At 72.4% G+C, this 56,967-nt stretch carries 52 protein-coding genes (2 of these 52 running past the window's edge); 37 read left to right on the top strand and 15 right to left on the bottom strand.

Going from position 1 to position 56,967, the window contains the following annotated elements:
• The 4 genes from ACZ6KO_RS30690 to ACZ6KO_RS30675 form a co-directional block, all read right to left on the bottom strand.
• Positions 1-295: the 5' portion of an SRPBCC family protein gene (locus ACZ6KO_RS30690; protein WP_469307251.1), read on the bottom strand. It extends 182 nt beyond the left edge of the window; the window shows 295 of its 477 coding nt (coding positions 1-295); the start codon lies at positions 293-295; its stop codon lies off the left edge, out of view.
• Between the two features lie 80 nt (positions 296-375).
• Entirely contained in the window at positions 376-1,911 is a 1,536-nt protein-coding gene (locus ACZ6KO_RS30685) for an FAD-binding protein (RefSeq protein ID WP_469307250.1), read from the bottom strand.
• A gap of 25 nt (positions 1,912-1,936) precedes the next feature.
• Positions 1,937-3,502: a flavin-containing monooxygenase gene (locus ACZ6KO_RS30680; protein ID WP_469307249.1), complete on the bottom strand. Its 1,566-nt coding sequence runs from the start codon at positions 3,500-3,502 to the stop codon at positions 1,937-1,939.
• 10 nt (positions 3,503-3,512) lie between these two features.
• Entirely contained in the window at positions 3,513-4,412 is a 900-nt protein-coding gene (locus tag ACZ6KO_RS30675) for a class I SAM-dependent methyltransferase (RefSeq protein WP_401456004.1), read from the bottom strand.
• Between the two features lie 235 nt (positions 4,413-4,647).
• Here ACZ6KO_RS30675 and ACZ6KO_RS30670 point away from each other — a divergent pair, with 235 nt between their 5' ends.
• The 3 genes from ACZ6KO_RS30670 to ACZ6KO_RS30660 are packed head-to-tail and all read left to right on the top strand — an operon-like array spanning position 4,648 to position 6,649.
• Positions 4,648-4,902: a hypothetical protein gene (locus tag ACZ6KO_RS30670; RefSeq protein ID WP_219665194.1), complete on the top strand. Its 255-nt coding sequence runs from the start codon at positions 4,648-4,650 to the stop codon at positions 4,900-4,902.
• An 11-nt stretch (positions 4,903-4,913) separates the two neighbouring features.
• Entirely contained in the window at positions 4,914-5,900 is a 987-nt protein-coding gene (locus ACZ6KO_RS30665; protein WP_401456002.1) for a 3-oxoacyl-ACP synthase III family protein, read from the top strand.
• Positions 5,897-6,649, top strand: coding sequence for an SDR family NAD(P)-dependent oxidoreductase (locus tag ACZ6KO_RS30660; RefSeq protein WP_469307248.1), 753 nt, complete (start codon positions 5,897-5,899; stop codon positions 6,647-6,649). Before ACZ6KO_RS30665 ends, ACZ6KO_RS30660 begins: the two co-directional genes overlap by 4 nt.
• A gap of 178 nt (positions 6,650-6,827) precedes the next feature.
• On the opposite strand, the gene ACZ6KO_RS30655 is transcribed toward ACZ6KO_RS30660, so the two are convergent.
• Positions 6,828-7,721 carry an AfsR/SARP family transcriptional regulator gene (locus tag ACZ6KO_RS30655; RefSeq protein WP_469307247.1) on the bottom strand — a complete coding sequence of 298 codons (894 nt, stop codon included), beginning with the start codon at positions 7,719-7,721 and terminating at the stop codon, positions 6,828-6,830.
• 281 nt (positions 7,722-8,002) lie between these two features.
• Here ACZ6KO_RS30655 and ACZ6KO_RS30650 point away from each other — a divergent pair, with 281 nt between their 5' ends.
• From ACZ6KO_RS30650 to ACZ6KO_RS30595, 12 genes are all read left to right on the top strand, one after another.
• The gene (locus ACZ6KO_RS30650; RefSeq protein ID WP_401455997.1) at positions 8,003-9,214 is read left to right on the top strand and encodes an aminotransferase class I/II-fold pyridoxal phosphate-dependent enzyme; all 1,212 of its coding nucleotides are present in this window, start codon (positions 8,003-8,005) and stop codon (positions 9,212-9,214) included.
• Between the two features lie 34 nt (positions 9,215-9,248).
• Complete coding sequence (locus ACZ6KO_RS30645; protein ID WP_469307246.1) at positions 9,249-10,502, top strand: beta-ketoacyl-[acyl-carrier-protein] synthase family protein; 1,254 nt, start codon at positions 9,249-9,251, stop codon at positions 10,500-10,502.
• Positions 10,499-11,341, top strand: a complete 843-nt coding sequence (locus ACZ6KO_RS30640) for a MaoC/PaaZ C-terminal domain-containing protein (RefSeq protein ID WP_469307245.1) — start codon at positions 10,499-10,501, stop codon at positions 11,339-11,341. The genes ACZ6KO_RS30645 and ACZ6KO_RS30640 overlap by 4 nt, the downstream gene beginning before the upstream one ends.
• Positions 11,341-12,885 (top strand): AMP-binding protein, encoded by a 1,545-nt coding sequence (locus tag ACZ6KO_RS30635; protein ID WP_469307244.1) that lies wholly within the window; start codon positions 11,341-11,343, stop codon positions 12,883-12,885. The genes ACZ6KO_RS30640 and ACZ6KO_RS30635 overlap by 1 nt, the downstream gene beginning before the upstream one ends.
• Positions 12,882-13,136 (top strand): phosphopantetheine-binding protein, encoded by a 255-nt coding sequence (locus tag ACZ6KO_RS30630; RefSeq protein ID WP_469307243.1) that lies wholly within the window; start codon positions 12,882-12,884, stop codon positions 13,134-13,136. The genes ACZ6KO_RS30635 and ACZ6KO_RS30630 overlap by 4 nt, the downstream gene beginning before the upstream one ends.
• Positions 13,137-13,200: 64 nt before the next feature.
• On the top strand, positions 13,201-14,289 hold the full coding sequence (locus ACZ6KO_RS30625) for a hypothetical protein (protein ID WP_469307242.1): 1,089 nt from the start codon (positions 13,201-13,203) through the stop codon (positions 14,287-14,289).
• Positions 14,282-15,121, top strand: coding sequence for a tryptophan synthase subunit alpha (gene trpA / locus ACZ6KO_RS30620; protein WP_469307241.1), 840 nt, complete (start codon positions 14,282-14,284; stop codon positions 15,119-15,121). The genes ACZ6KO_RS30625 and trpA overlap by 8 nt, the downstream gene beginning before the upstream one ends.
• 113 nt (positions 15,122-15,234) lie before the next feature.
• On the top strand, positions 15,235-15,609 hold the full coding sequence (locus ACZ6KO_RS30615) for an ectoine synthase (protein ID WP_469307240.1): 375 nt from the start codon (positions 15,235-15,237) through the stop codon (positions 15,607-15,609).
• Between the two features lie 81 nt (positions 15,610-15,690).
• Positions 15,691-16,836, top strand: coding sequence for an acyl-CoA dehydrogenase family protein (locus ACZ6KO_RS30610; protein ID WP_469307239.1), 1,146 nt, complete (start codon positions 15,691-15,693; stop codon positions 16,834-16,836).
• Positions 16,833-17,558 (top strand): phosphoribosylanthranilate isomerase, encoded by a 726-nt coding sequence (trpF, locus tag ACZ6KO_RS30605; protein WP_469307238.1) that lies wholly within the window; start codon positions 16,833-16,835, stop codon positions 17,556-17,558. Before ACZ6KO_RS30610 ends, trpF begins: the two co-directional genes overlap by 4 nt.
• Entirely contained in the window at positions 17,555-18,280 is a 726-nt protein-coding gene (locus ACZ6KO_RS30600) for a beta/alpha barrel domain-containing protein (RefSeq protein WP_469307237.1), read from the top strand. The genes trpF and ACZ6KO_RS30600 overlap by 4 nt, the downstream gene beginning before the upstream one ends.
• A complete protein-coding gene (locus ACZ6KO_RS30595; protein WP_469307236.1) occupies positions 18,277-19,125 on the top strand; it encodes an alpha/beta hydrolase in 849 nt (282 codons plus the stop codon). Before ACZ6KO_RS30600 ends, ACZ6KO_RS30595 begins: the two co-directional genes overlap by 4 nt.
• Here ACZ6KO_RS30595 and ACZ6KO_RS30590 read toward each other — a convergent pair whose 3' ends face one another.
• The 4 genes from ACZ6KO_RS30590 to ACZ6KO_RS30575 all read right to left on the bottom strand — a co-directional run bounded on the left by ACZ6KO_RS30590 (position 19,126) and on the right by ACZ6KO_RS30575 (position 22,540).
• Positions 19,126-19,710, bottom strand: coding sequence for a Uma2 family endonuclease (locus ACZ6KO_RS30590; protein WP_469307235.1), 585 nt, complete (start codon positions 19,708-19,710; stop codon positions 19,126-19,128).
• A gap of 131 nt (positions 19,711-19,841) precedes the next feature.
• Positions 19,842-20,474: a DUF6875 domain-containing protein gene (locus tag ACZ6KO_RS30585; protein ID WP_469307234.1), complete on the bottom strand. Its 633-nt coding sequence runs from the start codon at positions 20,472-20,474 to the stop codon at positions 19,842-19,844.
• Positions 20,471-21,082 carry a hypothetical protein gene (locus tag ACZ6KO_RS30580; RefSeq protein WP_469307233.1) on the bottom strand — a complete coding sequence of 204 codons (612 nt, stop codon included), beginning with the start codon at positions 21,080-21,082 and terminating at the stop codon, positions 20,471-20,473. Before ACZ6KO_RS30580 ends, ACZ6KO_RS30585 begins: the two co-directional genes overlap by 4 nt.
• A gap of 63 nt (positions 21,083-21,145) precedes the next feature.
• Entirely contained in the window at positions 21,146-22,540 is a 1,395-nt protein-coding gene (locus ACZ6KO_RS30575; RefSeq protein ID WP_469307232.1) for a pyridoxal phosphate-dependent decarboxylase family protein, read from the bottom strand.
• Between the two features lie 334 nt (positions 22,541-22,874).
• On the opposite strand from ACZ6KO_RS30575, the gene ACZ6KO_RS30570 reads away from it, so the two are divergent.
• The 5 genes from ACZ6KO_RS30570 (at position 22,875) to ACZ6KO_RS30550 (ending at position 27,078) form a co-directional block, all read left to right on the top strand.
• On the top strand, positions 22,875-24,338 hold the full coding sequence (locus ACZ6KO_RS30570) for a multicopper oxidase family protein (protein ID WP_469307231.1): 1,464 nt from the start codon (positions 22,875-22,877) through the stop codon (positions 24,336-24,338).
• A 178-nt stretch (positions 24,339-24,516) separates the two neighbouring features.
• The gene (locus tag ACZ6KO_RS30565; RefSeq protein ID WP_469307230.1) at positions 24,517-26,073 is read left to right on the top strand and encodes an MFS transporter; all 1,557 of its coding nucleotides are present in this window, start codon (positions 24,517-24,519) and stop codon (positions 26,071-26,073) included.
• Complete coding sequence (locus ACZ6KO_RS30560) at positions 26,070-26,339, top strand: phosphopantetheine-binding protein (RefSeq protein ID WP_469307229.1); 270 nt, start codon at positions 26,070-26,072, stop codon at positions 26,337-26,339. The genes ACZ6KO_RS30565 and ACZ6KO_RS30560 overlap by 4 nt, the downstream gene beginning before the upstream one ends.
• Before the next feature lie 95 nt (positions 26,340-26,434).
• Positions 26,435-26,665: a type II toxin-antitoxin system VapB family antitoxin gene (locus ACZ6KO_RS30555; RefSeq protein ID WP_401455957.1), complete on the top strand. Its 231-nt coding sequence runs from the start codon at positions 26,435-26,437 to the stop codon at positions 26,663-26,665.
• Positions 26,662-27,078 carry a PIN domain-containing protein gene (locus ACZ6KO_RS30550; RefSeq protein WP_469307228.1) on the top strand — a complete coding sequence of 139 codons (417 nt, stop codon included), beginning with the start codon at positions 26,662-26,664 and terminating at the stop codon, positions 27,076-27,078. Before ACZ6KO_RS30555 ends, ACZ6KO_RS30550 begins: the two co-directional genes overlap by 4 nt.
• A gap of 450 nt (positions 27,079-27,528) precedes the next feature.
• Here ACZ6KO_RS30550 and ACZ6KO_RS30545 read toward each other — a convergent pair whose 3' ends face one another.
• A complete protein-coding gene (locus tag ACZ6KO_RS30545; protein WP_469307227.1) occupies positions 27,529-28,407 on the bottom strand; it encodes a sigma-70 family RNA polymerase sigma factor in 879 nt (292 codons plus the stop codon).
• Positions 28,408-28,896: 489 nt separating this feature from the next.
• On the opposite strand from ACZ6KO_RS30545, the gene ACZ6KO_RS30540 reads away from it, so the two are divergent.
• The 11 genes from ACZ6KO_RS30540 (at position 28,897) to ACZ6KO_RS30490 (ending at position 44,643) form a co-directional block, all read left to right on the top strand.
• On the top strand, positions 28,897-29,511 hold the full coding sequence (locus ACZ6KO_RS30540; RefSeq protein ID WP_469307226.1) for a lipoprotein: 615 nt from the start codon (positions 28,897-28,899) through the stop codon (positions 29,509-29,511).
• Between the two features lie 141 nt (positions 29,512-29,652).
• Positions 29,653-30,609, top strand: a complete 957-nt coding sequence (locus ACZ6KO_RS30535; RefSeq protein WP_401455950.1) for an aromatase/cyclase — start codon at positions 29,653-29,655, stop codon at positions 30,607-30,609.
• Between the two features lie 20 nt (positions 30,610-30,629).
• Positions 30,630-32,477: an acyl-CoA dehydrogenase gene (locus tag ACZ6KO_RS30530; protein ID WP_469307225.1), complete on the top strand. Its 1,848-nt coding sequence runs from the start codon at positions 30,630-30,632 to the stop codon at positions 32,475-32,477.
• Positions 32,474-33,286, top strand: a complete 813-nt coding sequence (locus ACZ6KO_RS30525; protein ID WP_469307224.1) for a 4'-phosphopantetheinyl transferase family protein — start codon at positions 32,474-32,476, stop codon at positions 33,284-33,286. The genes ACZ6KO_RS30530 and ACZ6KO_RS30525 overlap by 4 nt, the downstream gene beginning before the upstream one ends.
• Positions 33,287-33,511: 225 nt before the next feature.
• Positions 33,512-35,662, top strand: a complete 2,151-nt coding sequence (locus ACZ6KO_RS30520; protein ID WP_469307223.1) for a condensation domain-containing protein — start codon at positions 33,512-33,514, stop codon at positions 35,660-35,662.
• Between the two features lie 45 nt (positions 35,663-35,707).
• Positions 35,708-36,931 carry a methionine adenosyltransferase gene (gene metK / locus ACZ6KO_RS30515; RefSeq protein ID WP_469307222.1) on the top strand — a complete coding sequence of 408 codons (1,224 nt, stop codon included), beginning with the start codon at positions 35,708-35,710 and terminating at the stop codon, positions 36,929-36,931.
• A 100-nt stretch (positions 36,932-37,031) separates the two neighbouring features.
• A complete protein-coding gene (locus tag ACZ6KO_RS30510) occupies positions 37,032-38,015 on the top strand; it encodes a carbohydrate kinase family protein (protein WP_469307221.1) in 984 nt (327 codons plus the stop codon).
• A complete protein-coding gene (gene metH / locus ACZ6KO_RS30505; RefSeq protein WP_469307220.1) occupies positions 38,012-41,491 on the top strand; it encodes a methionine synthase in 3,480 nt (1,159 codons plus the stop codon). The genes ACZ6KO_RS30510 and metH overlap by 4 nt, the downstream gene beginning before the upstream one ends.
• A 97-nt stretch (positions 41,492-41,588) precedes the next feature.
• Entirely contained in the window at positions 41,589-42,494 is a 906-nt protein-coding gene (gene metF / locus ACZ6KO_RS30500; RefSeq protein ID WP_469307293.1) for a methylenetetrahydrofolate reductase [NAD(P)H], read from the top strand.
• A 5-nt stretch (positions 42,495-42,499) separates the two neighbouring features.
• Positions 42,500-43,891: an adenosylhomocysteinase gene (ahcY, locus tag ACZ6KO_RS30495; protein WP_469307219.1), complete on the top strand. Its 1,392-nt coding sequence runs from the start codon at positions 42,500-42,502 to the stop codon at positions 43,889-43,891.
• 155 nt (positions 43,892-44,046) lie between these two features.
• The gene (locus ACZ6KO_RS30490) at positions 44,047-44,643 is read left to right on the top strand and encodes an anthrone oxygenase family protein (RefSeq protein WP_469307218.1); all 597 of its coding nucleotides are present in this window, start codon (positions 44,047-44,049) and stop codon (positions 44,641-44,643) included.
• An 87-nt stretch (positions 44,644-44,730) separates the two neighbouring features.
• On the opposite strand, the gene ACZ6KO_RS30485 is transcribed toward ACZ6KO_RS30490, so the two are convergent.
• Complete coding sequence (locus ACZ6KO_RS30485) at positions 44,731-45,228, bottom strand: anthrone oxygenase family protein (protein ID WP_469307217.1); 498 nt, start codon at positions 45,226-45,228, stop codon at positions 44,731-44,733.
• Between the two features lie 175 nt (positions 45,229-45,403).
• On the opposite strand from ACZ6KO_RS30485, the gene ACZ6KO_RS30480 reads away from it, so the two are divergent.
• Together ACZ6KO_RS30480 and ACZ6KO_RS30475 are read left to right on the top strand one after the other, a co-directional pair.
• Positions 45,404-46,978 (top strand): acyl-CoA carboxylase subunit beta, encoded by a 1,575-nt coding sequence (locus ACZ6KO_RS30480; RefSeq protein ID WP_469307216.1) that lies wholly within the window; start codon positions 45,404-45,406, stop codon positions 46,976-46,978.
• Positions 46,975-47,166, top strand: coding sequence for an acyl-CoA carboxylase epsilon subunit (locus tag ACZ6KO_RS30475; protein WP_469307215.1), 192 nt, complete (start codon positions 46,975-46,977; stop codon positions 47,164-47,166). The genes ACZ6KO_RS30480 and ACZ6KO_RS30475 overlap by 4 nt, the downstream gene beginning before the upstream one ends.
• Positions 47,167-47,240: 74 nt before the next feature.
• Here the strand turns inward: ACZ6KO_RS30475 and ACZ6KO_RS30470 are convergent, their stop codons facing one another.
• Positions 47,241-47,447 carry an acyl-CoA carboxylase subunit epsilon gene (locus tag ACZ6KO_RS30470; RefSeq protein WP_469307214.1) on the bottom strand — a complete coding sequence of 69 codons (207 nt, stop codon included), beginning with the start codon at positions 47,445-47,447 and terminating at the stop codon, positions 47,241-47,243.
• Positions 47,444-49,021, bottom strand: a complete 1,578-nt coding sequence (locus tag ACZ6KO_RS30465; protein ID WP_469307213.1) for an acyl-CoA carboxylase subunit beta — start codon at positions 49,019-49,021, stop codon at positions 47,444-47,446. The genes ACZ6KO_RS30470 and ACZ6KO_RS30465 overlap by 4 nt, the downstream gene beginning before the upstream one ends.
• Before the next feature lie 258 nt (positions 49,022-49,279).
• Between ACZ6KO_RS30465 and ccrA the strand changes: the two genes are divergently transcribed.
• Both ccrA and ACZ6KO_RS30455 read left to right on the top strand, forming a co-directional pair.
• A complete protein-coding gene (ccrA, locus tag ACZ6KO_RS30460) occupies positions 49,280-50,662 on the top strand; it encodes a crotonyl-CoA carboxylase/reductase (RefSeq protein ID WP_469307212.1) in 1,383 nt (460 codons plus the stop codon).
• On the top strand, positions 50,659-51,711 hold the full coding sequence (locus ACZ6KO_RS30455) for an AIR synthase-related protein (protein WP_469307211.1): 1,053 nt from the start codon (positions 50,659-50,661) through the stop codon (positions 51,709-51,711). The genes ccrA and ACZ6KO_RS30455 overlap by 4 nt, the downstream gene beginning before the upstream one ends.
• Here ACZ6KO_RS30455 and ACZ6KO_RS30450 read toward each other — a convergent pair.
• Positions 51,674-53,047 carry an MFS transporter gene (locus ACZ6KO_RS30450; protein ID WP_469307210.1) on the bottom strand — a complete coding sequence of 458 codons (1,374 nt, stop codon included), beginning with the start codon at positions 53,045-53,047 and terminating at the stop codon, positions 51,674-51,676. The genes ACZ6KO_RS30455 and ACZ6KO_RS30450 overlap by 38 nt on opposite strands.
• A 287-nt stretch (positions 53,048-53,334) precedes the next feature.
• On the opposite strand from ACZ6KO_RS30450, the gene ACZ6KO_RS30445 reads away from it, so the two are divergent.
• Entirely contained in the window at positions 53,335-55,578 is a 2,244-nt protein-coding gene (locus ACZ6KO_RS30445) for a helix-turn-helix transcriptional regulator (RefSeq protein ID WP_469307209.1), read from the top strand.
• 180 nt (positions 55,579-55,758) lie between these two features.
• On the opposite strand, the gene ACZ6KO_RS30440 is transcribed toward ACZ6KO_RS30445, so the two are convergent.
• Positions 55,759-55,959 carry a hypothetical protein gene (locus ACZ6KO_RS30440; RefSeq protein WP_469307208.1) on the bottom strand — a complete coding sequence of 67 codons (201 nt, stop codon included), beginning with the start codon at positions 55,957-55,959 and terminating at the stop codon, positions 55,759-55,761.
• Positions 55,960-56,123: 164 nt separating this feature from the next.
• Between ACZ6KO_RS30440 and ACZ6KO_RS30435 the strand changes: the two genes are divergently transcribed.
• Positions 56,124-56,967: the 5' portion of a helix-turn-helix transcriptional regulator gene (locus tag ACZ6KO_RS30435; RefSeq protein WP_469307207.1), read on the top strand. Its footprint extends 212 nt past the window's final position; the window shows 844 of its 1,056 coding nt (coding positions 1-844); its start codon is at positions 56,124-56,126; its stop codon lies beyond the right edge, outside the window.

The raw sequence follows: 56,967 nt of genomic DNA, 5'->3' as shown, positions 1-56,967 counted from the left end.
TGCTCGGACCGCGGAAGACACCGTCCACGTACTCGATGTCCAGGCGCCGGCCCGGCTCCACCGCCGTGGTGCGCGCGGTGAAGCGCAGCTTCAGGCCGCCGTTGTCGACGCCCTTGGTGTGCACCGTGACACCCACCTCGCCGCCGACCTTGTCGGGGGAGCCGGAGACGGTGGTGAACGTGTTGTACGGGACCCACCACTGCTCGGCGCCGCGGAACTCGGCGATCAGGGCGTCCCAGACGGCCGCCGCCGGGGCGTCGATCACCGCCTCGTCGATCAGGTCGTAGGTGGTCATGGGCGATGCCTCCAGAGAAAAGAGGGCGGCGGGGGCGGGGTCCCTCATCCCCGCCCCCGCCGCCGGGACTCCACAGCCGGTCAGATCAGTCCGAAGCCCTGGCCGGGGGTGAAGATGGCGGTCGGGTCGTACTTCTTCTTGGCCTGGACGAAGCCGTACCAGCGGTTGCCGAAGTGCTTCTTCCAGTCGGCGTGCGACATCGGGATCGAACCCACCAGGTACCGCTTGGCGCCCATCGCGACGGCGATGTCGTACAGCCGGCGGTTCTGGTCGATCATGCCCTGGATGTTGGGCTCACCCGGGTTCGGGAAGCGCAGCAGGTCGAAGAGGTAGGCGACCGACTCGTTCGGCTGGACGGCCAGCGGGCGCTTCAGCTTCGAGGTGAAGTACGGGTAGAAGAGCAGGAACCCGCCGCCGAGCGAGTCGGCGTTCAGCTCGCGCTCGGCGATCTTCATGAACGCCTTGGTCTTCGACGCCGGCAGGAACATGCTCAGCCACGGCTTGGGCGTGTACCAGTGGCCGCCCTCCTTCAGGACCGCCTCGTAGGCGTCCAGGCGGAACATGTAGTCCCGGAAGCTGACGTCCTCGATGATGGCGTCGGCGCGGACGTCCTTCAGGTCGCACAGCAGCTTGTTGCGGTCCGGCGGGGTCGAGGTGTAGGTCGCGCCGACCTCCAGCTTGTAGCGCCAGCCCGAGTTGTCCGGCGTCCGCATCATCTCGCCCGCGTGGACCTGGAACCGGCCGTCGGCCAGCACCTTCTCCGAGTCGACCAGGTACGTCTCCACGGAGCTGTAGAAGAGGCTGAAGACGACCGCCCGCGTCGGCGCCGGGATCAGCTTGACGTTGACCCGCACGATGATGCCGACCTGGCCGCCGCCGCTCAGCGCCGCGTTGAACAGGTCCGCGCGCAGCCACGGGGTGGCCGTGACGAGCTTGCCGTCGGCCGTGACGATGTCGATGGCCTGCACGGTGTCGACCATCAGGCCGTACTTCTGCACGGTGCCGCCGATACCGCCGACCGACAGCGTGCCGCCGATCGAGATGTACAGGTAGTCGGGCAGCGCCGGCGGGGTCTTGCCCAGCTTCAGCGTGGCGTCGGTCAGCTGGCCCCAGGTCACACCGGCCTCGACCACCGCGTAGTCGTTGCCGATGGACAGGATGTTCGCCATGCCCTTGGCGTCGATGGAGATGCCGCCCGGGACCCGCGCCTGCCCGTACACCGAGTGCGACTCGATGTCGTTGCCGGTGCCGCCCTGCCCGTTCACGGCGATCTTGATGCCGTTGGTACGGGCGTAGTTGACGATCGTGACGATGTCCTCGACACCGGCCGGGCGCAGGACCGCCCACGGCTTGCTGACGTCGTCGAAGAGGTGACCGAAGTCGTGCCCGAAGGAACCGACGGTCTCCGGAGCGGTCGTCAGGGTGCCCTTGAGGCCCGGGACGGGGACGACGTCCGAGCTGCCGGCGGCCTCGGCCGCCGTCGCCCAGGTCTGGGTGGCGGCGTTCCAGCCGACGACGGCGACGGCGGTGGCCGCCATCGAGCCGAGGACGTTGCGCCGCGACGGCTTGGCGGCGCTGCCGGCGTCGCCGGCGGTGGCTCTGGGGGTGCTGCTCATCTGCTTACGACTCCCGATTCGCGTACTACTGGTGGGATACCGGCTTGGTGCTGCGCACCTGGGAGGCGAGCTGGTACTCGCTCAGGTCCAGGCGCTTGGTCCCCCGGCGGAAGCGCCAGGTGTACGTCGGGTAGACCGACGGATTGCGGCCGCTGGCGTCGAGGTACCAGCTCTTGCAGCCGCCTGCCATCCAGACCGTGCCTTCGAGGTGCTTGTCGAGCCGCGCGTTGTAGGCGTCCTGCGCCTCCTTGCGCACCTCGATGCTGGCCAGGCCGCGCTTCTCGATCTGCTGCAGGGCGTCGACGACGTACGCGATCTGCGCCTCGATCATCACGGTCTGCGAGGAGTGGCCGAGCGCCGTGTTCGGGCCCAGCATCATGAACAGGTTCGGGAACCCGGCGATGGTGGTGCCGCGGTGCGCGGACATGCCCTCCTGCCAGGTCTCGCGCAGCTGCACCCCGCCCTTGCCCCAGATCCGGCGGGCGACGGGGCGGTCCGTCGCCTCGAACCCGGTGCCCAGGATGATCGTGTCGACCTCGCGCTCGGTCCCGTCCGCCGTCACGACGGACTTGGGACGGACCTCCGCGATGGAGTCGGTGACGATCTCCACGTTGGGCTGCTGGATGGCCGGGTACCAGGTGTTGGAGAACAGCAGCCGCTTGCACGCCACCACGTAGTCGGGCGTCAGCTTGGCGCGCAGCGCCTCGTCCGGCACCGACTTCTTCAGGTGGTCGCTGGCCATCTTCTGGACCTTCAGCGCCAGCTGCGGCCGCTTCCAGAAGAACGCCAGGACCTCCCGGCCCCACTGGTTGAAGCCCCGCCGGAACTGCTGGTAGCCGGGCAGCGAGCGCAGCAGCTTGGTGTGCAGCTCGGTGTTGGGCTTGTCGGGCTTGGGGCCGATCCACGGGGGCGTGCGCTGGTACAGGTCCAGCTGCCCGACCTCGGGCTGGATCGCCGGGACGAACTGGATCGCGGAGGCGCCCGTACCGATGACCGCGACGCGCCGGCCGGTCAGGTCGTGGTCGTGGTTCCAGTTCGAGGAGTGGAAGATCGTGCCCTCGAAGTCGCCGATGCCCTTGATGGCGGGCACGGACGGCTCGCTGAGGTAGCCGGTTCCGGTGACCAGCACCTGGGCGGTGTACTCGCCCTGCGAGGTCTCGATCTTCCAGTGCCGCTCGTCCTCGTCCCAGCGGGCGGCGATCAGCTCGTGCCCGAAGCGGATGTGGGGACGCACCCCGAAGCGGTCGGCCGTGTCACGCAGGTACGCGTACAGCTCGTCCCGCGTGGCGAAGGTGGACTTCCAGTTCGGGTTGCGGGCGAACGAGAAGGAGTACAGGTGGGACATGACGTCGCACGCACACCCCGGATAGCTGTTGTCGCGCCAGGTGCCGCCGACCTCGTCGGCCCGCTCGAACACCAGGAAGTCGTCGATGCCCGACTGCAGCAGGCGGATGGCGGTGCCCAGGCCCGAGAAGCCGGTGCCGATGACCGCGACCCGCAGGTGGCGGGTCGGGCCGCGGCCGCCGGGCGCCGCGTCGGCGGCCGTGGGGCGGGCCCCGCCGTCCTTGGCCGGTTCGAGAATGCTCGTCACGTCGGCCTCCCTAGCGGCGCGTGATGGTGACGCGGAAGTTGTTGAAGAACTTGTCCTCGAGCGTGTACGCGAAGATGTCGAGGTAGCGCTCGAAGCGGGAGACGACCTCCTCGCCCTCCATGGCCACGGCCTCGTCCCGGCGCTCGGCGAGCAGCACCAGCCAGGCGCGGCAGGCCATCGCGAACGACTCGCGCTCGTTGACGACCTCGTCGATCTCGAAGAGGCCCTCGGCGGCGGCGCTCAGCTCGCTCAGGTGCGGGATGTGGCAGCCCTCGAACTCGGAGCGCTGGAGGAACTTCAGGTCGTCGAGCAGCGCGCGGTTCATCGGCAGCGCCTCGGCGGTCATGGTGTGCAGCACGAACTTGGCACCGGGGTTCAGGGCGTTCGCGACCTGCTGGAAGAAGAAGCGGTAGCGCTTGGTGCGCTCCTTCGGCGGCAGGTTGGAGGAGACGAAGTGCTCCAGGGCGTTGATGCAGAACGCCGCGTCGTACTTCTCGGAGTCGTCGGCGACCTTGTAGTCCGCCCAGCTCTGGACCAGCGTGGTGATCTTCGGGTTGTCGAGGCCCGCGATGAAGGCCTCCTGGGTGCGGGACAGGGTCAGACCCACGGCCGCCTCGGCGCCGTGCACGGTGGTGAGGCGGTTGAGCATGGTGCCCCAGCCGCAGCCGATGTCGAGCACGCGCTTGGCGCTGCCGCCGGCGGCGACGCCCGCGAGCTCGGCGAACTTGTCGAGCTTGCGCTCCTGCGCCTCGTCGAGGGTGGCGACGAGGTCCTCGCCGTCCTCCCAGTAACCACCGGAGTACATCATCGTGGGGCCCAGCAGCAGCCGGTAGAAGTCATTGCTGACCTCGTAGTGGTGCCTGATCGCGTCGACCTCGGGGTCCACCGACTTGGGGGCGACCGTTGTCATCCTTGGTCCTCATTTCCTGTCCGGCTCGGGCTGTGTGCCGTGCTGTGCCGTCTTCAATTCGCGTCCGAGGAAACCGGATGCCCCGCAAGGCAGGCGCAAGACGGAGGGAATTCCCCGCGGTGCCCCCGAGGTGGTTCGTCTTGCGCCTTCCTTGCGGGGGCGGGGTTTTCATCGCTTCCGAAAACACATCACGCACTGCCGAGTGCCGATGCACTGCCGAGAGAGGACCGACCCCATGTCGCTGCCCACCATCGAAGAACTGGCGAGCCAGCTCGAGGCCGTTTCGGGTGCCGCAGAGGTCAGCCCCGACGCCCCGCTCCAGCACATCGCGGACGTCGACTCGCTGGACCTGATGGAGTGGCTGTACGGCTTCCAGAACCAGTACCCGCACATTCCGGCCGACGAGTCGCTCTTCGCCGACCTCGACGACACGACCACGCTGCGTGACGTGTACGCGAAGATCGTCGAGCTCGTTCCGGCGCAGGCGTAGCGAGGGGCCACGTGACCGGCTTCGACATCACCGGGTGGGGCATGTCCGTACCCGAGCGCATCGTCACCAGTGCGGAGCTCGCGGAACGTTTCGGCGTGGACGAGCACTGGGTCGTCAGCCGCTGCGGCATCCGTGAGCGGCGGGCGGTGGACCCGGGACAGACCACCGCCTCCCTGGCCGTCGAGGCCGGCCGGCGCGCCCTGGAGAAGGCGGGCCTGACCGGCGCCGACATCGCCCACCTCATCGTCGCCACGGCGACGCCCGAGCAGCCGTCGCCGGCGACGTCCGCGTTCGTCCACCACGAACTGGGCATCGCAGGCAGCGCGCACGACGTCAACTCGGAGTGCGCCGGGTTCGTCTACGGGCTCGTCTCGGCCATGGCGCTGATCGCCATCGACCCGCGGCCGATCCTGCTGATCGGCTCCGACACCCACACCCTGACGGCCAACCCGGCCGACCGGGACCTGTCCATCCTCGTCGGCGACGGCGCGGGCGCCATCGTGCTCCAGCCGGGCGCCGAGAACCGGGTCAAGGCCTGGAACCTGGGCGCGGACGGCTCCTGCACGGGCTCGCTGAAGGTCCTCGCCGGCGGCAGCCGGATGCCGACCACCCAGGAGACCCTGGACGCGGGCCTGCACTACGCGCAGATCAACGGCAACGAGATCTACCTCAACGCCGTGCGCTACACCGTCCGTACGGTGCGCGAGACGCTGGAGACGGCGAAGGTGGAGGCCGCGGACGTGGACCACATCGTCCCGCACCAGGCCAACATCCGGATCATCAACTCGATCCTGTCGCACACCGGGCTGCGCCAGGAGGCGCTGATCACCAACCTCCAGAAGTACGGCAACACGGCGTCGGCGTCGATCCCGATCGCGTTGACCGAGGCCCTGGAGGAGGGCCGTATCAAGGCGGGCGACAAGGTCCTGCTGGCCGGCTTCGGCGCCGGTATGACATGGGGTTCGATCCTGATGGAATGGGGCGGTGTCGCGGCATGAGCAAGAACACTGCGGGTCAGCGGCCGCAGTCGCCGGTCGCGCTCGTCACCGGCGCGTCGGGCGGGCTCGGCCAGGCCCTGGCGCTGGAGCTGGACGCACTCGGCTGCCGGGTCGCCGTCCACTACAACAGCTCCCGGGACGCGGCCGCGGCCGTCCAGGAGAAGCTGACCAACCCCTCGGTGCTGGTCACCGGGGACGTCGGCTCGTGGGAGGCCACCCAGGCGATCTACGAGCAGATCTCCTCCGAGCTCGGCGCGGTGGACGTCCTGGTCAACAACGGGGCGATCCGCAAGGACAGCCTGATGGCCATGCAGAACCCGGCCGACTGGGCGCAGGTCATCCAGACCAACCTGATCGGCTCCTTCCACACGGCACGGGTGACCGTCCCGTACATGCTGCGGCAGCGCTGGGGCCGGATCATCAACATCGTCTCGCCGTCGGGGATCATCGCGACGGCCGGACAGACGGCGTACTCGGCCTCCAAGGCCGGCCTGATCGGGTTCACCCGCACGCTGGCGTCCGAATGCGGGCGCCGGGGTGTGACCGTGAACGCCCTTTCCCCGGGGTTCATGATCACCGGCATGACGAAGGACCTGCCCGACCGGGTCATCGAGGGCATGGAGGACAAGGCCCCGATCCCCCGGTTCGTCACGGTCGAGGAAGTGGCCCGCGCCGCGGGCCTGTTCCTGGACCAGGACTGCATGACGGGCCAGGTCATCAGCATCGACTCGGGCGTCTCCATCACCTGACCCGGGTCCCTCCCCCCCCACACCCCCGGCTCCCTCTCCCCGGCCCCGGCCGCCCACCCCCCTTGGGCGGCCGGGGCCCCTTCCGTGCCCGGACACCGGCGGGCCGTCACGACGACAGCAGTGCGGCCCGCCGTCGGTCGCGACGGCGGGCCGGTGTTCCTCCGGGGCGCAACCGCCCTCACGCCACCCGGTGGCGGGCGTGGGTCACGCAGCCGTGGTCCGACAGCGAGCAGGGGCGGGGGGCCGCCGCGCGGTCGACCTCGAACATGCCCATCAGGACCGGGTCGACGTACGTGAACGGGCGCGGGGCCGGACGGGGCTCGGGGGTGCGCAGCAGCTCCAGGTAGGCGGCCTCGGTCTCCGGGGCCGGGTCGATGCCCAGCTCCTCCGCCAGCACCTCGCGCAGCTGCTGGTAGCTGCGCAGCGCCTCCGCCCGGTTGCCGGCCCGCGTGTGCGCGGCCATCCGGCACCGGTAAGCGCTCTCACGGAACGGGGCCCGGCGCACCGCCTCCTCCGCGTACCGCAGCGCGTGGTGCTCGTCGCCCAGCGCCGACGACGCCAGGCTCGCCGTCTCCAGCGCCTTCAGCCGCAGCTCCTCCAGCTGCTCGCGCATCGCGTTGACCCAGTCGCCCTCGTGCGACGGCAGGAACGACCCGCGCAGGTTGGAGACCGCGCCGGCCGCCAGCTGCTGCGCCACCGCGTACGCGCCCTCCGCGTACGCCTCGCCGGCTTCCGTCACCGCGGTCTCCGCGCACTCCACGTCCACCGCCGCGTCCTCCGGGATCCGCAGGATGTAGCGGCCCCCTTGCGCGACGAGCGGCGTCACGCCCGGCTGGTCCTCCGGGGTCGTCACGAACGTACGCACCCGGCTCACCACGCTGCGCAATGCCGAGGCCCAGGTGTCCGGCAGCCCCTCGGGCCATACCGTTTCGGCCAACTGGTCCCGGTCCGTGCCTGAGGTCCGTTCGACGAGCAGCCGGGCGAACGCCACCTGCGCCTGGGCGCTGGAGAGGTGCTGCGGCGGAGCTCCGTCCGGCTCGATCGTGACAAGACCTACGAGTCTGATCAGCACTATGCACTCTCCGAAAACGGTCGGCTTCCGGCCGTGTCCCCCTAGTTCGTGCGGTTTCGAAGATACCTGCGGCGGTTCTCCGGCTGTCAACAAGTACCAGGGGCCCGGGGACTTCATTCGAGCCGGAATCCGCTCGCGCGCGGCCGTCGCACCGGGCTTCCTCTTGCGCCGCTATTGCGCCCCCCGGGTCTTAATGGAATTCCACTAGAGCCCCGCCGGACAAAGAACGGGGCACCGATGGAGTTCCGGGTCCGCCGGACGTTTCCGATGAGGAGAAGCACGTGAACGCATCCGCTGCCTGGGCCCGCCTCGAGCCGAAGCTGGCCTACTTCCGCGACCGGGTCGCGTCGCTGGAGTACGAGCCCAACCGCAAGAACAGCTTCGTCGCCTACACGGTCGAGCGGGACTCCGCGTACGCCGACCAGGACGGCCAGCGGCTGCTGATGATGTCCGGCTACTCCTACCTCGGTCTCGCCGGCGACGAGCGGGTGGTCAGCGCCGCCAAGGCGGCCGTCGACCGCTACGGCACCGGCAACCACGGCGTCCGCGCCCTGGCCGGCTCCACCCCGCTCCACGAGGAGCTGGAGGCCGAGGTCGCCAAGTTCGGCGGCCGCGAGCAGGCCATCGTCTTCGGCTCCGGCTACGCCGCGAACGTCGGCGTCATCGGCGGCCTCGTCGGCCCCGGCGACACCGTCTTCATCGACAAGTACGACCACGCCAGCATCGTCGACGGATGCAAGCTCTCGGGCGCCACCGTCACCCGCTTCCGCCACAACGACGTCGCCCACCTGGAGCGCCGCCTGGCCGCCGCCCCCGACACCGGCGTCCGCCTGGTCATCGTCGACTCCGTCTACTCCATGGACGGCGACATCGCCCCCCTGGTCGAGCTCCGCAAGGTCTGCGACGCCCACAACGCGCTGCTGATGGTCGACGAGGCCCACGCCCTCGGCGTCATCGGCGCCACCGGCCGCGGCATCGAGGAGCACTTCGACTACGAGGTGAAGGTCGACGTCAAGCTCGGCACCCTCTCCAAGGCCATCCCCTCCATGGGCGGCTGGGTCGCCGGCTCCGCGGAGCTGATCCACCACCTGAAGTACGCCGCCCGCCCCTTCCTCTTCTCCGCCGCCCTCGGCCCCGCCCAGGCCGCCGCCGCCCTGGAGTCCCTGCGGATCCTGCAGCGCGAGCCGGAGCGCGTGGAGTTCATCCAGAACGAGTCCGAGCGCTTCCGCGGCATGCTCCACGCCGCCGGGATCTCCACCGTCGACTCCGAGACCGCCGTCGTCCCCGTCATCGCCGGCTCCGACGACGCCGCGTACGACTACGCGACCGTCTGCCGCAAGAACGGCGTCATCGGCCTCCCCGTCGTCACCCCGGCCGTCCCCAACGACCTGGCCCGGCTGCGCATCGCGATCACCGCCGCGCACACCAAGGCCGACATCGACTTCGCCGCCGAGGCCTTCATCAAGTCCGCGCGCGAGTGCCGCATCATCTGACGGCCCCCGGACCCCTTACTCCCAAGGAGCAGACATGCCTGGATCGTCCAGGGGCAGTTCGGCGCAGCCGCCCGTCGCCATCACCGGCATGGGCGTGGTCACCCCCGGCGGGTGCACCCCGGACGACCTGTGGAACACCCTGCGGGCCGGCCGGTCCACCGCGGTCGAGCTCACCCACTTCGACCTCAGCCGGCACCGGGTCCGCATCGGCTGCACGGTCCGCGGACTCGACGCCGTCGCCGGCCTCGTACCGCCCAAGGAAGCCCGGCGGATGGACCCCTTCGCCCACTACGGCACCGCCGCCGCGCTGGCCGCCCACCGCGACGCCGGCTCCCCGACCGCCGAACCCGGCCGGACCGCCATCGTCGTCGGCAACGCCGTCGGCGGGCGCGCCACCAGCGACCTGGAGTCCGCGAACTTCACCACCGGCGGACCGGCCAAGGTCAACCCGCTGATGCCGCTGATGACGATGCCCAACGCGGCCGCCGCCCAGATCGCCATGCGGCTGGGCTGGACCGGACCCGCGCTGACGCTGGCCAACACCTGCGCCTCCGGGGCCGACGCCATCGGCCAGGCCCTGATGCTGCTGCAGACCGGCCGCGCCGACCTCGTCATCGCCGGCGGCTGCGAGCACACCCTGACCCCCGTCACCCTGGCCGGCTTCGGCAACCTCAGCGCCGTCAGCTTCCGCAACGACGACCCCGAACACGCCTCCCGCCCCTTCGACGTCGACCGCGACGGGTTCGTGATGGGCGAGGGCGCCGGGTTCGTGGTCCTCGAACGGCTCGACGACGCCCGGGCGCGCGGCGCCACGACGTACGGCCTGGTCGCCGGATACGCCGCCACCGCCGACGCCCACCACCTGGCCATGCCCCTGCCCGACGGCGCGGGCGCCGCGGCCGCCATGGCCGGCGCCATCGCCGACGCCGGGCTCGCCCCCGAGGACATCGTGCACGTCAACGCGCACGGCACCTCCACCCCGTACAACGACCGCTCCGAGGCCGCCGCCCTCACCAAGGTGTTCGGCAGCGCCCAGCCCCCGGTCACCGCGCCCAAATCCGTCATCGGCCACCTCATCGGCGCCGCCGGCGCCGTCGAACTCGTCGCCACCGTGCAGGCCATGCGGCACTGCGAGGTGCCGCCCACCGCCAATCACGAACAGCTGGAGCCAGGAATGGACATCGACGTCGTCCACGGCGCGCCGCGCGCCGTGCGCCCGGGACCCGCGCTCACGAACTCCTTCGGGTTCGGCGGCCACAACTCCTCCGTGGTGGTGATGCCGGTATGACGCTCCTGTCGCTGCCGACCCCCGTCCGCACGGTCACCGTCACCGAGCCGGAGATCACCGACTACCGCGGCGCCGCCCGGCGCGGCCTGCCGGCCGCCCGCCCGGGGCAGGCGTCCCCCGTCCACACCTTCGTCCTCGCCCACACCGTGGCCGAGCAGACCGTCGCCGAACTGACCGCCGCCGAGCCCGGCCCCGTCTCCGTGGTCCACCTCGGCCAGGACATCCGCACCCAGCGGCCCGTCCGCCCCGGCGAGCAGGTCACCGTCCGGCTCGACGTCCTCGGCATCCGCAAGGAGCCCCGCGGCGCCCGGATCGCCCTGCGGGTCCAGCTCATCGGCGAGGACGGCCCCGAGCCCTTCGCGGAACTGGTCATCTCCGCCCTGCTGGTGGGCGCGACCCTGCTGGAGCCCTTCGGTGACATCGCCGGCGGCCCCGCGGCCCCCGCCCCCGTCGGCGCGGGCGAGCCCCAGACCGCCGTGCACGCCCTGACCACCGACTGGATCAGTACGTACGCCCACGCCTCCGGCGACCTCAACCCCATCCACCTCGACGCGGACGCCGCCCGCGGCGCCGGCTTCGAGACCGTCATCGCGCACGGCATGAGCGTGGTCGCCCTCGCGGTGGAGGAGGCCGTCGACCGGTTCGCCGGCGGCGACTCCGCCCGCGTCCGCGGCCTGGGCTGCCGCTTCTCGGCCCCCGTGCCGCCGGACATCCCGCTGGAGATCACCCTCCAGCCGGACGCCGCGGCCACCGTCGTCCGCTTCACCTGCAAGACGCCCAAGGGCGCGGCGGTGAAGTCGGGCTGGATCGAGCTCGCCCCGCCCGCCGGAGGTGCCTGATGGCCGCGTCCACCGACACCGCGCCCGCACCGGAGGCGCTCGGCCTGATCGGCGGCTTCCTCACCCAGGTCCGCGACCGCCCGCACGCCACCGCCCTCGTCTTCAACGGCGACGAGATCACCTACCGCGAGCTGTACGAGCTCGCCGGTGAGGAGCGGGACCGGCTGGCCCGCCTGGAGCTCACGCCCGGGGAACCGGTCGGGGTCCTGGCCGACAAGTCGCCCGACTCCGTCGCCCTGGTCCTGGCCTGCCTGCTGGCCCGGCGGCCGGTGCTGCTGCCCTCGCCGGCCCTCGCCGACACCCTGCTCTCGGACCTCTTCGCCCAGGCCGGCTGCCGGTACGTCCTCGCCCCCGGCGGCGCCGCCGGCCGGGTCGCCCCGAACCCCGACGTCACCGCGCAGCCGCTGCCCGAGGACGAGGCCGCCGAGGTGGCCTTCCTGCTCACCACCTCCGGCTCCACCAGCCTCCCCAAGATCGTCCCGCTCGGCCGGGAGGCCGTCGACCGCTTCACCGCCTGGGCCGGACCCGCCTTCGACATCGGCCCCGACCGCACCGTCCTCAACTACGCCCCTCTCAACTTCGACCTCTGCCTCCTCGACATCTGGACCACCCTGGCCCGCGGCGGCCGCGTCGTCGTCGTCGACCCGGCGCTCGCCGCCCACGGCCGGCACCTGCTCGACCTGGTCACCCGCCACGACGTGCACGTCGTCCAGGCCGTCCCGATGGCCTTCGGACTCCTCCAGGACGCCGCCGCCAAGACGGGGGCGACCTTCCCCGGGGTGGACCACGTGATGTTCACCGGGGACGCGATCCCCGACCGCGTCTTCGCCGCCCTGCCGTCGCTGTTCCCCAAGGCCCGCATCCACAACATCTACGGCTGCACCGAGACCAACGACAGCTTCGTCCACGAGGTCGACACGGCCGCCACCAGCTTCCCGCCCGTACCCATCGGGCGCCCGCTGCCCGGCGTACGGGCCCTGATCCTCGACCCGGACACGAACACGCTCGTCGAGGGCCCCGGCAGCGGAGAGCTGTTCGTCTCGACGCCCTTCCAGACCCGCGGCTACCTCGACCGGACCCGCCACGCCGACAAGTTCACCGGCCACCCGCTCGGCCTCGACGACCACCGCTGGTTCCGCACCGGAGACCTCGTACGGCGCGACGGCGCCGGCACCCTGCACCTGACCGGACGCACCGACTTCCAGGTCAAGGTCCGCGGCGTCGCCGTCAACACCGCCGAGATCGAACGGGTCCTGCAGGACCACCCCGACGTCCTGGAGGCGGGCGTGGCCGCCCGGCCCGACCCGATCGCCGGCAAGAAGCTCGTCGCCGGCGTCCAGCGGGTCCCCGGCTCCACCCTGACCGTCCTGGAACTGCGCAAGCACTGCGCCCAGCACCTGCCCCGGGCCGCCGTCCCCACGCAGCTGACGCTCACCGACGAGCCGCTGCCGAAGACGGCCACCGGAAAGGTCGACCGCAAGGCGCTCGACCAGCTCGCCCCGATCGCTCCCGCCCTCTCAACCACCGAAGGAAGCCCGTCATGAGCAACGTCGACACCATCAAGAACTTCGTCATCACCGAGTTCCTCCCCGGCACCGCCCCCGCCGAGCTCGCCGTCGACCACGACCTGCTCAACGACGGGGTCATCGACAGCCTGGGCGTGCTGAAGCTCATCGCCTGGGTCGAGGACCGCTTCGAGCTCGCCGTCGGCGACGCCGACCTGGACCCGAACAACTTCCGCAGCGTCGAGGCGATCGACGCCTTCATCGCCGACGCCCGCACGGCGGCCGCCTAGAACCACCCGGCGGCCCCACCCGGCCCCGGCCACACCCCGACGAGGAGAGAGACGGAGAACGACCGTGCATGACGCACTCACCGGTCTGCTGCAGCAGCAGGCCCCGGTCGGGCGCGAGACCTGGCGGTCCTGGTGGGACCAGCTGGGCGACGGCCGGCTCGACAAGGCCGAAGTCGTCGCCCTGCTGGCCTCCCTGACCAGCCGGCTCCCGGACCACGACACCCTGCGCCACCTGCTCGACTCGCTCGCCGAGCGCCGTACGCCGGCCGCCGCGGCGACCGGGACCGGGCCGGGGGCCGGATCCGGCACCCGTTCCTGGGACGGCACGGTCAACGTCGTCGGCACCGGCGGCGGACCCAGGACCTTCAACATCTCCACCGCCTCGGCGTTCGTCGCCGCGGCCGCCGGGGTCAAGGTCGTCAAGACCGGCTCCCGCGCCTACACCAGCTCGCTGGGCTCCGTCGACCTGCTGGAGCGGCTCGGCGTCCGGCTCACCGCCTCCCTCGCCCAGACCGAGGACACCCTCGCCGAGTACGGGATCGCCTTCGCCGGCCCCTTCGTCTACCCCACCCAGCTCACCCGGCTGGCGCGGACCGTGGCCCCGCTGAGCATGAAGCCCTTCGGCCGCTTCCTCAACGCCCTCGGTCCCTTCCTCGCCGACCTGCCCGTGGCCGCCCAGGTCACCGGCGTCTCGGCCGCGGCCCCCCTGGACACCCTGCGGCAGCTGGCCGCCTCGACCACGGACCGGAGGATCTGGCTCACCGCCAACGACACCGGCGCCGACGAACTCCTGCCCTTCGCGATCAACACGGTCTACGGGGAGCGCTCGCTCACCCGGGTCATCCGGCCCGGCGAACTCGCCCCCGGTGACGGCTCCTTCGCCGACCTGCGGCCCGCCGCGGACCTCGCCGGAGCGGTCGGCCACTTCCGCTCGGTGCTCGCCGGCACCGCCGGCCCGGTCGCCACCCGCACCGTGTGCATGGGAGCCGCCGCCCTGGCGGTGGCCTCCGGCACCCGCCGCGACTGGCTCTCGGCCGTCGCCCTGGCCGAGGACGCCATCCGTACGGGCGCCGCCTTCGCCCTCGCCGACCGGCTGGCGGCGGCCGCGAAGAAGCAGGCCCCGCGCCGCACCCTGGCAGTGGCCCATGCCTAGCCCGACGGTGCCGGGGACCACCGCCCCCGCCCCCTTCTTCCCGGCCCGCCGCCCCGGCGGCACCCCCGGCCTCGCCCTGTTCCTCAACGCGGGGGACCCCCCGCTCCCGGTCCTGCGGGACCTGGTCCTGATGCTGGACGAGGAGGGCGTGGACTGCCTCGAACTGGCCGTCCCGTTCCCCGACTCCGTCACCGACGGCCCGGTCATCCGGCGCTCCGCGCGCCGGGCGCTGGACCGGGGCGGGGCCGGCCTGGACGACGTACTCGGCTTCGTCGCCGACGTACGGCCGCACCTGACCCACACCCGGATCGCCCTGCTCGCCGACTGGAGGTACTCCCTGGGGCACCGGGACCTGACCGACGCCACCCGTGACATCGCCGCCTCCGGGGCGGACGGACTGCTGGTCCACGCACTGCCCCCGCGGCTGCGCGAGGAGCACCTGGAGTCGGCCGCGGCGGCCGGCCTGCCGGTGGTCACCACCTGCTACACCAAGAGCCCGCCGCAGACCCAGGCCGAGGCCGCCGCCCGCGCCTCCGCCTACCTCTACCTCGTCGCCCACTACGGACGCAGCGGCACCGCGCCCGCCGCCGGCCACGCCGCCCTCGCGCGGACGGTCACCGGACTGCGGGAGCACACCGACTCCCCGATCGCCGTCGGCTTCGGGGTCAGCACCCGCAAGGACGTCGAGGCCGTCGGAGCCAGCGGCGCCGACGCCGCGATCATCGGCTCCGCCGCGGTCGCTGCCGTCGCGGCCGCCCAGGAGGAGGGAGGTGACGTCCCCGAGGCCTTCCGCGCCTTTGTCCGGTCCGTACGGCCCGGGCCCACCGACTGACCCCGACCCGACACCCCACGACCTGTACGCGCACCGGCACCCGCACCCGCACAGAAGTGAGACCGCTCCACCCCTCATCCACCACGTACGACCACACACACCGGGAGATTGCCATGATCGTTCGCGACATCGAGTCCGTGAAGACCGTCGAGTGGGGCAACGGCCAGTCCCGCCGCTTCCTCCTCGCCGAGGACGGCCTCGGCTACACCCTCACCGACACCGTCGTCCTCGCCGGCACCAAGTCCCGCCTGGAGTACGTCAACCACCTCGAGGCCTGCTACTGCATCGCCGGCTCCGGCGAGGTCATCGAGCTCGACGGCACCTCGCACGAGATCGTGCCGGGCCGGATGTACGCGCTCGACCAGCACGACCCCCACTTCCTCGTCGCCAGCCCGGACGAGGACCTGCGCCTGGTCTGCGTCTTCTCGCCGGCCCTGCGCGGGGACGAGGTCCACAACCTCGACGCCGCCCGCTCCTCCGCCTACTGACGGCCCGCGAGCGAGCACCCGCCACGGCGCCGCGAAACAGTCCACGCATTTGATCCGATCACCGACTCAGAGGGGTCCACCGTGATCCGTTGGAACGCCGACCAGGCAGATCTGCGCGAAGGCCTGGAACGGTGGGGAGACGCACTCAGCGCAGACCACATCGAACTCGACGAGCGCTCCGCCTTCTCGGAGGACAAGTGGAAGCTCGTCCAGAAGACCGGAATCCTGGCACTGCCCTTCGACGAGGAGTACGGAGGCCTCGGGCAGTCGCTGCTCACCACCATGTACGTCCTGGAGGGACTCGGCGAGTACAACCGGGACTCGGGACTGAGCTTCTCGGTCACGACGTCCATCTGCTCGACCGGAATCCCGCTCCAGCAGTTCGGCACCGCGGAGCAGAAGGAGCGCTGGCTCCCTCTGATCTGCTCGGGCGAGGCGATCGGCGCACACGCGATCACCGAGGCCGAGGGCGGGTCGGACGCGATGGCGATGACGACCCGGGCCGTACGTGACGGCGACGACTTCGTCATCAACGGCAGCAAGGTCTTCGTCAGCAACGGGCCGGTCGCGGACGTGATCGTGGTCTACGCCCGGACCCACCCGGACGGCGGCCCGCTGGGAACGACGGCGTTCCTGGTGGACAGCACGACCCCGGGACTGACGGCCGGCAAGCCCATCAAGAAGATGGGACTGCGGACCTCGCCGCTGAGCGAGCTCTTCTTCGACGACGTACGGGTGCCCAAGAGCGCGGTGCTCGGCCGGGTCGGAGGCGGGTTCATGGTCCTGGACCACGTGATGAAGCGGGAGATCCTCTTCTCCTTCATCGTCAACGTGGGCGAGATGCAACACCGGCTGGACCGCTGTGTCGATTACGCGAAGACGCGTAAGTCGTTCGGAAAGACGATCGGTTCGTACCAGACGATCGCCAACAAGATCGTGGACACGAAGATCCAGCTGGAGACCTCCCGCAAGTGGCTCTACGACACGGGCGAGAAGCTGGAGGCCGGCGAGAACGTCACCGTCGACCTCGCCATCTCCAAACTCGTCACGAGCGAGAGCAACCTGGCCACGAGCCTGACCGCCGTACAGATCTTCGGCGGGCACGGCTACATGGCCGAGTTCGGACTGGAGCAGGAGGTGCGCAACGCCGTCGGCGGCACCATCTACTCCGGTACGAACGAGATCCAGTACAACCGCATCGCCTCGATGCTGGGACTCGGCAAATGAGTTCCCAGACCTTGCTCAAGGTGTGCGGGGCCACGGCCCCGCGGGACATCGAGGCCGCGGCGGCCGCCGGGGCGGACTGCGTCGGGCTCTGGCACGGCGTACCCGGCGGCCCCTCGGAACTGGACCGGAACGGGCTCGCCGCCCTCGCGGCGGCGGCCCGGTCCGCCGGCCTCCTGCCGGTCTGGGTCACCTTCCTCGCCGATCCCGCCGAGCTCGTGGCCATCGCCCGGCACGCCGGGGCCGGCTGGATCCAGCTCCACGCCTACCAGCCGCCGGCCGTCGTCCGGGCGCTGCGCGAGGCCCTGCCGGCGTCGGTGGGCATCGTGAAGGTCCTGCACGTCGCGCCGGGCGGCGCCGGCTGCGTCGAACGCCCGCTCATCGGGGCGTACGCGCGGGCCGGCACGGACCTCTTCCTCCTCGACACCGCCACCGAGGACGGCCGGATCGGCAGCACCGGCCGCACCCTCGACCAGGCCGACGTCACGGCCCTGCTGCCCCGCCTGACCCGCCCGTTCCTGCTGGCCGGCGGCCTGTCCCCGGCCAACCGCCCGGCGTACGAGGAGGTCGTGCGCCACCCGGGCTTCCGCGGCATCGACGTGGACACCGCGGCCCGCGACCGCGACACCGGCGGCTTCGGGATCCCGGAGATCGCCGCCCTGGCCCGCGCGTGGCGCACGGGCGCCTTCCCCACCCCGATCCGCGAGATGGAGCCGTCGTCATGAGCACCCGCAGCACCGCGACCAAGACGTCCTTCCTGGAGGCCCTGCTGGCCTCGCCCACCCCGGTGGTGATGGAGGTGAAGCGGCGCGACGCCCACGGCTACGACCTGCTGGGCGGCCGCACCCCGGCCGCGATCGTCGCGGCGTACGAGACGGCGGGCGCGCCGTGCATCTCGGTCGTGACGGGCCGCTGGTTCGGCGGCTCGCCGGCGCTGCTGCGCGACGTCGCGGCGATGACCGACCTGCCGCTGCTCCAGAAGGACTTCATCACCCGCAAGGACCAGATCCGCACCGCCAAGGACCTGGGCGCCTCCGCGGTCCTGCTGACGGCGGCGCTGCTGCCCGAGTCCAGCATGCGCACCCTGGTGACCGAGGCGCTGCTGGCGGGCCTGACCCCGTTCGTGGAGATCACCACGGAGGCCGAACTCGACCTGGTCCCGCACGCCTCGCAGTGCGTGATCGCGGTGAACAACAAGGACATCAAGACCCGCGAGCGCGGCGCCGGCGACCTCGGGCGCAGCCTGGACCTGCTCCCGGCGGTCCGCGCGACGGGCACCCCCTGCCCGGTCAGCGCGAGCGGCATCGACGGCCCGGCCACCGCCGCGAACCTGCTCGACGCCGGCTTCGGCGGGCTGCTGGTCGGCACCTCGCTGCTGCGCACCGGCTCGCCGGCGGCGTGGGTGGACGCGGTGGCCGGGGCCCGGAAGGGGCTGGCGGTCCGATGAACACGCTCCTGACGGCCCCGCGGCCGTACACGCTGGACGCGGCCGGTGTCACCCTCTCGGCCATCCTGGCGGAGCCGGCGCCCGGCACCGCCCCGCGCTCCACGATCCTGGCGGTCCACGGCCGCGGCATGCGGGCGGCGTACTGGAACTCCTTCGTCCCGCTCGCCACCGTCCTGGGCCACACGGTCCTGGCCGTGGACCGCCCCGGCTACGGCGAGTCCGCGAACCTCCTGCCCGAGGGCCTGACCCTGGCCGAGCAGGCGGACACCCTGCACGCGGCGCTCAAGGAGCACGCGCGCACCCACGACATCGGCGCCGGCGTCTTCCTGCTGGGCCACTCCGACGGCGGCAAGGTCGCCCTGCACACGGCGGCCACCGACGGCTCGGTGCCGCTGCTGGGCCTGGACACCTCCGGCACCGGCTACTTCTACAACCCCGAGGCCCTGCACTTCCCCTCGACGCTGGGCGGCGGCGCCACCAAGCTCAACTGGGGCCCGCTGAACCTCTACCCGCGCGGCACCTTCCAGGCCAGCCGCGCCCTGCTCTCGCCGACCCCGCCCCGCGAATCGGCGGAGACGATCCACTGGCCGCGCCAGTTCGAGGCCCTGGCCCCGCGCGTACGGGTGCCGGTCCGGCTGACCTTCGCGGAACACGAGTTCTGGTGGCAGCTCGACGAGCCCACCCTCGCGGCCATGACCGCCCGCCTGACGTCGGCCCCCACGACCACGGTCGCCCACCACCCGGCGGCGGGCCACAACATCACCCTGGGCCTGACGGCCCCGTCGTACCACCTGCGGGTCCTGACGTTCCTCGAGGACTGCCTGACGGTTGCGGCGGCGGGCTGACTACAGATCGGTGGTGTCGAGCTCGATCCCGAAGGGCTCGGGAAGGCGCACCGGGGTGCCGAAGGGGTGGGGCCCGTCAGTTCTGCTGTAGCCCAGCTGCCCGGGCCGGGAGAACAGGGTCACACTGCCTTCGGCGCGGTCGACCAGCAGGTAGAGGGGGGCGCGGTACTCGGCGTACCGCTTGCGCTTGACGACGCGGTCGGTGTCGGCCTCGGTGCCCTCGTCCGAGGTCACCTCGACGACGAGCAGGGTCTGGTCGGGAAGCAGGGCCTTGCTGCCCTGGCCCAGTTCGTCCGGCACGACGGCGATATCAGGTACGTACCAGTTGGCCGATCCGGGAAGGTCCAGGCTGCCGGAGCCCGCCACACAACCGAGCTCGTCGACGCGGCCGGCGATCTGCCGGCGCACGAACTGCGCTGCGCGCTCGTGGCCCCAGGTGGGTGACATGGTGTCGATGACCCCCTCGACGATCTCCACACGGTCGCTCCTGACGTGCTGGATCGCGTACTTCAGGGCGCGCTCGGGGTCGGCCACCTGGCGGTAGCCGCCGAATCCCCCCGCGTGGTCGACCTGTGCAGTGTCCATGGCGCGACGGTACATCCGCACGGAAGGCGGATGCCCGCGGTGGACCGGCGATCACCCGAACGAGCGGGCATGGCGAAGCGGCGGGTACGGGGTCAGGCCCGTACCCGCCGCCTCGTGGGCCGGGGTGGTTGTCAGGCCACCACCCGGCTGACCAGCTGGTCGCGGATCCGGGCCGGGATGGCCGGGGCGAACCGCTGGAGATAGTGGTCCATGTGGGAGTCGTCGCTCACCAGGAACGGCAGGTCGAAGACCAGCAGCTTGCGGACGGCCAGCAGCGGCAGCGGGGCGCGCAGCGGCCGGAAGGCCTCGTTGTACAGCCCCGGCTCCTCGCACACCGGGTGGAACTGGCCGATCATCAGGCCCTCCGCCACGAACTCGTCCTTCGCCTTGCGCTGGAGCTCGTCCAGCTCGGTCGAGTCCGTCGGGTCGAACGCCGGCAGCACCAGCAGGATGGTCAGCAGCTCACGGTCCTCCTCGGACAGCCGCCTCGACAGCTTCGCGTGCCGGGTGCGCAGCGAGTCCACCGCCGAGAACAGGTCCTCGCACTCCGCGGAGGGCACCGCCAGGTGGAAGAGCTCCTTGCGCAGCGACGGCTGCGTGTACGGACACACCGGGCCGGTGCGGCCCAGCTCCGGGTGGCTGGAGACCAGGAAGTCCTTGCTCCACAGCAGCACCTGTAACAGCGGACCGATGTGGTCCGCCGGTACCTCGCCGCGCGCGACCTCGCCCGCGGTCCACGACATGATCAGATCGTCGCCCCTCATCGGGGGTCCCTCCACATCGGTCGAAGCGTCGGCCCGTCGTCGGGCAGGACGATGTCCCCGCCGAGGCGGGTGAAGCCGAGCCGCCGGGTGACGGCCTCGCCGCCGGGCGAGCTGGCTTCCGCGTACGCGGCCGCGCCCTCGCGGTCGGCGCGGCCCATGAGTTCGGTGAGCAGCGCCGACAGCACGCCGGAGCGCTGCCGGTCGGGGCGGACCGCGCCGAAGGCCAGGTAGTAGTGCGGCCGGTCGGTGGGGTGGTGCTGCGCCTGGAGCCCCGTGACGGTCGCCAGGGCCGGCGCATAGGTCTCGCCGAGCGACTCCGCGAGCGCCGCCCCGAGGGCCGCCCCGTCGGGTTCGGCGCCGGGCGGCAGGTAGAGGATGACGGCGTCGCCGTCCGGGGAGGTGAGCACCGCGTCGTAGGACGCGGACAGCTCCACGAACACCCGGAAGAAGCCGGGCAGCAGCTCGGCGCGGCGCCGTTCGTCCGGCACGATCCAGCGGGTCAGCGCGTCCTGGTGGAACGTGGTCGCGAGGAGAGCGGACAGGTGGGTGACCGCCGAGCGGTCGAGCGCGGACCGGGTCCGGCGTTGCGGGGTCGGGGACAAGGACAAGGGTGCCTCCGGTTGTGGATGGTCGAGGGGCCGGCGCGACGGGGCCGGCCGGGGGCGGCGCCGTCAGGCGGCGCGGCGGGTGCGCGCGGCCAGTTCCGCGACGCGGGCGTGCAGGCGGGGCAGGTAGTGCTCGGCCTCCGGCTTGATCAGGACGCTGCGCACGATCCGCGCCGCGTCCGCGTCGCGCACCGCATGCGGGTGACGCCGCAGGAACGCGTCGGCGTCCGCGCGCAGCACGCTCAGGAACACCGGGTCGGACTCGGCCGTCATGCCGTCGCGCAGCAGCCGCTCCGAGGCCGCGTCGACGGCGCGCAGCGACCCGTCCGCCGTCGCCGGGAAGTACGTGACGATGTCCAGGTCCGGCGGCTGGTACAGCTCCAGGGAGTCGGAGCCGGTGATCAGCTCCGCCCACGCGAGCGCGGCCCGCCGGTTCGCCGCGAGGATCCGCCCGAAACCGTCCGGGGTCAGCGGCAGCACCTGGAGCGTCAGCCACAGCGCGGCCGCCGCCGCCCCCGCCCGGGAGCACTCCAGGCTGATCTCGCCCAGGTGCAGGTCGGAGTCGGTGAAGTAGGTGTACGGCGAGTCGTGCGCGAAGTGCCGCCCCGCGCGCGGGTCCGGGAACAGCACCGCGCCGCAGCCGTACGGCTGGAGCCCGTGCTTGTGCGGATCGACGACCACCGAGTCGCATTCCGCGATCGCCCGCCACGGGGCCGGGTCCAGCCCCGCCAGGCCCGCCCGGCCGAGGATCGCGTAGAAGCCGCCGTACGCGGCGTCGACGTGCACCCGCGCCCCGTACCGGCGCGCCAGCGCCAGCACCTCGTGCACCGGGTCGACCGCGCCGAGGCCGGTCGTCCCCGTGGTCACGACGACCGTGCCGATCCGCCCGCCGCGCAGCGCGCCCTCCAGCGCGCCCAGGTCGATGCGGCCGCGTCCGTCGGCGGGGATCCGGTGCCCCTCCATGCCCAGGACCTGGCACATCCGCTCGTGCGTGTAGTGGCACTCGGAGCTGTACGCGATCCCGCGCTCCGGATGCAGCTGGCGGGCGACGTAGAGGGCCTCCAGGTTGGCCATGGTGCCGCTGGTGGTGAGGTGGCCGACGTGCGCGGGCAGGCCGAACATCCCGGCGAGCTCCGCGACCGCCTCCTTCTCCATCTCGGTGGTGGCGGGTCCGCCCTCGGCGGCGTGGTTGTTGGGGTTGAAGAGCATCGCCGTCAGGTAGCCGACGACGGCCGCCGGATGCGGCGGCTTGACCATCTGTCCGGCGTAACGCGGGTGGAAGAACGGATAGTTGTGATCCATCCGCTTCGCCAGGCGGTCGAAGGCCTCGGTGAAGGCGTCGGGGCCGACGCGGTGCGCGGCATGGGTCGTGTACGGGCCGAACTGCCCGCCCCAGCGCTCGGCGACCTCGACGGCGCGCGGCAGCCAGTCGCGTAAGTCGTGCAGGTCGTGCAGGTCCACGGTGGGCCTCCCCCAGTCGTGCGGCGGACGCGGTGGTCCGGGCACTCGGTCGTGCGGGACGCCGTCGTCCGGCACGCGGTCGTCAGGCTGCGGTCGTGCGGACGGGGCCGTGCGCGCGCGGGGCCGAGGTGGCCCTCCCCGTACGCACTTCGTCCGCACGAGGAGGGTCGCGAAAGCCCCGCAAGGCCCGCGCAACGCGTCACGCCCGCACCCCACGCGCGCTCGAGCGACGTACGAGGTCCGTCTGGTGCACTCGCGGCGCGACCACCTGTGCGAGGCCCCTCACCGCGTGCCCCGGGTGCGTGCACATCCCGTCCCTCCAGGAGGAGATCCCATGGTCACCAGACGCAGCGTGCTCGGCGGCGCCGTCGCCGCGACCGGCGCGAGCCTGATCACGGGCGGCGCGCTGATGCCGCTGCTCAACGCCCGCTCGGCGCAGGCCGCCGACGGCGCCGGCCCGCGAGCGGTTCCGGTTCCGCCGCCGTTCTCGGTGAAGATGCCGACGCTGCCCGTGCTGTCGCCGATATCCACCCTGGGCGGCCAGGACACGTACTACGTCACGATCAAGGAGGTCGCCCGGGAGATCCTGCCGGGGGCCCAGACCAAGGTCCTGACGTACGACGGCCACTTCCCGGGCCCCGTCCTGCGCGCCCGCACCGGCCGGAAGGTCGTCGTCCGCCACCGCAACAACCTCACCATGCCGGTCGCCGTCCACCTGCACGGCGGCAACGTCTCACCGGAGAACGACGGCGCCCCGATGGACACCTTCGCGCCGGGCACGGCGCGTACGTACACCTACCTCAACCAGCAGCCGCACGCCCCGCTCTGGTTCCACGACCACGCCCACCACATGGAGTCCGAGCACGTCTTCCGCGGCCTGTCCGGCTCGTACCTGCTCACCGACGACATCGAGGCCGCCCTGCCGCTGCCCGCCGGGCAGTACGAGGTGCCGATCGCGCTGCGCGACGCCCGCTTCGACGAGGCCGGGCAGCTGGTCTACGTCATGGACGACGTCTTCGGACGCACCACCATCCTCGCCAACGGCCGGCCCAGCCCGTACTTCCAGGTCGCGGCCCGCAAGTACCGCTTCCGGCTGCTCAACTCCTCCAACATGCGCTTCTTCCAGCTGCGGCTGTCCGACGGCGGCCAGATGATCCAGATCGGCTCGGACGGCGGCCTGCTGGAGCGCCCGTTCACCACCGACACGATCGGGCTGTCGCCGGCCGAGCGGGCCGACGTCGTCATCGACTTCTCCCGGTACCCGGTCGGCACGAAGATCGTCCTGGAGAACACCCTGGGCCCGGGCACCCCCGACCAGGTCGGCAAGGTGCTCCGGTTCGACGTCGTCCGCACCGCCTCCGACCCGAGCCGGATCCCGAACGTGCTGCGGACGCTGCCCGCGCCGGCGGCCGCGACGGTCCAGCGCCACATCGTCCTCAGCATGGACGAGGACGGCCGCCCCGAGCCGCGCGGCCTGATGGACGGGCAGGTCTGGGACGCGGACCGGATCGACCAGACGATCGCGCACGGCACCTCGGAGATCTGGACGGTGACGAACGAGAACAAGGTCGTCCCGCACAACTTCCACATGCACCTCGTCCAGTTCCGGGTGCTGGAGCGCAACGGCGCGCCCGCGGGACCGGCGGAGGCGGGGCTGAAGGACACGGTCCGGCTGTTCCCGGGAGAGACCGTGAAGCTGCACGCCACCTTCAACACGTACCGGGGGACGTACGTCTACCACTGCCACCTGCTGGACCACTCGGCGATGGGGATGATGGCGAACTTCCGGATCCGGTAGGGCGGGCCGCGGCCGACGGCCGTTCCCGGGGCGCTCAAAGCGCTCTCAAGGACGGGACGAGGAGGGAACGAGGGCGACGAGAGAAGGTTTCAGCAACAGACCGAGTCCGGCCGTGTCCCCCATGAGCCCCGCCTGTGTCTGGTGCCTGACGCCATGTGAAGTCCTCAGGAGGCAGGTCATGTCCGCCCCCGTCCTCGAACCCCGTGCGGTACGCCCTCCGGGCAAACCCGCGACCGGGCACGTGCCCGGGTCCGTGCCCGGGGCCATGCCCGGGGCGCTGCCCGGGCCGGCCGCGCCCGGGCCCGCTTCCTCATCCGCGCACCGACCCCGCCATGCCCGGGCGCGCCGCGCGCGCCCGGGCCTGGCCCTCGCGGTCATCGCCTCCTGCAACGCGATGATCCAGCTCGACGACGCCATCGTGAACATCGCCCTCCCGGGCATGCGCGCCGACCTCGGCCTCACCGCCGTCGGCTCGTCCTGGGTACTCAACGCCTACCTGCTCGCCTTCGGCGGCCTGCTGCTGCTCGGCGGGCGCGCGGGGGACATCCTCGGCCGCCGGAGGGTCTTCTTCGCCGGAGTCGCCCTCTTCACGGCCGCCGCCGCGGCCCGCGGCCTGGCACCGAACGTGGAGGTGCTCACCGCCGTCCGCGTCGCCCAGGGCGTGGGCGCGGCGCTGGCCGCGCCGAGCGGCCTGGCGCTGGTCCTGAGCATGTTCGAGGAGGGCGCGCCCCGCCGGCGCGCCATCGCCGTGTGCACCGCGGTCGGCGCGGTCTCCACGGCCGGCGGCCTGCTGCTCGCCGGCACCCTGTCCTCGCTCGGCGGCTGGCGCTGGGAACTGCTGCTCAACGTGCCGCTGGGCCTGCTGATCCTGGCCGTGGGCCCGGCCGTGATCACCGAGACCCGCCGCAACCCGGGCCGCTTCGACCTCGCGGGCGCGCTGCTGTCCGCGCTGGGCGCGACCGCCCTGGTCTACGGACTCGCGCGGGCGGCCGAGGCCGGCCCCGGCGACGCGCGGGCGCTGGGCTGCGTGGCCTCGGGCGTGGCACTGTTCGCCCTCTTCGCGGGGGTCGAGCGGCGCGCCGAGCGGCCGATCGTGGCGCTGGGGCTGTTCCGCTCCCGCAACCGCGTCCTGTCGTACGCCGGCACGCTGGCGGTGCCGGGCTCGGTGATGGGCGCGTACTTCTTCCTCAACCAGTACTTCCAGCAGCAGTCCGGGTACGGACCCCTGGACGCGGCCCTCGCCCTGACCCCGCTGGCGGCGACGATGGCCCTGATGGCCGGGGCCGCCGTACGCCTGGAGCGGCACCTGGGGGCCCGGTACCTCATGTCGGCGGGCGCGTCGCTGCTGCTCACGGGCAACCTCTGGCTCTCGCAGCTGGGGGCCGCCTCGTCGTACTGGACGGCCGTCCTCCCGCCGCTGCTGCTCCTGGGGGCCGGCATGGCGTGCTGCGTCATCCCGCCGACCGTCCTGGCCACCTCGGGGCTGGCGCGCGGCGAGGCGGGCGCGGCGTCCAGCGTCCTGAACGCGGTCCAGACGCTGGGCGGCTCGCTGGGCCTGGCCGTCCTGGTCGCGGTCGCCTCCCGGTCCGGGATGTCGGCCGGCTTCACGGCGGGTGCGGTGTGCGCGGGGGTGGCGCTCGTGGCGGCGCTGCTGATCCGGCCGGGGGCCTCGGCCGGGGTGGGTCCCGCCGCCGTCCAGCACCGTTCGAGCGGTACCGGCGAGGGTGAGGCATGACCAATACGTTGACCGTCCAGGACGAGGTACGCGCGGTCTGGTCGACCCTGCTCAAGGTCACCGACCCGCCGCCGGACGTAAGCTTCTTCGAACTCGGCGGCGACTCCCTGGCGGCCCACCACATGCTGCGCCAGCTGTCCCGTACGTTCGCGACGGACCTCAAGCTCCGGCAGATCTACGAGACCCCGACGATCGGGGGGCTGGCGGAGGCCATCGTGGAGCGGCTGGAGCGGGCGGGGGTGTCGGGAGCGTCGACCGGGCGTTGATCCGATGGACGGACCACCCGATCAGGCGACAAGAAATGACACCGGTTGACGATAGAATTGGTGTCGTTTCCGTCCTGACGTGGTGGAGGTGGGTCATGACCCGCACGATGATTGATCTCGACGACGAGATGGTTGAGCAGGCAAGAGCCATCTACGGCACCAAGACCAAGGCCGCCGCGGTCCGCGCGGCGGTCGAGGACGCGGTCAAGCGTCACCTTCGGCAGCAGTTCATCGACGCGATCAAGTCGGGGGACCTCGACTTCAGCGAGATCATCGAGAAGACGAAGGTGGACCCGCCTGCGGAAGAGACGAAGGCAGCCGCGTGACCGCACTGTTCCTGGCGGACAAGTCCGCCATCAGCCGGTGGCGTAAGCCGGCTGTGGCGGCCGTCCTCGACCCGCTCCACGAGCGGGGGCTGCTGGCGGTCTGCCCGGCGGTCGAGTACGAGCTGATGTTCAGCGTGCGCGGCCGGCACGAGGTCGACGTGATCACCAAGTGGCTGCACGGCTTCGATTACCTCTACTGCGCGCAGGAGGTGTCCGAGCGGGCCCTACACGTGCAGCGGAAGGCGATCGACCAGGGTTTCCACCGCGCGCTGTCCTGGCCCGACCTCCTGATCGCGGCCACTGCGGAACGGCACGGCGCGATCCTCCTCCACCACGACGGCGACTTCGACATGATCGCGTCGATCACCCGCCAGCGCACACAGTGGGTGGTCCCCCCGGGGAGCACGGACTGAGCGACTGGTGAGGGCCGGTCGACCCCGTGCCCGTCGGGCGTTGGAGGGGTTCCGGGGTCATCCCGTCAGTCCTCACTGTCCTTCCGTGCCGGGCCGGCCTGTCAAGAGCGCTCCTTCGTCGCGTCGCTGCGCGATTCCGCTTCGCTCCACTCCTGACAGGCCGTCCCGTCCCGGAAAGACAAGGACTGTCGGGACGCCCCCGAAAGAACGGGAGGTCGGCAGCCCACCAAGGCGAGGGGTTCCAAGGCCCGCCCAGTGGTCCGGCCAGTCCGTTTACCCGCACGACAGGTGCGCAATCCGCCCCCTGGCAAGCAGGCGCACCCGATCGCTACGCGCTCCTGCCGTCTCAGCGGCCCCGGCCCGGCCGTGGCCGGACATAGGCCGCCATCGATCGCTACGCGCTGCCGCGATCGCGCGTCTGATGCCCGTCCGGTGCTGCCCGGTCGGCAGTCAGCCGGTGTGAGGGCGCAGGGGGGTGAGGTCGATGGTGGCGAGGCGGTCCGGGTCGGTGAGGATGTCCAGGGCGACGATCCTGTCCTTCCTGATCGTGAAGGCCATGACGGACACGGCGCGGCCCTGCGCGACGGACACCACGCCGGGCGAGCCGTTGACGAGTGCCGCGAGCGCGCCTTCGGCGAACCGGGCGAAGGTGATGGCCTGGGAGGCGACGTCCGCCGCGCCGCGCCGCAGCAGGCTTGGGCGCAGTGCCCCGCCGTCGGAGCGGGCCACGACGTCGGGGTCGAGGACGGCGAGGAGGGCGTCGAAGTCTCCGCCGCGCGAGGCGGCGAGGAAGGCGTCCACGACCTGCCGTCTGCGGGCCAGGTCGGAGTCGGGGGCCGGCGCGGCCCCCTCGACGCGGCGGCGGGCGCGGCTGGCGAGCTGCCGGGTGGAGGCCGACGTACGGCCGAGGATCGGGGCGATCTCGTCGAAGGGGACGGCGAACAGGTCGTGCAGGACGAACGCGAGCCGTTCGGCGGGAGAGAGCGTCTGCAGGACGATCATCAGCGCGATGCCGACGGAGTCGGCCACGAGCATCTCGTGCTCGGGGTCGATGGTGTCCGGGCTGCTGACGATCGGGTCGGGCAGCAGCGGTTCCTCACGGCGTGATCCCCGCGAGCGCAGCATGTCCAGGCACACCCGGCCGACCACCGTGGTCAGCCAGCCACCCAGGTTCGTCACGCCGGTCACGTCCGCGCGGCTCAGCTTCAGCCACGACTCCTGCACCGCGTCCTCGGCCTCGCTGAGCGAGCCCAGCATCCGGTACGCCACCGCCCTCAGATGGGGGCGGTGCTCCTCGAAGCGCATGGCCAGCAGATCCTCTTCGCTCACCTGCCCCATCTTCCCATCACCGCACCTGATGACGAACTCCCTGTCCGCAGACGGGCATCAGACGCGCGATCGCGGCAGCGCGTAGCGATCGATGGCGGCCTATGTCCGGCCACGGCCGGGCCGGGGCCGCTGAGACGGCAGGAGCGCGTAGCGATCGGGCGCGTCCCCGGCCTCCCGGCCGGCTTCCGCACCTGGCGTGGACGGGAAACGGACTGGCCGGGCCACTGGGCGGGCCTTGGAACCCCTCGCCTTGGTGGGCTGCCGACCTCCCGTTCTTTCGGGGGCGTCCCGACAGTCCTTGTCTTTCCGGGACGGGACGGCCTGTCAGGAGTGGAGCGAAGCGGAATCGCGTAGCGACGCGACGAAGGAGCGCTCTTGACAGGCCGTCCCGGCACGGAAGGACAGTGAGGACTGACGGGATGCCCCCGGAACCCCTCCCCCCACCGTCCGGCTTGCTAAGTTGCCCTTTTCGACGTGGGGGAACCAAGCATGCGCCGTACCGTCATCGTCCGGCTTCTGGCCGTCGCCGCACTCGCGGGGCTGGTCACGTCCTGCGGGCCCTCGGGAACGGAGACCGGGGCCAAGCCCGGTGACAAACCCGCCGCCGGAGCCCCCTCCGCTGCCGCCCCCGCCGCCCCCGCCGCCTCCGTCGGCGCCCCCGGCACCGACTGTCCGCTTCCCGTCTCCTTCGACCTCGCCACGTCCTGGCAGCCCGAAGCCGCTCCCGGCGGGATCCCGCACGGCGCCTTCATCCTGCGCTGCGAGATCGACGCCAAGCCCGCCGGGCACATCGGTTTCCTTCGCGTCTGGACCGCCGAGAAGAGCCCCGGCACCGCCCGCCAGGCCCTCGATGCCTTCCTGGCCAAGCAGAAGGTCACCGGCACGCCGGCCGTCACCGACGTCACGGCCGGCGCGCTCCCGGCGGCCGAGGCCGCGTACGAGACCACCGCGCTCGACGAGCCCAAGCAGGAGCACGCCTTCGCGGTCGTCACCCCGTCCGGCGCCGCGGTCGTCGTCCACCTCGGCGGGCTCGACACCGACGAGCACAAGGCGATGCTCCCGGCGTACCAGCTGGCCCGCCAGTCCCTGAAGGCCCTTCCCTAGAAGCTCACTCACCCACCCCCACGCCCACCCACGCCCACCCCCATCCCACCCTCACCCCTGGACCCTTCCTCAAGTGGCTTTCCGGCAGGCCTCCGGCGTGGGGCGGGAAGGTCGGGGCACAGGGTCAGGGAGGTTGAGCCGATGTCGGGTGAGCGAGTGCACCGCACGTCCTACGAGATCGACGTGGCAGCGCCGGCCGGGGTGGTCTACGGGCTGATCGCGGACACCACGCAGTGGCCGTTGTTCGTGCCACCGAGCATCCACGTCGAACGGCTGGACTTCGACGGAGTCCTGGACCGGTTCCAGATGTGGGTGACCGCCAACGGATCCGTGAAGTCGTGGCTGTCCCGGCGGACGCTCGACCACGGCCGGATGCGGATCGAGTTCCTCCAGGAGCTGCCGGCCGCGCCCGCCGTGTCCATGGGCGGCACCTGGACCGTCGAGGAGCGCGGCGCCGACCGGTGCCGCCTGCGCCTGGAGCACGAGTTCACCGTCGCCGCCGACCGGCCGGACGACGTCGCGTGGCTGCTGCTGGCCACCGACACCAACAGCCGCGCCGAGCTGGCGCAGCTCAAGGAGACCGCCGAGCAGTGGCGGCGGCTGGACGGGCTGCTCCTGAGCTTCGAGGACTCCGTCCGCGTCCACGGGCCGGCCGAGCTCGTGTACGACTTCCTGTACGGGGTCGCCGACTGGGCCGACCGGGTGCCGCACGTGGCACGGGTCGACGTCGTCGAGGACCTGCCCGGTGTGCAGGTGATGAGCATGGACACCCGGATCGCCGACGGGTCCGTGCACACCACCGACTCCGTCCGCATCTGCTTCCCGCACGCCTGGCGGATCGTCTACAAGCAGACGAAGACGCCGCTGCTGATGGAGGCCCACACCGGCGAGTGGTCCGTCGTGCCCGACGAGACGGGGGTGACCGTCACCTCCCAGCACAGCGTCCTGCTGCGCGAGGAGGCCTTCGAGCGGGTGCTCGGCCCCGGTGCCGACGTCCACCAGGCGCGCGCCTTCGTGCGCGACGCCCTCGGACGCAACAGCACCGCCACCCTCGAACTCGCCAAGCGGCACGCGGAATCCGCCATACGCAGCCTGTGACCCCCGGGAGACGAGTGACCATGACGCACTCTCTCGCGCCGGCCCCCGATGCCCGCGCCGACGCCGGAGCCGGAGCCGATGCCGGCGCCCTCACCGGAGCCGGAGCCGGAGCCGGAGCCCGTGCCGACGCCCGCGCCGATGCCGACGCCCGTGCCGACCACGGCGCGGCGGCCGCGGCGGTGCGGGCGGCCCGGCTGGAGGAGTCGCTCGGTGATCCGCACGACCCCGCCAACCCGCACGGGATCGCCGCCCTCCTCGCCGCCGACCGGCAGTCCGAGCCGCCGTACGCCACCGAGGAGCTGCTGGCCGCCGCAGGGGTCGGCGCCGAGTTCGTGCCCGCCGAGTTCGGCGGCCGGCTCACCCGCGCCGATCTGCTCGTCACCGCGCTGCGCCCGGTCTTCCGGCGCGACGTCACCCTCGGCTTCGGGTACGGCATCACGTCCCTGTTCGCCTCCGCGGCCGTCTGGGCAGCCGGTACCGCGCGCCAGCGCGCCGAGACCGCCGCGCTGCTGCTGGCCGGCGGCCGGGCGGCGATCGTCCACCACGAGGTCGCCCACGCCAACGGCATCCTGCGCCACGAGTTCACGGCGGCACCGCGGCCGGCCGGCGCCGGTTACACGCTGCGCGGCCGCAAGGACCTCATCATGAACGCCGCCCGCGCGGGCGCGCTCGTCGTGTACGCCCGTACCTCCCCCGAGCGCTCCGCCCGCAGCCACTCCGTGCTGCTGGTCCGCCCGGAGGAGGCCGACGGGCTCTCCCGGCTGCCGCGCGTCGTGACCTCCGGCATGCGCGGCGGCCTCTTCTCCGGCCTGCGCTTCGACGGCTGCGAGCTGCCCGCCGACACGCTGGTCGGCCGCCCCGGCGAAGGCGTCGCCCTCGCCCTGCGCACCTTCCAGGTCAACCGCTGCATCATCCCCGCGCTGGCCGTCTCCGCCGCCGACACCGTCCTGCACGCCGCCGTCCGGTCGGTCACCATCGGCCGTACGAAGCCCATGGCGCGCCGCTGGCACAAGCCGCTGGCCGGGGTCTTCGCCGACCTGCTCGCGGCCGACGCCATGGCGCGCGCCGCGCTGCGTTCGCTGTCGCTGCTGCCCGAGCGGGCGCACGTCCTGGCCGCGGCCGTGAAGTACGTCGTACCGGACCTGCTGCGCGAGAACCTCGAGGAGCTGGCGTCCGTCCTGGGCGCGCACGGCTACGACCACGGCAGCCCGCAGTACGGGTCGCTGGACAAGCTGGTGCGTGACCTGCCGGTGGCCGGGCTCGGGCACGCCGGGACCGCCGCCTGCCAGGCCGTGATCGTGCCGCAGCTGGCGCACCTGGCCGAGCGGTCGTGGTTCCGGGCGGAGGAGCCGCCGCCCGCCCTGTTCCAGGAGGACGCCGAACTGCCGCTGCTGGACTATCGGTTGCTCGGGGCGGCCGGCGGCCACGACTTCCTGTCCGCGACCCTGGCCGGCGCCGCCGCGCGACTGGAGACCAGCCGCGCCGTCGGCGGCCACATCGGGGCGCTGGCCGAGCTCGCCGAGAGCTTCGTGGGCGAGCTGCGCGCGCTGCGCGAGCAGTGCCTCGCCCGGCCCGCGCTGCCCGCGGCCCTCGTGCTCAGCGACCGCTACGCCCTGGTGCTGGCCGCCGGCGCGGTGCTCGGCGTGTGGGAGGGCCAGGACGGCGGCGACCCGTTCCTCGCCGACCCCGCCTGGGCGGTGCTGGCGCTGACCCGCCTCGGCGGCCGGCTCGGCATCGCGGTGCCGGAACTGCCGGACGGGTGCGTGGCGCAGGTGCTGGAGGAACTCGTACGCCGCTACCGGGCGGGGCGCAGCTGCGACCTGGCCGGGACCGCGTACGGCGGGTACGGGACGGAGGCCGCCGCATGACGGCCCTCGCGCCCCCCGTCCACGTCACCGGGCCCGAGGGACCCTGGGACGCGGTCTCCGCCGCCGTCACCGAGCACGGGCACGCCGTGGTGTACGCGACCTGGGGGGAGTGGCTGACGGCCGCCCTCTCCGACACCGCCCTGCGGCCGCTGCTGGGCCGGGACTGGCAGCGCTACCGGCGCACCGCCGACGCCGCCATCCGCTACCGCTTCGTCACCTCGCGGATGGTGGTCAAGTACACGGCCGCCGCCGCGCTGCGCACCGAACCGGCCGCGCTGGACCTGTCGTACCGGATCGGCGGCCGCCCGTACATCCGGGGCCTGGACCAGCTCGACGTCAGCCTCAGCCACACCGAGGACCTGATCGCGGTGGGCATCAGCCGGACCGGCCGGATCGGCGTGGACGCCGAACCGGCCGGCCGGCGGATGTCGTTCGAGCTGCTGCACGACCGGGTCTGCACCCCGGCCGAGGCGGCGGAGCTGGCCCGGCTGCCGGCCGCTGAGCAGGCGGCCGGGATGCTGCGGCTGTGGACGCTCAAGGAGGCCTACACCAAGGCCCTCGGTCAGGGGCTGAGGCTGGACTTCAACGAGTTCGGCTTCGGACTGGACAGCGGTGAGCTGCTCGCGCCCGACGGGCGGCCGGCGGCGCGCGGCGAGTGGGCCTTCGGCACGCACCACGTGCTGGGGCGGTACCTGCTGAGCGTGGCCTGTCACGACACCGGGCTGGACCCGGCGGTCGACACCGCCGTGCACACGATGCTGGACGAGGGGTTCATGAGCATGGTCGAGGAGGTCCTCGCGGCCGGCTGAGGTCCGCCCGGCGGAGCCCGCCGGAGCACGGACGGACGCCGCGGCGGACGTCGCGGGCGGTGTCACAGCCGGTGCCACAGCCGACATCACAGCCGACATCACAGCCGACGTCACGAACGTGTCAGGGATATGTGGGCGTTGCTCGCATACTCGTCCCCCTTTGGAAAAAGATCAGTGGATGCCGGACCCCGACCGGACCCGAGCCGAGAAGTGGAGGGAAAGCCGATGGCCGCCACCGTGGCCGTGACCGTGGTCGTCACGCCCGGCCCACCGCCCTCGCTCGACCTCCACGGCCCGCTCACGCCGAGCGCGCTCGCCGCGGCGCTCGCGCTGCTGCCGCCGTGCACGCCGACGCTGTTCCGGCACACCGCGACGCACCACACCCTGACGCTGCCCCCGCCGCCGTACCCGGCGGGGCCGCTGTCGGACCTGCTCACCGGCGCGGAGGACGGCCGGGCGGTGCCGCTCGTGCCGTACGACCGGGAGGCGGGGGACGCCGGCGGTGCCGGTCCCACGCCCGTACGGGCCCTGCCGGTCACCCCGCTCCAGCGGGACGTCCTGCTGGACGCGCTGACCCATCCGGGCTCCGGGCTGCACGTCGAGCAGCTGCACTGGCGCTGGTACGGGCCGCTGGACACGCGGCGGTTCACGGCGGCCTGGCAGTCGCTGTACGACACCGAGGCAGTGCTGCGGGCGGCGCTGGCCCGGCCGGGGGCCGGCGATCCGGCGCCGCTGGTCGTGATCCATCCGTACGCGGCGCCGCGCGTGGAACGCTTCGCGCGCGGCAGTACGGACTGGCACGCGCTGCTGCTGGGCGAGCGGCTGCGGGCGTTCGACCTGCACGAGCCGGGTGCCGCCTTGCGGATCTCGGTCCTGGAGGAGCCACGCGGTGTGGTGCGGGTGCTGCTGACCTACCACCAGGCGCTGCTGGACGGCTGGAGCGTACGGATCCTCCAGCGCGCCCTGTACCGGGCCTACCTGGGCGCCGGCCGCCCCCTCGGCGGCGAGCGCCGGCCCGACGTCCGCGACCACATGCGCTGGCTCGCCACCCAGGAGCTGGGCCCCGCCCGCGCCTTCTGGACCGCCCGGGCCCTGCCCTCGGCCGGGGCCACCACCCTGCCGGGGCAGGCCGGGTACCGCGGCTCCCGCCGCCGCGGCCACGGCCGTACCCGCCAGCGGCTGACCTCGTACGAGGCCCTGCGCCTGCGCAACTGGGCGGCGCACTGGGGTGCGACGGAGAGCACGGCCCTGCATACGGCGTGGGCCCTCCAGCTCCACCGGGCCGCCTCCGGCGCGCCCAAGGACACCCCGGCCACCCCTGCCAACGTCCCGGGCCGGGGCGTGGTCCGGCGGGCCACCCCCGTCACCTTTGCCGCTGCCGTGTCAGGGCGGGGGATCACGCTCGCCGGGGCCGAGCGCCTGCCCGGGCCGCTGCGCAGTGCCGTGCCCGTGTACGTCACCGTGGACCCGGCCGTCCCCGTCACGCACCTGCTGACCACCCTGACCGGCCGCGCGCTGGACGCGGCGGCGTACGAGTGGCTGGCGCCGGGGCAGTTCGCGGCCTGGGCCGCGGGCGGCCCGGACGACGCCGGCCCGGACGACGCCGGCCCCGGCACCCGCCCCCGTCCCGAGTCGCTCCTCGCCTTCGACGCCCAGGCCCCCGCCGGGGACGTGCACGATCCGGTGTACGCCGAACTCGCCGCCGAAGGGGTACGGGTCGACCCCGCCGAGTCCGTCAGCGCGCACACCGCACTGCCGTACACCGTCACCGCGCACCACGACGCCGACGGGGCACTGGTCCTGACCGGCATCTACGACCGGGGCCGGATCGCCGATTCCGACGCTGCCGAGACGCTCGCCCAGACCGCCCACCTGCTGCGCGAACTTCCCGATGCCGTACGGGAGTCCACCACCGTCGCCGAGGCGCTCGACGTCCTCGCCGGCACCCCCGTGCCGCGGGCCGCGCACCCGGTGCCGCGCCCCCTGCGCGTGCTGCGCCCGGCCTTGTGGGCGGGGGCGGGCACGATCTGCCTGATCCCGCCGCCCGGCGCCCGCACCGGGTGTTACGACGCGCTCGCCGAGGCCCACCCCGGCCCGCAGACGCTCGCCACCGTCCACCCGCCCGCCGATGTCCGTACCTGCCTGGCCGCGCTGCGCCCGGCCCTCGCCCGCGGCGAACCCCTGCTGCTCGGCGGGTTCTCCGGCGCCGGCACCCTCGCCTTCGAGGTCGCCGAACGCATCGCGTCCCACGGCTGGCACCCGCCGTTCGTCGCCATCGGCGGCACCGCCGACGGCGGCTCCGACTCGGTCCGGGCGCTCGCCCGGACCCTGGAGACCGCTGCGGCCGCCGCAGGACGGCACGGGCCGCCCGTATGACCACCCACCCGCGTACCCGACAGACCACCAGCCACCAGGAGTGACATGTCCCGCCGCCTGTTCACCTCGGAGTCCGTGACCGAGGGCCACCCCGACAAGATCGCCGACCAGATCAGCGACACCATCCTCGACGCCCTGCTCCGCGAGGACCCCGCGTCCCGCGTCGCCGTCGAGACCCTGATCACCACCGGCCTGGTCCACATCGCGGGAGAGGTGACGACGCAGGCGTACGCGCCGATAGCCGCCCTCGTGCGCGAGAAGATCCTGGAGATCGGCTACGACTCCTCCGCCAAGGGCTTCGACGGCGCCTCCTGCGGCGTGTCCGTCTCGATCGGCGCGCAGTCCCCCGACATCGCGCAGGGCGTGGACGTGGCGTACGAGTCGCGGGTGGAGGGTGCCGCCACAGGTGAGGAAGGGGACGAGCTGGACCGGCAGGGCGCCGGCGACCAGGGCCTGATGTTCGGCTACGCCACGGACGAGACCCCCGAGCTGATGCCGCTGCCCATCCACCTCGCCCACCGCCTCTCGCGCCGGCTGACGGAGGTCCGCAAGGACGGCACCGTCCCCTACCTGCGCCCCGACGGCAAGACCCAGGTCACCATCGAGTACGACGGTGACAAGCCGGTCCGCCTCGACACGGTCGTCGTCTCCTCGCAGCACGCCGCCGACATCGACCTGGAGTCCCTCCTCACCCCCGACATCCGCGAGAACGTCGTGGAGTACGTGCTGCGCCAGCTCGCCGAGGACGGCATCAAGCTGGACACCGAGGGCTACCGGCTGCTGGTGAACCCGACCGGCCGCTTCGAGATCGGCGGCCCGATGGGCGACGCCGGCCTGACCGGCCGCAAGATCATCATCGACACGTACGGCGGCATGGCCCGGCACGGCGGCGGCGCGTTCTCGGGCAAGGACCCGTCCAAGGTGGACCGTTCGGCGGCGTACGCGATGCGCTGGGTCGCCAAGAACGTGGTCGCCGCCGGGCTCGCCTCGCGGTGCGAGGTGCAGGTCGCGTACGCGATCGGCAAGGCCGAGCCGGTGGGCCTGTTCGTGGAGACGTTCGGCACCCACACCGTCCCCACCGACCGCATCGAGAACGCCATCGCCGAGGTCTTCGACCTCCGCCCGGCCGCGATCATCCGCGACCTCGACCTGCTGCGCCCGATCTACGCCCAGACCGCCGCGTACGGCCACTTCGGCCGTGAGCTGCCGGACTTCACCTGGGAGCGCACCGACCGCGCCGAGCGCCTGAAGGCCGCCGCCGGTCTCTGAGCCGGCCCGGCCCCCATCACCCGCACCACCGCACCACCCGCACCACCCGCACCACATCGACCACTTCGCCCCGCAGACCGACCAGCTCACAGGAGTCCACGTGCGAATCGCGGTGACCGGATCCATCGCCACAGATCACCTCATGGCCTTCCCGGGCCGGTTCGTCGACCAGCTGCTCCCCGACCAGCTGGAACACGTCTCGCTGTCCTTCCTCGTCGACGCGCTGGAGGTCCGGCGGGGCGGAGTGGCGGCCAACATCGCCTACGGGCTCGGCGGACTGGGACTCGTCCCGCTCCTCGCCGGCGCCGTCGGCCCCGACTTCGGCGAGTACGAGGTCTGGCTCAAGGAGCACGGCGTCGACACCAGCGCGGTGTACGTCTCCGCCGAACGCCAGACCGCTCGCTTCATGTGCATGACCGACCAGGACTCCAACCAGATCGCCTCGTTCTACGCGGGCGCCATGGCGGAGGCCGGCCGGATCGACCTGCGGGCCGTCCACGCCCGTACCCCGCTCGACCTGGTCCTCGTCTCGCCCAACGACCCGGGCGCGATGGTCCACCACACCGAGCAGGCCCGCGAACTCGGCGTCCCCTTCGCCGCCGACCCCTCCCAGCAGCTCGCCCGGCTCTCCGGCGCCGAGGTGCGGCAGCTGGTGGACGGCGCCCGCTGGCTGTTCACCAACGAGTACGAGTCCGCGCTGCTGCGCGAGCGCGCCGAGTGGAGCCACGCCGACGTCCTCGGCCGGGTCAGCGCCTGGGTCACCACGCTGGGCGCGCAGGGCGTCCGCATCGACCGCGAGGGCGAGCCGACGATCACCGTCCGCGCCGTTCCCGACGTCACCGCCGAGGACCCCACCGGTGTCGGCGACGCGTTCCGCTCCGGCTTCCTCGCCGCCCTCAGCTGGAAGCTGCCGCTGGAGAACGCGGCCCAGCTCGGCTGCGCGATGTCGGCGCTGGTCCTGGCCGCCGTCGGCTCCCAGTCGTACGAGATCCAGCCCGCGGCCCTGCTGGACACCATCCGCACGGTGTACGGGGACGACGCCGCGGCCCTCGTCGAACCGCATCTGCAAGGAAGGCCGTCATGACCGCCGACACCGCCGCCGCGCGGGCGCAGGAACGCGCGAACGCCCTCAGAGAAGCCCTCGCCACCCGCGTGGTGGTCGCCGACGGCGCGATGGGCACCATGCTCCAGGAGCAGGACCCCACGCTGGAGGACTTCGAGCAGCTGGAGGGTTGCAACGAGATCCTCAATGTCACCCGTCCCGACATCGTGCGCTCGGTGCACGAGGCGTATTTCGGGGTCGGTGTGGACTGTGTGGAGACCAACACCTTCGGCACCAACTACGCGGCGCTCGCCGAGTACGAGATCGTCGAGCGCAACTTCGAGCTGGCCGAGGCCGGGGCGCGGATCGCCCGGGAGGTCGCCGACCGGTTCACCGCCGAGACCGGGCAGCAGCGCTGGGTGCTGGGGTCGATGGGTCCGGGCACCAAGCTGCCGACGCTGGGTCATGTCGACTACGCGACGATCCGTGATGCCTACCAGATCAACGCCGAGGGACTGCTGAGCGGTGGCGCGGACGCGCTGCTGGTGGAGACCACCCAGGACCTCCTCCAGACCAAGTCCTCCATCATCGGCGCCCGCCGGGCGATGCAGGCGCTGGGCCTGTCCGTCCCGCTGATCTGCTCCGTGACCGTCGAGACCACGGGCACGATGCTGCTCGGCTCGGAGATCGGCGCCGCGTTGACGGCGCTGGAGCCGCTGGGCATCGACATGATCGGCCTGAACTGCGCCACCGGGCCGGAGGAGATGAGCGAGCACCTGCGGTATCTGGCGCGCAACGCCCGGATCCCGCTGTCCTGCATGCCGAACGCCGGCCTGCCGGTCCTGACCAAGGACGGCGCGCACTATCCGCTCTCCGCGAGCGAGCTGGCCGACGCGCAGGAGACCTTCGTCCGCGAGTACGGGCTGTCGCTGGTCGGCGGCTGCTGCGGTACGACGCCGGAGCACCTGGGACAGGTGGTCCAGCGGGTCCGGGGCGCCGCGCCCGGGACCCGCGACCCGCGTCCGGAGCCGGGGGCCGCGTCGCTGTACCAGACGGTCCCGTTCCGGCAGGACTCCTCGTACATGGCGATCGGTGAGCGGACGAACGCGAACGGGTCGAAGAAGTTCCGTGAGGCGATGCTGGAGGCCCGCTGGGACGACTGTGTGGAGATGGCGCGCGATCAGATCCGTGAGGGCGCGCACATGCTGGACCTGTGCGTGGACTATGTCGGCCGCGACGGTGTGGCGGACATGCGGGAGCTGGCGGGCCGGTTCGCGACCGCTTCCACGCTGCCGATCGTGCTGGACTCCACCGAGGTGCCGGTCATCCAGGCGGGTCTGGAGAAGCTGGGCGGCCGTGCGGTTATCAACTCGGTCAACTACGAGGACGGTGACGGGCCGGAGTCCCGTTTCGCGAAGGTCACGCGGCTGGCCCAGGAGCACGGTGCGGCGCTGATCGCGCTGACGATCGACGAGGAGGGCCAGGCCCGCACCGTCGAGCACAAGGTCGCGATCGCCGAGCGTCTCATCGAGGATCTGACCGGCAATTGGGGGATCCATGAGTGCGACATCCTCATCGACACCCTGACGTTCACGATCTGCACGGGTCAGGAGGAGTCCCGGGGGGACGGGATCGCGACGATCGAGGCGATCCGTGAGCTGAAGCGGCGTCATCCGGAGGTGCAGACCACGCTGGGTCTGTCGAACATCTCCTTCGGTCTGAACCCGGCCGCGCGGATCCTGCTGAACTCGGTGTTCCTGGACGAGTGTGTGAAGGCGGGGCTGGACTCGGCGATCGTGCACGCGAGCAAGATCCTGCCGATCGCGCGGTTCGACGAGGAGCAGGTCGGCACGGCGCTGGATCTGATCTATGACCGGCGGGCGGAGGGTTACGACCCGCTGCAGAAGCTGATGGCCCTGTTCGAGGGTGTGAACACCAAGTCGATGAAGGCCGGCAAGGCCGAGGAACTCCTCGCGCTGCCGCTGGAGGAGCGGCTCCAGCGCCGCATCATCGACGGGGAGAAGAACGGCCTGGAGGCCGATCTCGACGAGGCCCTCCAGACCCGCCCCGCCCTGGACATCGTCAACGACACCCTGCTGGAGGGCATGAAGGTCGTCGGTGAGCTGTTCGGGTCGGGGCAGATGCAGCTGCCGTTCGTGCTCCAGTCGGCGGAGGTGATGAAGACGGCGGTGGCGCACCTGGAGCCGCACATGGAGAAGTCCGACGCCGAGGGCAAGGGCACCATCGTGCTGGCCACCGTCCGCGGTGACGTCCACGACATCGGCAAGAACCTCGTCGACATCATCCTCTCCAACAACGGCTACAACGTCGTCAACATCGGTATCAAGCAGCCGGTGTCGGCGATCCTGGAGGCCGCCGAGGAGCACAAGGCCGACGTCATCGGCATGTCGGGTCTGCTCGTGAAGTCGACCGTGATCATGAAGGAGAACCTCGAGGAGCTCAACCAGCGCAAGATGGCCGCGGACTACCCGGTCATCCTCGGCGGTGCCGCCCTGACCAGGGCCTACGTCGAACAGGACCTCCACGAGATCTACGAGGGCGAGGTCCGTTACGCCCGCGACGCCTTCGAGGGTCTGCGCCTCATGGACGCCCTCATGGGCATCAAGCGCGGGGTACCGGGCGTCGAGCTGCCGCCGCTGAAGCAGCGCCGCGTCGCCAAGCGGGACACTCCGCTGCTGGTCACGGAACCGGAGGAGGGCGGCCGCTCCGACGTCGCCGTCGACAACCCGGTGCCGGCCCCGCCGTTCTGGGGCACCCGCGTCATCAAGGGCATCCCGCTCAAGGACTACGCCTCCTGGCTCGACGAGACCGCCCTGTTCAAGGGCCAGTGGGGCCTCAAGGACGCCGAGACCATCGAGACCGACGGGCGGCCCCGGCTGCGCGGCTGGCTGGACCGGCTGCACACCGACGGGCTCCTGGAAGCGGCCGTCGTCCACGGCTACTTCCCCTGCGTCTCCAAGGGCGACGACCTGATCATCCTGGACGAGGACGGCGGTGAGCGGACCCGGTTCACCTTCCCGCGCCAGCGCCGCGGCCGCCGGCTGTGCCTGGCGGACTTCTTCCGCCCCGAGGAGTCGGGGGAGACGGACGTGGTCGGCCTCCAGGTCGTCACCGTCGGCAACCGGATCGGTGAGGAGACCGCCCGGCTGTTCGCCGCCGACGCCTATCGCGAGTACATGGAGCTGCACGGCCTGTCGGTTCAGCTGGCCGAGGCCCTCGCCGAGTACTGGCACGCCCGGGTCCGTGGCGAACTGGGCATCTCCGGCTCCGACCCGGCCGCCATGGAGGGCATGTTCCGCACCGAGTACCAGGGCTGTCGCTACTCCCTGGGCTACCCCGCCTGCCCCGACCTGGAGGACCGCGCCAAGATCGCGGACCTGCTCCAGCCGGAGCGGATCGGCGTCCTGCTCTCGGAGGAGTTCCAGCTCCACCCCGAGCAGTCCACCGACGCCATCGTCGTCCACCACCCCGAGGCGAACTACTTCAACGCCCGCTGACCCCCACGTCGAAAGGAGTCCGACCGTGCCGACAGCCCTGGCCGCCGCAGCCGCCACCGCCGAACGCCCTCGTACGTCCACTCCCCGCACGCCCAGCGTGCGCGAGCTGCTGGCCCAGGGCCGTACGAGCTTCTCGTTCGAGTTCTTCCCCCCGAAGACCGCGAACGGAGAGCGTGTCCTGTGGAACGCCATCCGCCGGATCGAGGCCTTCGCGCCGTCGTTCGTGTCCGTCACGTACGGCGCCGGCGGCTCCTCCCGCGACCGCACCGTCGAGGTCACCAAGCGGATAGCCGCCGAGACCACCCTGCGGCCCGTCGCGCATCTGACGGCCGTCGGGCACACGGTCGCCGAGCTGCGCCACATCATCGGCCAGTACGCCGACGCGGGCATCCGCGACGTCCTGGCCCTGCGCGGTGACCCGCCCGGCGACCCCAAGGGGGAGTGGACGCCCGATCCCGCGGGTTTCACCCACGCGCACGAGCTGGTCAGCCTGATCCGGCAGCTCGGTGACTTCACCGTCGGCGTGGCGGCGTTCCCCGAGCGGCACCCGCGCTCGCCCAACTGGACCGAGGACATCAAGCACTTCGCCGCCAAGTGCCGGGCGGGTGCCGACTACGCCATCACCCAGATGTTCTTCCACGTCGAGGACTACCTGCGGCTGCGCGACCGGCTCGCCTCGGTCGGCTGCCTCACGCCGATCATCCCGGAGATCATGCCGGCGACCGACTTCCGGCAGATCCAGCGGTTCGCCGAGCTCAGCGACGCCCGCTTCCCGGCGGAGCTCGCCGCCCGGCTGGAGGCGGCGAAGGACAGCCCTGCGGACGGCCACCGCATCGGGGTCGAGTACGCGACCCGGATGTCGGAGCGGCTGCTGGCCGAGGGAGCGCCGGGGCTGCACTACATCACCCTGAACAAGTCCACCGCGACTCTAGAGATCCATCAGAACCTGGACGTGCGTCCGCAGGACACCCAGCCCACCGTCACCACCACCATCACGGAGTAGCCGCAATGGACTTCAAGGTCGCTGACCTTTCCCTCGCCGAGTTCGGCCGCAAGGAGATCACCCTGGCCGAGCACGAGATGCCGGGCCTGATGTCGATCCGCAAGGAGTACGCCGCCTCCCAGCCGCTGGCCGGGGCGCGGATCACCGGTTCGCTGCACATGACGGTGCAGACGGCGGTGCTGATCGAGACCCTGGTCGCGCTCGGTGCGCAGGTGCGGTGGGTGTCGTGCAACATCTACTCCACGCAGGACCACGCGGCGGCGGCGATCGCCGCGGCCGGGATCCCCGTGTTCGCCTGGAAGGGCGAGACGCTGGAGGAGTACTGGTGGTGCACGGAGCAGGCGCTGACCTGGCCCGACGGCGACGGCCCGAACATGATCCTGGACGACGGCGGTGACGCCACCCTCCTGGTCCACAAGGGCGTCGAGTACGCCAAGGCCGGCTCCGTGCCGGACCCCTCGACCGCCGACAACGAGGAGATGGCCCTGGTCCTGGCCCTGCTGCGGGACAGCAGCCTGGACTGGGTCAAGCTCGCCGCCGGGATCCGCGGTGTCACCGAGGAGACCACCACCGGGGTCCACCGCCTCTACGAGATGCACCGCGACGGCGCCCTGCTGTTCCCGGCGATCAACGTGAACGACGCGGTGACCAAGTCGAAGTTCGACAACAAGTACGGCTGCCGCCACTCCCTGGTCGACGGCATCAACCGCGCCACCGACGTCCTCATCGGCGGCAAGGTCGCGGTCGTGTTCGGCTACGGCGACGTCGGCAAGGGCTCCGCGGAGTCCCTGCGCGGCCAGGGCGCCCGCGTGATCATCACCGAGATCGACCCCATCTGCGCCCTGCAGGCCGCGATGGACGGCTACCAGGTCGCCACCCTCGAGGACGTCGTCGAGACCGCCGACATCTTCATCACCACGACCGGCAACAAGGACATCATCATGGCCTCGGACATGGCCCGGATGAAGCACCAGGCCATCGTGGGCAACATCGGCCACTTCGACAACGAGATCGACATGGCCGGGCTGGCGAAGGTCGAGGGCATCGTCAAGGACGAGGTCAAGCCGCAGGTCCACACCTGGACCTTCCCCGACGGCAAGGTCCTGATCGTGCTGTCCGAGGGCCGGCTGCTCAACCTCGGCAACGCCACCGGCCACCCGTCCTTCGTGATGTCGAACTCCTTCGCGGACCAGACCCTGGCCCAGATCGAGCTCTTCACCAAGACCGACGAGTACCCCATCGGCGTCTACGTGCTCCCCAAGCACCTTGACGAAAAGGTTGCCCGCCTCCACCTTGACGCGCTGGGCGTCAAGCTCACGACGCTCCGCCCTGAGCAGGCCGAATACATCGGCGTGAACGTCGAGGGTCCCTACAAGCCGGACCACTACCGCTACTGACGCGTGGCCGACCGGCCGGAAACGACCACCCGCTCTCGACGCCCGCTCAAGGGCGGGTGGACGGCCATGGCAGGAATTCCCGGGGGAGTGCCACGATCGGATGTCCGTGCCGAGGGCAATCAGTACTCCGACGACCCCAGATGAGGACGCACCCCATGAACCCCAATCCGGCCGGTAGCCACAACCCCTATTCCGCGGCTCCTCCTGGCGCCTACCAGCCCCCGGCGCAGCCCGCGCCGGCCGCCGGGAGCACCAAGCTGGGCACCGCCCTGCTCGTTGTCTCGACCGTGCTGGTGGGCCTGATGGCGGGCCTGTTCTTCGCCTACGACGTCTCGGTGATGCCGGGCCTGGCCGACACCGACCAGCGCACGTACGTCACCGCGATGCAGAACTTCAACGCGGAGATCGACGGCAACGGCCTGTTCGGAATGGCCTTCGTGCTGGCCCTGCTGACGGCCGTGGCCTCGGCGGTCATCGAGTTCCGCAGGGGCCGCAGGTCCGTGGCCCTGTGGGTCGGCGCCGCGGCCGTCGCCTACTTCATCGTGCTCATGATCACATTCTCCGTGAACATCCCGCTGAACAACGAGCTCAAGGACCTCGGCGACGCGGCGAAGGCCACGGACTTCTCCATCGTCGACAAGTTCAAGAGCACGTGGGTCTCCACCAACATCATCCGTACGCTCCTGTGCACGGCGGCCCTGACGGCGCTCTCCCGTGCCCTCGTCCTCTACGGCCGGGCCACCTCCCGGTAACCCCGGCCGCAGGCACGGACGACGAGAGGCCCCGCCGACCCGGCGGGGCCTCTTCGTTCGTCGCCGACGCGACCGCCACCGTCGGGCTCAGGCCTGGCCGCCGTACACGTACAGGGCCCAGCCGAGGCAGCCCAGCGACGCCGTGCACAGCAGGGTGCGCACGACGTTGGCGCGGGCCCAGGGGCCCTCGAAGGCCCGCCGGACCGCGCCCGGGTCGGCGATCCGGCCGACCGGGCCGGCCTTCTCCAGGGCGTTGTTCAGCGGGATGTTGACCTTGTTGGTCACGCCCATCGCGATGACGTACAGCACCAGGGCCGCGATCAGCGGCGGCAGGACCTCCCGGCCGTCCTTCGGGACGTGCAGGCCGACCGCCAGCGCCGTGAAGAGGAAGGCGCCGATGTAGCCGAGGACGAACCAGCCGTTGAGGATCGCCACGTTGATCTTCTGCATGACCTCGACGACGGTACGGTCGTCCGTGCGCTTGAGGCCCGGCATCACCGAGACGGAGAAGCCGTAGAAGAGGCCGCTGACGAGGCCCATCGTGATCGTCGCGGCGATGAGCGACGCGAGCCGTGCCGTTTCCACGTCGGATTCCCCCTGCTCGTGGTCAGGTCATGAACGGGTCATCGAATCGTCAAGTCACCGCGATCATACGGGTGGACGGGCCACCGGTCGCGGTGGATTCGAGCGGGTTTCCAAGGAGTCTTGAGGGCTCCGCGCGACGGTGGCTGAATCCGGCCTTCAGACCTGGAGGATCCATATGACCATCGCCGACGCACCGCCCGTAGCGCTCCAGGACCGTGCCGCGGAACTGGCCGACATCAAGGCCCTGGCCGTCGCCGGGCCGGACGAGCGGGCCACCGAGCGCCAGCACGCCAAGGGCAAGCTGACCGCCCGGGAGCGCATCGAGCTGCTGCTCGACGCGGGCTCCTTCCACGAGATCGAGGCCCTGCGGCGGCACCGCGCGAGCGGATTCGGCCTGGAGCACAAGCGGCCCTACACCGACGGTGTGATCACCGGCTGGGGCACGGTCGAGGGCCGCACCGTCTTCGTCTACGCCCACGACTTCCGCATCTTCGGCGGGGCCCTCGGCGAGGCGCACGCCGAGAAGATCCACAAGGTGATGGACCTCGCGGAGGCCGCGGGCGCCCCGCTGGTCTCGCTCAACGACGGGGCGGGCGCGCGGATCCAGGAGGGCGTCAGCGCGCTCGCCGGGTACGGCGGCATCTTCCAGCGCAACACCCGCGCCTCGGGGGTCATCCCGCAGATTTCGGTGATGCTGGGCCCGTGCGCGGGCGGGGCGGCGTACTCGCCGGCGCTGACGGACTTCGTGTTCATGGTCCGGGAGACCTCGCAGATGTTCATCACCGGCCCGGACGTGGTGCGGGCGGTGACCGGTGAGGAGATCACGCAGAACGGGCTCGGCGGCGCCGACGTGCACGCCGCGACCTCCGGGGTGGCCGCCTTCGCGTACGACGACGAGGAGAGCTGCCTGGAGGACGTCCGCCACCTGCTCTCCCTGCTGCCCGCGAACAACCGCGAGACCGCGCCGCGCGAGGAGTGCGACGATCCCGCCGACCGGCCGACCGACGCCCTGCTGGACATCGTCCCGGTCAACCCGCAGCAGTCGTACGACATCCGGCGCGTGATCGAGGAGGTCGTCGACCACGGCGAGTACTTCGAGGTGCAGCCGGCCTGGGCGCAGAACGTGGTGTGCGTGCTCGCCCGGATGGACGGCCACGTCACCGGGTTCGTCGCCAACCAGCCCGCCGCCCTCGCCGGGGTCCTGGACATCCACGCCTCCGAGAAGGCGGCGCGGTTCGTGCAGTTCTGCGACGCCTTCTCCATCCCGCTGGTCACCCTCGTGGACGTGCCCGGCTTCCTGCCGGGCGTGGACCAGGAGCACGGCGGCATCATCCGGCACGGCGCCAAGCTGCTGTACGCCTACTGCAACGCGACCGTCCCGCGTATCTCGCTGGTGCTGCGCAAGGCCTACGGCGGCGCGTACATCGTGATGGACTCCCGCTCCATCGGCGCCGACCTGGCCCTGGCCTGGCCCACCAACGAGATCGCGGTGATGGGCGCGGAAGGCGCCGCGAACGTCATCTTCCGCCGCGAGATCGCGGCCGCCGACGATCCCGACGCGATGCGCTCGCAGAAGATCAAGGAGTACACGACCGAGCTCATGCACCCCTACTACGCCGCCGAGCGCGGCCTCGTCGACGACGTCATCGCCCCGTCGGAGACCCGCTCGGTGCTCACCGGCGCCCTCGGGATGCTCCGCGCCAAGTACGCCGACCTGCCCTCGCGCAAGCACGGCAACCCGCCCGTATGAGCGGCGACGGCACCTGGCGCGTCGTACGGGGACGGCCCGACGCGCTGGAGACCGCGGCCCTGGCCGTCGTCCTGGCCCTGGCGGTGGCCGGCTCGGCGGCGCCCGTACGGCAGTGGCTGCGCACCGCGCCCACCGGCTGGGACCGGAGCACGGGCTACCGGCAGGCCGGCACCTGGCGCCGCCGCTGACCCCCGGGGGGCGGAAGTCCCCCGTAGGCGGAGGCCCCCGTGGGCGGGAGCCCCGCCGTCGGCGGGGGGCCGCGCTACGAGGCCCAGGCGCCCGGCGGCCGGAAGGCCTCCCGGCCGCGCCGCCAGCCGGTGCGCGCCGGGCGGGCCTGCGCCGCCGGCTCCGGGGCCGCGCCCAGCCGGGCGGTCAGGAGCGCCGCGATGGCCGCGACCTCCTCCAGGGTCGGCGAGCCGCCGACCACCCGGAACGCCGCCTGCTGCAGTTCCGCGTCGACGGCGCTCACAGCGGCAGGTTCCCGTGCTTGCGGGCCGGCCGCGGGACGTGCTTGCCGCGCAGCATCTCCAGGGCGCCGATCAGCCGGCCGCGGGTCTCGGCGGGGTCGATGACGTCGTCCACCAGGCCGCGCTCGGCCGCGTAATAGGGGTGCATCAGCTCGCTCCTGTATTCCTTGATCTTCATCTGACGCGTCGCCTCCGGATCGTCGGAGGCGGCGATCTCGCGGCGGAAGATGACGTTCGCGGCGCCTTCGGCGCCCATGACGGCGATCTCGTTGGACGGCCAGGCCAGGGCGATGTCGGCGCCGATGGAGCGGGAGTCCATGACGATGTACGCGCCGCCGTAGGCCTTGCGCAGCACCAGCGAGATGCGCGGCACGGTGGCGTTGCAGTAGGCGTAGAGGAGCTTGGCGCCGTGCCGGATCACCCCGCCGTGCTCCTGGTCCACGCCGGGCAGGAAGCCGGGTACGTCGACCAGGGTGACCAGCGGGATGGAGAAGGCGTCGCAGAACTGCACGAACCGCGCCCCCTTCTCACTCGCGTGGATGTCGAGCACGCCCGCCATGCTGGCGGGCTGGTTGGCGACGATGCCGACGGTCCGCCCGCCCAGCCGGGCCAGCGTGCACACGAGGTTGCGCGCCCACTGGGCATGGATCTCGAAGTGCTCGCCGTGGTCGACGACCTCCTCGATGACCGCGCGCATGTCGTAGGACTGCTGGGGCTGGGAGGGGACCAGGTCGAGCAGGCGTTCGCAGCGGCGGTCGGCCGGGTCCTCGTCGTCCCCGGCGGGCGGCAGCTCCCGGTTGTTGGCGGGGAGCAGGGAGAGCAGGTGGCGGACGTCCTCCAGGCAGCTCTCCTCGTCGTCGTACGCGAAGTGCGCCACCCCCGAGGTCACCGCGTGGCTGTCGGCGCCGCCGAGCACCTCGCTGGTGACGGCCTCCCCGGTGACGGCCTGCACCACGTCGGGTCCGGTGATGAACATCTGCGAGGTCTCGCGCACCATGAAGACGAAGTCCGTCAGGGCCGGCGAGTACGCGGCGCCGCCCGCGCAGGGCCCCATGACGACGGAGATCTGCGGCAGCACCCCGGAGTTGCGGACGTTGCGCCGGAAGATGCCGCCGTAGCCGGCCAGCGCCGTGACGCCCTCCTGGATCCGGGCGCCGGCGCCGTCGCACAGACCCACGACCGGGGCCCCGGCGGCCTCGGCCAGGTCCATCACCTTGTGGATCTTCTCGGCGTGGGCCTCGCCCAGCGCGCCGCCGAAGATCCGGAAGTCGTGGGCGTACGCGAAGACGGTGCGCCCGTGCACCAGGCCCCACCCGATGACGACGCCGTCGGTGTACGGCTTCTTGTACTCCAGGCCGAAACCGGTGGCCCGGTGCCGGCGCATCCCCTCGACCTCGGTGAAGGAGCCCTCGTCGAAGAGCAGCTCCAGGCGCTCGCGCGCCGTCAGCTTGCCCTTGGCGTGCTGGGCGGCGGTGGCCGCCTCGCCGGGCCCGCGCACGACCTGCTCGCGCAGGTCCGCGAGTTCCGCCGTGCGTTCCCTCAGGTGTGCGTGCCGGATCTCCTCGCGGATGCTCATGAGGCCCCTTTCGCCGCGCCGGGCACCGGTCAGGCCGGTGCCGCGCCGACGAGCGTCCGGCGGCGCGCTAAAGGCGGGCTTGGGCGGGCTTGGGCGGGCGGGGCCGGCCGCGGGCCGGACCGGCGCGGCCGCCCCCACCAGGGCGACCGCCACCCCCTACCCCCGCGGCGGCCACCCCACTGACTGGGCCGCGCCCGGGACTTCGGGCGCAGGTCTGCGTATCAGTGGAACGTTACGTCCGAATCGCCGGAGGCCACTGTGAAGGAAATCCTCGACGCGATCGCCGCGTCGACCGCATCGGGCAGCGGTGCTCCCGCTGTCACCGCCGCCGACTTCGCGGCGCTGCCGCTGCCCGAGTCGTACCGCGCGGTGACCGTGCACAAGTCGGAGACGGACATGTTCGCGGGCATCCCGGTCCGCGAGCGAGACTCCCGCAAGTCGATGCACGTCGAGCAGGTCCCGCTGCCGGAACTGGGCCCCGGCGAGGCCCTGGTGGCCGTCATGGCCTCCTCGGTCAACTACAACACCGTGTGGACCTCGATCTTCGAGCCGCTGCCGACCTTCGGTTTCCTGGAGCGGTACGGGAGGAAGTCCGAGCTCGCCAGGCGCCACGACCTGCCGTACCACATCATCGGCTCCGACCTGGCGGGCGTGGTGCTGCGCACCGGTCCCGGCGTGAACTCCTGGAAGCCGGGCGACGAGGTCGTCGCGCACTGCCTCTCGGTGGAGCTGGAGTCCTCCGACGGCCACAACGACACGATGCTCGACCCCGAGCAGCGGATCTGGGGCTTCGAGACCAACTTCGGCGGCCTGGCGGAGATCGCGCTGGTGAAGTCCAACCAGCTGATGCCCAAGCCCGCGCATCTGAGCTGGGAGGAGGCCGCCAGCCCCGGCCTGGTCAACTCCACCGCCTACCGCCAGCTCGTCTCCCGCAACGGCGCCGGCATGAAGCAGGGCGACAACGTCCTCATCTGGGGCGCCAGCGGCGGCCTCGGCTCCTACGCCACCCAGCTGGCCCTGGCCGGCGGCGCCACGCCGATCTGTGTGGTCTCCTCGCCCGAGAAGGCCGACATCTGCCGGGCGATGGGCGCGGAAGCCGTCATCGACCGCAGCGCCGAGGGCTACCGGTTCTGGAAGGACGAGCAGACCCAGGACCCGCGCGAGTGGAAGCGCTTCGGCTCCAGGATCCGCGAGCTGACCGGCGGCGAGGACGTCGACATCGTCTTCGAGCACCCCGGCCGCGAGACCTTCGGCGCCTCCGTCTACGTCACCCGCAAGGGCGGCACGATCGTCACCTGCGCCTCCACGTCGGGCTACATCCACGAGTACGACAACCGCTACCTGTGGATGTCGCTGAAGCGGATCATCGGCTCCCACTTCGCCAACTACCGCGAGGCCTGGGAGGCCAACCGCCTGATCGCCAAGGGCAGGATCCACCCGACCCTCTCGAAGGTCTACTCCCTGGAGGAGACCGGCCAGGCCGCGTACGACGTCCACCGCAACCTCCACCAGGGCAAGGTCGGCGTCCTCGCGCTCGCCCCCGAGGAGGGCCTGGGCGTGCGCGACCACGAGCTGCGCGCGCAGCACCTCGACGCCATCAACCGCTTCCGCGACGGCCGTACGCTGCCGGAATCCGGATGACCCCGGTGAGAGCGGACACGGCCGCCGGCGCCGCCGGCGGCCAGGTCGCGCTCGCCCACGACGAGGTCAGCCCGGCGGGCACCCGGCTGCGCGCCCTGCTGGACGAGACCCTCGCGCCGGTACGGGGCGCCTGCCCGCCGCTCGGCGCGCAGCCGCCGGCCGTCGTGGCGGGCGCCTACGTGATCGACCCGCCCTTCTACGGCAGCGGCGACATCGGCCGCATCGCCGTGTGCGGCACCGTCAACGAACTCGCCGCCGCCGGCGCGGAACCGCTGGCCCTGACGCTGTCGGCGGTCGTCGAGGCCGGGCTGCCCGTGGAGCAGCTGCGCCGCCTGGCGGGCTCCGTGCGCGACGCCGCCCGGGAGGCGGGCGTGGTCGTCGCCGACGCCGACGTGCGCGTCGTACGGGCCGGCGAGGCCGACCAGGTCTACGTCCACACCACCGGCATCGGCGTGTACCGCCGGGCCCCGCTGCGGGCCGGCGACGCGCGGCCCGGCGACCGGATCGTGCTCAGCTCGGCGCTCGGCGGGCACGGCGCGCACATCCTGTCCGTACGGCGCGGCCTGGGCTTCGAGAGCCTGGTGCCCAGCGGCTGCGCACCGCTGGCCGGGCTGCTGGCCGAGGTCCGCGACGCGGCCGGCCCCGGCGCCGTGCGGGCCGCCCGCACGGTCGGGCGCGGCGGACTGGCGGCGGCGCTGCACGCGTACGCGGCCGAGCTGGGCCGCACCCTGCGCGTCGAGGAGAACGCCCTGCCCGTGCAGTACGAGGCCCGGATGGCCCTGGAGGCCATGGCCGTCGACCCGCTGCACGCCTCCAGCGAGAGCTGCCTGTGCCTGCTGGTCGCCCCGGGCGCCGTGGCCGGCGTCCTGGCCGCGCTGCGCGCCCACCCCTACGGGCGCGCGGCCGCCGTGGTCGGCGAGGTCACCGTGACGGGCGGGTACGGCCGCGGACACGCGCGGGACGGCGCCGCGCCCGTCGAGCTCGTGCGCGCCGACGGCTCCGCCGTACCGGTCATGCCCGAACCGGCGGCGCCTCCGCGGCTGACGTGACCGGCGCGCGCCGGGCCGCGGGGTCCGGCGCGCCCCGGTGCAGCAGCAGGATCAGTCCGGCCGCCGTGGCGAGGGCGGGCAGCAGCGCCATGCCCGCCAGGACGCCCCACTCGGCCCCGGCGCTCTGCCCGGCGGCCCGCCCGGTGTCCGAGGACGCGTAGCCCGACACCTGGAGGGTCAGGCCCATCAGGAACGGGCCCACCGCCAGGCCGAGCGCCTCACCGGCGCTGAACAGGCCCGACAGGGTGCCCGCCCGGCTGCCCCCGGCGCGCTCGGCGTCGGCGGCCGAGCAGTCGGCCAGCAGCGCGTACAGGAACAGCAGTTGTCCGGCGTGTCCGGTGCCGACCACGAGCAGCGCGGCCGGCGCCCAGAACAGCGGCAGCGCGGGCGCGGCGGCCAGCAGCAGGCTGCCGCCGGCGAACAGGGCGCAGGCCAGGACGAGCGCACCGCGCCGCCCGTGCCGGGCGCCCAGGCGCCGCCACAGACCCATGGTGAACAGGTTGGGCAGCACGAACGCCGCGATCAGCACCCCGGTCATGCCCGGGCGGTCCAGCACGTGCTCGGCGTAGTAGGGGCAGCCCGCCAGCAGCACGCCGGTGCCCACGACCATGACGGTGGCCCCCCGCAGCAGCCGCGCGAAGCCGGGGTTCGCGCGCAGCACCGCGGACCAGGACCGCGGGCTCCCGCCGTCGGCCGGTCCGCCGTGCGTGCCCGGCCCGGACCGCGCGGCCGTGCGGGCCGCCGCCCGCCGGGTGCCCGCGTACACGCCGAGCGTGCCGGCCACGACCACCGCGGCGCCGAACAGGCCCGCCCAGCGGTGCCCGGCCAGTCCGCCGCCGCCCGCCTCGACCACGGCCGGGGCAGCGGCCCCGGCGACCAGGGCGGCGACCGCCAGCCCCGCCACCCGGCCGCCTACCAGGCGCAGCCGCGCCGCCGGGTCGGTGGTCAGTTCGGCGGGCAGGGCGGCGTACGCGGCCTGGAAGAAGGCGAACGCGGTGGCCGTCAGCAGGAATCCGCCCGCCGCCCACAGCGCTCCGGCCGTGCCCGTGGCGAACCCCGCGAACATCAGCGCGAAGGAGGCGGCGACGGCCAGGCCGCCGCCGAGGACGAAGGCGTGCCGCGCACCGCCGCGCCGGCCGTGCGCCCGGTCGCCGACGCGCCCGGCCAGCGGGGTGAGCAGCACGTCCCAGGCCTTGGGCAGCAGGACGGCCGCGCCGGCGGCCGCCGCCCCGACCCCCAGGGTGTCGGTGAGGTAGGGCAGCAGGAGCAGACCGGGCAGCGTGTTGAAGGCACCGGTCACCAAGGAGCCCGAGGCGTAGCCGAGTCGTGTGCGCATGGCCCGATCCTGACCGGTTCCGGCCACCGGGACCAGTCGGGGCTTTTCCTCCTCGCCCCGGCTCTGACCTGGCCTTTACGATGCGTCTGCGGGGCAGGTTTCCGGTGCGGCGACCCGGTGGTGTCGGGGAGCCGCCCGACGTTCCCCACCTGTCGGGGCCACCCCGTCCGCAGTTCCTGACACGCAGCTTGTGTCCGGCATGTGGACCTTGGTCACGGCCGTCCGATGGGGGAGGCTGCTTCGTGGGGGAGTGGACTGTTGACCAGGTACACGAGGAGGGGGTTGCTGTGTCTCAGCAGCAGCCGTTGACGGCTGCACGGATCCGTGATCTCGCGGTGCTCCAGCGCCAGTTGAGGCTCGCGCGGGAGGCTCCGCGGTTCGTCCGGGTGACCGGGGAGCCCTGGAGCGGCAAGAGCCGCCTGCTGCGGCAACTCGCGGCCTCGGCACGGCAGGACGGCTGGACCGTGGCGGCCGGACGGGCACCGCGGGCCGGCGGCCGCCGGCCGTTCGACGTGCTCGTCGACGCCCTGGACGACCATCTGGCGCGCGCCGACGGCTCGTTGTTCGAGGAGATCGGCGCGGTCAACACGCGCGCGCTGGCGCCCGTCTTCCCCGCGCTGGGCACCCTGGCCGCGGCCGACGAGCGGCCCGAGACCTACGCGGTGATCCGCGCCGTACGCGCCCTGATCGGCCGGCTGGCCCAGGACGGGCTGCTGCTGGTGCTGGACGACGTGCACCGGGCCGGCCCGGAGATCTTCGACCTGATCGAGCACCTCGTGCGCCATCCGCCGGCCGCGCCCGTGCTGACCGTCTTCGCGCACCGCACCGTCCCCGCGGGCCGCCACCTGTCGGCGGTGCCCTACGACGCCTCCGAGGTCCGCCACCTGGAACTGCGCCCGCTGCCCGAGGCCGACGCGCGCGCCCTGCTTCCCGAGGGCACGGCGCCGCTGGCCGCCGAACTCGTGCTGCGTGACGCGGGGGGCGTGCCCGGGCTGCTGCACGCCCTGGCCCGGGGCCCGGGCTGCGGCGACCCCTGCCGGGTCGTGCACGGGACCGCGGACCTCGCCGAAGGCGTGCCGCCGGTCCTCGGCCGGGACGCGATCGACCTGCACACGCTGTCCTCCCTGGGCTGGCGCTGCGCCTGCGCCGGGGCGGTCCTCGGTGACCCGTTCACCGCGTCCTCCGTCGCCCGTACGGCGGGCCTGCCGCTGGAGGACGCGCTGCGCGGCCTCGACGAACTGCACGGGGAGGGCCTGCTGCGGGCGGACGCCAGCTGTACGCGTTTCCGGTTCGCCCGGCCCGCCGTACGGGCCCTGGTGCACCACGCCACCGGCGCCGGGTGGCGCAGCGCCGCCCTGGACCGGGCGCTGGAGGCGCTGCGCGCCGACCCCGACGCCGGCCGGCCGCTGGCCGCCCACCTGGAGAACGCCGCCGAGCTCGGCCTCGCGGACGTGCGGACCCTGGCGGTGTCCGTGCGCGACGGGCTGCACACCCGCCCGGCCCGCTCGCTGCGGGCGCTGCGCCGCCTGACGGCCGACTTCGAGGGCCCGGTGGCCCTGCGCATCCTGCTCCACAAGGCGCTGGTGGTCTCCGGCCGGCTGGAGGAGGCGGTGAGCACGTACGGGGAGAACGCTCCCCGGCCGCACGAGACGGTGCCCGTCGGCGGGCGCACCGAATCGGCGGTGTGGCATGCCCGCGCCCTCCGTCTGACGGGCCGTTACGCCCATGCCTGGGCGGTGCTGGACGGCGACGGCGGACTGCCGCCCGCGGGCCCCGAGGCCGACGCCGAACGGGCCGCCCTGACCCTGGAGCCGGCGGCCGCGGGCGGCGGGCCATGGGACGACGCGCCCGTGGTGGCCCTGCAGGCCCTGGCCGGCACCCCGCCGGACGACCCGGCCGCCCGCGGCCGCGCGTACGCCCTGCTGGCCGCGGCCCACGCGGCGGCGGCGGACACCGGGCCCGCGGCGGAGGCGGCCGCGGAGGCCGAACGGCTGCTGACGGAGCTGGACGACGCGCGGCTCGCGCACGTCCTGGAGGCGCTGCGCTGGCTGGGGGCGGCGCTGAGCGCACTGGGCCAGCCGGAGCGGGCGCAGCTGCTGCTGGAGCGCGGCTACCGGGTGGCGCTGGAGTGCGGGCAGGCGCACCTGATGGGGCTGCTCGCCCTCGGCGTGGCCCGGACGCGGCTCGCGTCCGGCGACGCGGAGGGCGCGCGCGAACGCATCCGGCTGGTCGCGGACCTGGCCGCGCGTACGGAGGTCCCGGCCCTGGCGGCGGCCGCGCGCGAGAGCGCCCGCGAGATCGACTCGCACGCCGCCGGGTACCCGGACGCGGGGCGGCTGACCCTGCTGAGCGGGCGGGAGCGGGACATCACGGCGCTCGTCGGGGCGGGGCATACGAATCAGCAGATAGCCGCGCGGCTGGACATCAGCGTGAAGACGGTGGAGACCTATATGAGCCGGATTTTCAAGAAACTGGGTATGAATTCGCGAACCCAGGTGGCACACATTGTCGGCATGAGCAGCCGTCATTAACCCTTTGCGGGCGCGCCCGCAACCGGATTCCTGATTTGCCCCCGTTCACGCCACGGCCCCACCCCTCGGAACGTCCCTTCCGAGGGGCGGGGCGGGCGGCCTGGCTGGGCCGGCGGGGGATCCGGCTGCCGGTTCCCCCAGTGTGCGGTGCGGCCGCTTGTGCGGCCCTAAACCGACTGCTCAGGGGCAGGCGAGGTCCCACTGGTCGTCCAGCGGGCACTCGGCGAGCGGAACGGTGCCACCCAGGTCGATGCTGATGGCCGGCGTCGCGATGTGGGCGCCGACTTCGGTGGCCTGCGCGGCGCCGGTGGTTCCGGCGGCCCAGAGGGCGAGCGCCAGGGCGAGTCCGGAAGTGGCCTTTCGCAGGGCGGTGCTGTTCATGTATTGACCCCCGTCAACAGTTACGTTCGTGTCGTTGCACAAACATCCTGGCCAGCCGGTACGGGGACTTCCAAGGGAAAGATGCTGGCGTAAAGTTGCCTGGCAGCAAGTCCTGTCAGTACATGGGGGTGAACTACAGGGTGTCCGGGAGTTCCCTGCCGGCAGTGGGGTTCGGCCAGCTGGACGACGTCAGCGCATCGGCGTACCAGCAAGCCGTCCTGCTCGGCCGCTTCGTCCGGAGCGAGATAGCGTCCGTCCTGGATCTGTCGGACCGTGAGGCCGAGCGCGTCGAGGAGTTACTGTCCACTCTGCGTCTGCTGCGCCCGATGCCGGGCCGTCCGGAGTACCTCGTCCCGGTGAGCCCGGACGCGGCGGCGGCGGACCTCGTCGCGCCGGTGGAGACCGAGATCCGTGATCTCCAGCAGTCGGTGACGGACGTCAAGAGCACCATGCTCGGCCTGCTTCCGGCCTACTTCGAGACACGGCGCCGGCGCAACCAGGCGGAGGCCTTCGACGTCATCAGCGATCTCAGCGTGCTCCAGTCGATGCTCGACGAGTGGGGCTCCCGCTGCCGCACCGAGGTGCTCACCGCCCAGCCCGGCGGCTCGCGTGCGCCCGTCCGCCTGGACGCGGCCAAGCCGCTGACGGTCGAACGGCTGCGCCGGGGGGTCCAGATCAAGCATCTGTACCAGCACACCGTCCGCAGCGACCAGGCGACCGCCGACTACGTGCGCGACGTCGCGGCCGAGGGGGCCGAGGTGCGCACCACCGACGAGATCGTCGACCGGATGCTCATCTACGACCGGGAGATCGCCTTCCTGCCGGAGCAGCAGGTCCAGGGGCGCAGGCCCGGCGCCATCGTGGTGCGCGAGCCGATGCTGGTGGCGTTCCTCTGCAAGGTCTACGAGCACATGTGGGCCGGCGCCGCCCCCTTCGTGCCCGGGACGCCGGAGGCGGCCGACATCGCCGACGACCTCAAGCGGTCGATCATCCGGCTCATGGCGCAGG

Source organism: Streptomyces sp. NPDC042102 (assembly GCF_055582305.1).
Note: the sequence above shows the minus strand (reverse complement) of the source record. Positions and strands in the feature narration are given on the sequence as shown.

Bases quoted from the DNA above. Each gene is read 5' to 3' on its own strand.
- ACZ6KO_RS30540 (WP_469307226.1), top strand. From the start codon at position 28,897: ATGCGCCGTACCGTCATCGTCCGGCTTCTGGCCGTCGCCGCACTCGCG.
- ACZ6KO_RS30525 (WP_469307224.1), top strand. From the start codon at position 32,474: ATGACGGCCCTCGCGCCCCCCGTCCACGTCACCGGGCCCGAGGGACCC.
- ACZ6KO_RS30530 (WP_469307225.1), top strand. From the start codon at position 30,630: ATGACGCACTCTCTCGCGCCGGCCCCCGATGCCCGCGCCGACGCCGGA.
- ACZ6KO_RS30615 (WP_469307240.1), top strand. From the start codon at position 15,235: ATGATCGTTCGCGACATCGAGTCCGTGAAGACCGTCGAGTGGGGCAAC.
- ACZ6KO_RS30590 (WP_469307235.1), bottom strand. From the start codon at position 19,710: ATGGACACTGCACAGGTCGACCACGCGGGGGGATTCGGCGGCTACCGC.
- trpF (WP_469307238.1), top strand. From the start codon at position 16,833: ATGAGTTCCCAGACCTTGCTCAAGGTGTGCGGGGCCACGGCCCCGCGG.
- ACZ6KO_RS30630 (WP_469307243.1), top strand. From the start codon at position 12,882: ATGAGCAACGTCGACACCATCAAGAACTTCGTCATCACCGAGTTCCTC.
- ACZ6KO_RS30660 (WP_469307248.1), top strand. From the start codon at position 5,897: ATGAGCAAGAACACTGCGGGTCAGCGGCCGCAGTCGCCGGTCGCGCTC.
- ACZ6KO_RS30450 (WP_469307210.1), bottom strand. From the start codon at position 53,047: ATGCGCACACGACTCGGCTACGCCTCGGGCTCCTTGGTGACCGGTGCC.
- ACZ6KO_RS30520 (WP_469307223.1), top strand. From the start codon at position 33,512: ATGGCCGCCACCGTGGCCGTGACCGTGGTCGTCACGCCCGGCCCACCG.
- ACZ6KO_RS30440 (WP_469307208.1), bottom strand. From the start codon at position 55,959: ATGAACAGCACCGCCCTGCGAAAGGCCACTTCCGGACTCGCCCTGGCG.
- ACZ6KO_RS30645 (WP_469307246.1), top strand. From the start codon at position 9,249: ATGCCTGGATCGTCCAGGGGCAGTTCGGCGCAGCCGCCCGTCGCCATC.
- metK (WP_469307222.1), top strand. From the start codon at position 35,708: ATGTCCCGCCGCCTGTTCACCTCGGAGTCCGTGACCGAGGGCCACCCC.
- ACZ6KO_RS30685 (WP_469307250.1), bottom strand. From the start codon at position 1,911: ATGAGCAGCACCCCCAGAGCCACCGCCGGCGACGCCGGCAGCGCCGCC.
- ACZ6KO_RS30455 (WP_469307211.1), top strand. From the start codon at position 50,659: ATGACCCCGGTGAGAGCGGACACGGCCGCCGGCGCCGCCGGCGGCCAG.
- ACZ6KO_RS30535 (WP_401455950.1), top strand. From the start codon at position 29,653: ATGTCGGGTGAGCGAGTGCACCGCACGTCCTACGAGATCGACGTGGCA.
- ACZ6KO_RS30465 (WP_469307213.1), bottom strand. From the start codon at position 49,021: ATGAGCATCCGCGAGGAGATCCGGCACGCACACCTGAGGGAACGCACG.
- trpA (WP_469307241.1), top strand. From the start codon at position 14,282: ATGCCTAGCCCGACGGTGCCGGGGACCACCGCCCCCGCCCCCTTCTTC.
- ACZ6KO_RS30480 (WP_469307216.1), top strand. From the start codon at position 45,404: ATGACCATCGCCGACGCACCGCCCGTAGCGCTCCAGGACCGTGCCGCG.
- ACZ6KO_RS30675 (WP_401456004.1), bottom strand. From the start codon at position 4,412: ATGACAACGGTCGCCCCCAAGTCGGTGGACCCCGAGGTCGACGCGATC.
- ACZ6KO_RS30490 (WP_469307218.1), top strand. From the start codon at position 44,047: ATGAACCCCAATCCGGCCGGTAGCCACAACCCCTATTCCGCGGCTCCT.
- ACZ6KO_RS30475 (WP_469307215.1), top strand. From the start codon at position 46,975: ATGAGCGGCGACGGCACCTGGCGCGTCGTACGGGGACGGCCCGACGCG.
- ACZ6KO_RS30670 (WP_219665194.1), top strand. From the start codon at position 4,648: ATGTCGCTGCCCACCATCGAAGAACTGGCGAGCCAGCTCGAGGCCGTT.
- ACZ6KO_RS30555 (WP_401455957.1), top strand. From the start codon at position 26,435: ATGACCCGCACGATGATTGATCTCGACGACGAGATGGTTGAGCAGGCA.
- ACZ6KO_RS30570 (WP_469307231.1), top strand. From the start codon at position 22,875: ATGGTCACCAGACGCAGCGTGCTCGGCGGCGCCGTCGCCGCGACCGGC.
- ACZ6KO_RS30560 (WP_469307229.1), top strand. From the start codon at position 26,070: ATGACCAATACGTTGACCGTCCAGGACGAGGTACGCGCGGTCTGGTCG.
- metH (WP_469307220.1), top strand. From the start codon at position 38,012: ATGACCGCCGACACCGCCGCCGCGCGGGCGCAGGAACGCGCGAACGCC.
- ACZ6KO_RS30595 (WP_469307236.1), top strand. From the start codon at position 18,277: ATGAACACGCTCCTGACGGCCCCGCGGCCGTACACGCTGGACGCGGCC.
- ACZ6KO_RS30640 (WP_469307245.1), top strand. From the start codon at position 10,499: ATGACGCTCCTGTCGCTGCCGACCCCCGTCCGCACGGTCACCGTCACC.
- ACZ6KO_RS30635 (WP_469307244.1), top strand. From the start codon at position 11,341: ATGGCCGCGTCCACCGACACCGCGCCCGCACCGGAGGCGCTCGGCCTG.
- ACZ6KO_RS30585 (WP_469307234.1), bottom strand. From the start codon at position 20,474: ATGAGGGGCGACGATCTGATCATGTCGTGGACCGCGGGCGAGGTCGCG.
- ACZ6KO_RS30600 (WP_469307237.1), top strand. From the start codon at position 17,555: ATGAGCACCCGCAGCACCGCGACCAAGACGTCCTTCCTGGAGGCCCTG.
- ACZ6KO_RS30565 (WP_469307230.1), top strand. From the start codon at position 24,517: ATGTCCGCCCCCGTCCTCGAACCCCGTGCGGTACGCCCTCCGGGCAAA.
- ahcY (WP_469307219.1), top strand. From the start codon at position 42,500: ATGGACTTCAAGGTCGCTGACCTTTCCCTCGCCGAGTTCGGCCGCAAG.